Raw genomic sequence first — 57,671 nt, forward strand, 5'->3', positions numbered from 1 at the left:
AGAGCCCACTCAACCACTGCGTCTTGCTCGACAATCCAAAAACAATTGAGAGGCTAGGACTTTTGTCCCAGCCTCTTGGTTTTTTGCTTATAAAGGAACACCGAAGACCTCTAGGGACTTGAGTTCTGAAGGATGGAGTCTTCGCCATTCTCCCAATTGAAGAGTTGGATCTAGCATTAGAGGACCCATAGAGATCCGCTCTAAATCTGCCACTTCCTTGCCACAGGCAGCGACCATGCGCTTGACCTGATGGAATTTTCCTTCAGCGATTTCGATTTCGACATAGGAGCTGGCATTTGCCTCATTCACCTCTAAGATCTGCAATCTCGCGGGCAAGGTCGTGAAGTCTTTGAGGGCAATGCCTGCTTCAAAGCGGGCTACATCTACCTCATCCATGATCCCAGCCACTTGGGCACGGTAGACCTTCGACACATGCTTCTTCGGTGAAAGCATGGCATGGGCGAGCTTACCATTATTGGTCAAAAGGAGCAAGCCATGGGTATCGATATCCAGGCGCCCCACAGGAAAGACTTCCTTGTGACGGGCTGTCTCATCCAATAGATCCAAGACAGTTTGGTGATGGTCATCCTCAGTCGCTGAGATGACTCCAGCTGGTTTATGAAGCAGATAATACACAAAGGTTTCATGGACCAGATTTTCCCCCATAAAGGTCACCTGATCCTTAGCTGGATCAATCTGTAGTTTCCCTGCTGTCTCTTTTTTGCCATTCACTGCGATTTTCTTTTGCTTGAGGAGTTGCTTGACCTCGGTCCTACTCCCCACACCACAATCCACTAAAAATTTATCTAGCCGCATGATTACTTCCCGCTCTTTCGCACAATCCAAAGGCCAAAAAAGGAAATCAGGATCATGAGGATACCAGAAAATCCAAAAATGAAGACTGGAGCAGATGAGATCGTCCCTAATAGACTAAGGACAAAGGTCGTTGCGATCGAACCTGTACTACATCCCAAAACCGCAATGGACGTTGCCTGGCTCAAGACCCCTGCTGGCATCTTATCAGATAAGACATTGTAAACTGTTGTCAAAGCCACACTGTAGGCGAAGCCAGAAGCAATGGTTACAAGGGCAAGAATCAAGAGATTTGGAGAGACCCCGATCAACATTTGGGCCACACCATAAGCTACTCCCGAAACCAATAATAAACGATCACGGAATAGATAGGTCAAGGGCGAGAAGGCCAAACCTGCCAAGATCCCAACAAATTGCATGGCTGCTAATATAACCCCAGCAGTTTGGGCAGTGCCATGTCCAACTTGTTCTACCACACTTGGAATCCGAACGGTGATCATGACATTGGACAAGACGATAGCTGCCGCAACGACCGCTAAGCCGAGCGTAGTCCGCCATTGTCCCCCTGTCATCTTGACATCCCGGTGTTTTTCCTCCACTGCTTCTGTCTTAGATCCATAAGGCACAAATAAGAGATACAAAAGTAAGATAGGAATACTGATGCCGTAAACGAGAAAGGCAGCCTGCCAGCCAAAGCGAATCAAGAGGCTGACTCCAAAGGTTAAAACGGCCGTCCCAACAACCTCTGCAGAACCACGAATGCCAAGGGTTTGAACGCGTTCTTTTCCTTTATAGCGCTCACTGATAATGGCAATGGCAGAAACATTGAGCAAGCCAACCGCCATCCCGAAAATAATCCGAGACAAAAAGACAACCGGATAGGCTGGACTGATTAAGGGAATAAAGCCACATAGAGCGTAAGCAACTAAGCCTGTCACAATCATCTGGCGCTCTGAAAATAGGCGCCCAATCCATTTATTGAAGATGAGTGAAACCATGATCCCTGCAGAAGGAAGCGAGACCAAGAGCTCAATCATGCTATGAGGAATTCCCTTGTAATAGGCAAACATGGCCGACTGCGCACTCGAAATCGAAAACGAGGTCGTCAAAATAAATGAAAGCGCGAGAATACTCACTTTCTCCATGATTTTTTTCATTATTCTATCCTTTAAACTAATCTTTTTTTCACACTCCTCCTATAATAACACGAGCTAGTGAAAGGACGCAATAGATTGAATTAAAAAAACGAAATGATTTCTCCATCATTTCGTTCGTGCTAGTAATTGTGAGGCAAAGACTCCCGTTCCAACCATCAAAGCACCAATCCAGACAAAAAGCAGATGATTGTTAGGAGCTAGTGGCGTCACCAACTGGATGAAGAAAGAAGAGAGGGCCGATCCGAGATTGCAGCCGATCAAGACCAGCGAGGTCGCAAGGTTCAGGAGATTGGTCGGGATTTTTTCAGATAAGTGATAAAAGATACTGGTGACCCCCGTACTGTAGGTAAATCCTGCTAAAAGGGTTCCTATAACCAAGCTCCATAGCTGGCTGGACAAGCCAATCAAGGCCAAAGCCAGACCGAAACCAAAGCACATGATCATGAGCAAGTTCTTTTTGAAAACATGTGTCAAACTGGCAAAGCCTACCCCTGCGACAATCCCTGTTAATTGCATCAGACTCAAGACGGTTCCAGCTGTTGTCGCTGTTCCCATACGAGCATCAACGATGATATCCGGCACGCGCAGACTAATGATGGAATTGAAACAAATGATGATACCAGCAATCACAGCTAGCATCAGACTAAAACGCCATTGAGGGGAGCGAAGACGTGCGGAACCTTTCTTTTTCTCCTTCAAGCTAGCCTGTTTTTGCTCCTTAGGATAAGGGACAAAAAGGAGATAGAGGAGTAAAATCAAGTAACCACCACCATATACGGCAAAGATCGCTGGCCAGCCTAGGGGTAAGAGTTGTCCCACAATAAAGGTCAAGATGGCAGAGCCCACCACTTCAGCAGACCCCCGATAGCCCAGCATCCGGGTCTTATCATTGCCTGAGTAGCGCTCACTGATAATTGAAATAGCCTTGGCATTGATCATTCCTGTCCCCAAGCCAAAGAGCAAACGACTCAGAAAGATGAGAGGATAGTCCTGCACGACCAAAGGCAAGAGGCCACTAGTTGAAAAGAGCAAGAGCCCTGCGACAATCATCTGGCGCTCACTCATCCACCGCTCGATCAGGCTATTTAAAAAGAGCATGGCTACGACCGCAAAGGCTGGCAGGGAAACCAAGAGTTCCACCTGGCCTGCTGAATATCCGAAGTGGCTAAAATAAGCCTTCATAGCCGGCAAACCAGCTGTAATTGAAAAAGATGAGATCAGCATGAGCGACAAGCTCAAGAGACTGATTCTTTCCATTGTTTTTTTCATTTTTTATTTCCTACACTTTACTGGTAACATTTGATTTTACTAGTTTTTCAGAAAAGATTCAAACTAGTATTTTCAATAGAATCCTAGTATAATCAATTTAGAAATAGAAAAACAGGACATTTGTCCTATTTTAGGAGAGTGAGATGAAAAAAATTTCCCCATCTACCAGACTCAAGGAGATCATCACAGACTACCAATTGGACCAGATCTTTCCAGGTGACTGTCTCAGCCAGCTGGACCTCGTTCTCTACCAGGCTGGAGATTATATTTGCCGCCAGGGTTCTGAACAAGATGTCATTCCTTATTTTCTCAAAGGCCGGCTCAAGATTATCCACAGTCTTGAGAATGGCAGCGACACCATCCTTGAAATCCAAGAAAAACCTGGACTCTTAGGAGAGATTGAGCTCCTGCTCGATCGGGTCTGTATCACATCGGTCATTGCAGACCAAGACTCGCTAGTCGTTCAGCTCCCAGCCCAGCACTTTAAGAAGCGCCTCCTGCTTGATCCAACCTTCTTGCGCTCTACGGCCAAGACCTTGGCTGAGAAATTGCACCAGATCAACTATTTGGCTCCTGCCAACTTTCATTATTCGGTCAAGGAACGCCTTGCTACACATTTTTTGGAACATGGTGATGAAAATGGGACCCTCAAGCCCAAGATGAATCAACTGGCCCTGCGTTTTGGGATCAGCTACCGCCACCTTAGCCGCGTCATCAAGCAGATGATTGACGAGGGCTTAGTCCAAAGAGAAGGACGGGTCTATACGATTTTAGACCGAAAAAGAATGGGCGACTTGTCCATCAAACATGCGGAAACCGCCGACAGATAACTTTAATTTTAGGCTCTTTTGTGATATCATGGAGGATAGAAAGAAAGTGAGAGTAAAACGATGAAAGCAATTGAAAAAGTTACAAGAGCATCCCATTTGATTGATATGGATGACATCATCCGCGAAGGAAATCCAACACTTCGAGCTGTTGCGGAAGATGTGACCTTCCCTTTGTCTGATCAGGAAATTATCCTGGGTGAAAAAATGATGCAATTCTTGCACCATTCTCAAGACCCTGTTATGGCTGAAAAACTTGGCCTCCGTGGAGGAGTGGGACTCGCTGCCCCTCAGCTGGATATCTCAAAACGGATTATCGCTGTTTTGGTGCCCAATCCAGAAGATGCCGATGGCAACCCACCAAAAGAAGCCTATAGTCTTCAAGAAGTCATGTACAATCCAAAGGTTGTCGCCCATTCCGTTCAAGATGCGGCGCTTGGAGACGGGGAAGGCTGTCTCTCTGTAGACCGCAATGTCCCAGGCTATGTGGTCCGCCACGCGCGCGTGACGGTGGAGTATTTCACAAAAGACGGTGAAAAGAAACGCATCAAACTCAAAGGCTACAACTCCATCGTCGTCCAACACGAAATCGACCACACCAACGGCATCATGTTCTATGACCGCATCAATCCAAACAACCCATTTGAAATCAAAGAAGGCCTCTTGATTTTAGAATAGGCGTAAATGACAGAAATACCTAACTGAGAAAGCTCTCGGTTAGGTATTTTTCTTGTCTAAAACATTCTTTTAAGGCAAAAAAGCAGATTGATGTTACTCCTACTTCTGAGTATCACTCGACTGGATCTACTTGACTTTAGCTTTAAAAGAGTAGATTGGGGAATAAAAAATTAAATTCCCAGATGATAAAAACAGAAATGATGAGATTAATAGACCAAAATGTATTATAAAATTGGGCTCAAAGTTTATTAAAATTGCATAACATGCTGCAATGAACATTACCATAGGAATAGTTGCATATGTTAGTGGTAATATTATGTTCTTTGTGTCTGCTGGGAAACAATATACTTTTCGAGGTGTTTTATCTGCCACAATTTCATGCATCCCTTCCCCTCTACCCATCCAAATCCGAAGTCCCACTACAAAAATTAAAATCAACATCATCAAGGATAGATTAAGCAAGTGAGAGATAAAATTGAGGTATTTTTCTATTGGAAACGCCCTTGCTAATAGCATGGAGGTTACACCTAGACCAAGCGAGGTCTTCCCAATTTTGTTATTCACTAAACTCTGATGCTTCTTGTCTCTTTCAAATACTTTTGGAGCTATGGCTCCTACTTCATCCTCTGTTAGCTGATAGGCTTTATGAGGAATAAAAAAAACAAACCATGGCAGAAAATAGGTGATAATAATCGGACGATCGACCTCCATCAAATACCACTCTCCGTCAACTTTTAATAAATGATAGCGAAAGTTCATTTTCGGCAACCGTTCGATTTTTGCTGGTTTAAACATAGATGATCCTTTCTTGATCGTTTTATACTTTAGAAGAAAAACGAATCTGCTCTTTTCATTTTTTTACTTTTGCCTTATAATCCTCACCTGAAGCATACAATAATAAATTACCATGTGATAAAAAAACCAATGAAAAAGCAAACAAGGCCACATGAGATATTAGATTTGGTTTACTGGTACTCAGAACAAAGTAAAATGTTACACTTGAAAGAAATAAAGCCAATGTTACTAATAGAAGATTTTTTAGTAGTAACCTAAATCTTACTGGGCGACAATAGATTCTATTAGCTTTCTTTGAAGGCTTTCTGACCGTCTCTTTTTTCCCAATGCTGATCCAGATACGAATCCCAAAAGCAATACATAGAACAACTACCATTAGCACTAGATTCAGTAGATGGGAGCTAAAATATAAATAATCTTCTATCGGAAAGGCTCTGCCTAGTAAAACTGCTAAGGAACCAGCACCAAGAGCTGAAATCCCTGCTTTAGACTGACTTGAAAGTATGTTCCTATCTCTTTCAAGCACTTTTGGAGCTAGGACTTCTACTTCATCCTCTGTCAGCTGATAAGCTTTATGAGGGATGAAATAAACAAGCCACGGAAGAAAATAGGTGATGATAATTGGACGATCGGCTTCCATTAAATACCACTCATTCTCTACTTTTAACAAACGATAGCGAAAATTCATTTTCGGCAAACGATCGATTTTTGCTGGTTTAAACATACACGTCTCTTACTTTCTATACTGTTTCATTCCTAGACGGAGAATCTGAACTAACTTTTCACCAGTCTACCACAGCCATAATTATCTTATTTATTCATAACAAAACATACCTTCCATGATACCTGATTTTACTTTGATGATCAAGTTTTGACTAAAAAAGAGGTTGGAAGATTTCCAACCACTCTATCTGTTTTAGCAAGTTAAACCTAGCTTCCTCTTTCCCAGAAGATGGCTAATAAAATCATGGCACCAAGAATCGATGGGATAATGGCTGTACCGTTTAGGCTTGGTCCCCAAGCACCAAAGAGTAATTGTCCTAAAAAGGCACCAATCCAGCCCAGGAACATTTTCCCAAAACATCCCATGCGTTCGCCACGATTGGTGATAGCTCCAGCTAGAAGTCCGATCAAAAGACCGACAAACATACTTCCAATCATAGTTTCTCCTTAAATTGCCCAATCTCCATTACGGAAGACTGGGACGCGGGTACCGTCTTCTCGGATGCCGTCGATATCCATTTGGCTTGAGCCGATCATGAAGTCAACGTGAACGTCTGAGCGGTTGAGGCCGGCTGCTTCGAGTTCTTCTTCTGTGAACTCTGCGCCCCCTTCTACGCTGGTTGCATAGGCTGCCCCGATGGCCAAGTGGTTAGAGGCATTTTCATCAAAGAGAGTGTTGAAGAAGGTAATGCCTGACTGTGAAATTGGGCTTGGATCTGGTACGAGGGCACATTCACCCAAGGCACGCGCTCCTTTGTTCTTGAAGACCAAATCTTTCATGACTTGATCGCCTTTTTCAGCTGTGATATCCACAATTTCTCCATTTTCAAAGGTCACTTTGATGCCTTCGATGATGTTTCCATTGTAGCTAAGCGGTTTTGTGGAAGTGACATAACCTTCTGCACGACGGAAGTCAGGAGCCGTGAAGACCTCTTCTGTCGGCATGTTTGGCAAGAAACCTTCACCTTGGGCATTGATAGCTCCGGCAGATTCCCAGACGTGGTTCTTCGGCAAACCAAGAGTCAAATCGGTTCCTGGCGCTGTGTAATGAAGGGCTGAGAATTGTTCCTTATTCAGTGTATCTGCCTTGCTCTTGAGAATAGCTGCATGCTCTTCCCAAGCCTTGACTGGATCTTCTTCGTAAACCCGGCAGGTCTTGAAGATTTGATCCCACAGGAGATCCACTGTTTCTTCATCGCTCGTCGCATTTGGGAAGACCTTTTTCGCCCATTCTAGTCCTGCTGCTGCAGCAACTGTCCAGCTGACCTTGTTGGATTGAGTAGCGATGCGCATTGGTTTCATAGCCATGCCCAAGGCCTTGGCAGAGGCAGAAAGCTTCTCTGCATCAACACCATTTAAGGCACCTGGATCAGACGAGCGCACACCCAAGCGACTGGCCTTGTGTTCCAAGAGGTAGTTCATCTCTGCAATCTTGTAGTCAGGCACATTGTCCAAGCGATCCATCGGTGCATGGAGGAATTTTTCCCGGGTAGTAAAGTCATCCGCCCATTGGACAATGACTTCGTGCGCCCCCAAGGCATAGGCTTCCTTCACGATCAAGTGGGCCAATTCTCTTTGTTCCACATCGATGTTCAAGACCAAGGTATGACCAGGTTGCACGTTGATGCCATTCGCCACCAACAATTTAGCGTATTTTTCGAGGTTTTCTTTAAAATTTGGTAAAACCATTTTTTTCTCCTTCATAAGTGAATGATCTTCTCCTAGTATACCACAAGTCCATATAGAATTCTTTTAGAACGTAAACAACCTTTTTTAATATAAGATAGGTTAAGTGATTCTGAAAAGAAATAAAAATGAGTTCTTTTTAGAACGAATCAAGAAATACCGAAACTTTCCGCTGTGAGAAAAATGCCTGAAACTATTAAGTTTCAGGCACTCGGAATTATTGAGACCTTAGGTTCAATAATTAGTCATGGAACTTCGTAGAAGTTCGCTGACGTCCGTACTCACCTAAGGAAAGTTTCTAAGAAGACTTTGTCTTCAACTGAAAGGATTCCGCTCCTGCAGAATCCTAATTCTTCTTTCTCGATCAAGGAAGAACATAGCCTTGATCATCTACTGTATGGGGATGCCCAGAATTGCCATTCTCCCTCAAAGCTTCCAAATCTTGATCCAAAATCGAATTGTAATCCGTACTACCTTCACGGGTTACTCGCGTCGATACTTGGCGCAAGAGTTTTTCATTGAGATTGCGGACCCAGCGACCATTACTATGGTCATTGGCCCGCATATAATTTTCTTTCACAATCTCTCCGTAAAGAGCTTCATTGACTTGGTAGCCTTGCTTGCGCAATCCCAACAGACCGATCTCGACGATCTCATCTGGGCTGTAGTCTTCAAAATCAAATGTAGTTGGGATCCGGCTTTGCAGACCTGAATTGACCTGCAAGAAGTCGTGCATCTCTTTTGTGTAACCAGCAAAGATAATAACGATATCGCGGCGGTGGTCCTCCATAAATTTGAGGACTTCGTCCAAGGCTTCTTTCCCAAAATCGTCATTTAAACCGGTATAGAGCGTATAGGCCTCATCGATAAAGAGGACTCCCCCCAGTGCACTTTCTAGGACTTCGCGCGTCTTCAAAGCTGTTTGACCTTGGTAGCCTCCAACCAGATTGCTCCGCGAAACTTCGATGAATTTCTTCTGTTTGATAACCCCTTTTTGGAAGAGGATATTGCCCAAAATGCGGGCCACAGTCGTCTTCCCTGTACCAGGATTTCCAAGAAAGAGAGAGTGCAAGGTCGTATCTTCAACGATGCCACCTTGTTCAGCCCGTTTTTGGTTGAACTCAGCCATGGCCACGAATTGTTCGACTTGCTCTTTCACCTTGGCAATTCCAACCAGACGGTTGAGGGCAGCCATCCCATCTTCTTCCTTGTCTGCTCCTGCTTGATACTTGCCTTGGTTAAGAACAGCATCGATATCGCTATTGAGGATGGTCTCAATATCGTCAGAACCTTGGGCCACCACCCGATCCGCCATGGTCTTGGTCAATTGCTCATCCAGGTTACGGATCCAGCGACCATTGCTCTTATCTAGCGAGCCATCATAAGCCCGCTTAACATGCCGCGCATAGTAATCCCGGTCTTCGAGTTTGTAGTCTCCTTTGCTCAGGATCATTTCACCTAGTTGGACAATCTCATCTCCTGTGAAATCTTCAAAGATGAAATTATTTGGCACCCGAGAACGAAGGCCTGGATTGGTCTTTAAGAACTCCTCCATTTCCTTGGTATAGCCGGCAAAGATAATCATGATGTCGTCACGATTGTCCTCCATAAATTTGAGGATGGTATTGATCGCCTCGATCCCAAAGTCCGCACCGCTGTCCTTTTTATCCAAGCTATAGGCTTCATCGATAAAGAGGATGCCTCCTCGCGCTTTTTCAAGCAGGGCTTGGGTCTGTTCAGCAGTTCCTCCAATATTCGAAGAGATCAGATCGGACTCCGTTGCTTCCACAAAACGGAATTCCTCCCCTGAGAGGACACCTGCATCAAAGAGCACTTGTCCCAACAGACGGGCCACAGTGGTCTTTCCTGTACCAGGGTTTCCCATAAAGGCTGCATGGAGTGTTTGCTTTTCAGGAGCCTTGCCACTAGCGATTCGTTTCTTGTTAAATTCCACCATGTTGATCATTTTCTTGATCTCATGTTTAACTTTTTCAAGACCGATCAGGCTATTGAGTTCCTGAAGAGCATCTTGTTTCTTCTCTGGTCCAGAGCCCGTTGTAGGGGTTGATGCCACCGTTGCATCCGTTGCCTGTCCCGTAGCAACGACTTGCGCATTGCCCTTGGCCACTTCTCTGCCAATGAGATAGTCACAACCATCCTCGATTTCCTTGGTCAGATCACGCGCATCGCCCTGCCTATAGGTTATGGTGCCTGCCTTCACAAAGGCCCCACTTTGAAGCCGGATATTGGGATCCGCAATCTTATGACAAATCATATGCTCAGCCATCAGCACACTCTCATCAAAAACTCCAAATGAAATGGTTTGGGTATTCTCATTCAAGAAAGTCGTTTCTCCAGTCAAAGAAGCAAATGATGCTTCATAGACGCATAAACATTCTGAAAATGTAGCCTGGTGAGCTCGGATCATACTATTGTATGAATTGATGGAGGTCATACGATCCGAATCCGAATTGAATTGAACATTGTTGTCAAGACAGATTCCAGTTCCTGTAGGCAACTCTATTTTACAGTTTTCAGATTCCCAGATGACATTCCTCAACCAAACTGGTGGAAAATCATTTTCCAGATCCCCGCCTGTAATCGTTGAATTTTTTGCGATCACTTCTGAGTCCTTGGCATGGATCGTATTATTCCCAAATTTTTCAATTTGGACATTTTCTAAGGTCAACTTGGAGCCTTCTGACAGATCTATCTTAGAAAAAATCGTTGAATTGCGAATGGACAATTCCGAAGCGGACATACCGATGGCACTTTGGTGTTTTTCCGGAACCTTCATTCCGACTCCTTCCAGTGTCAACTTCGAATGCGTATCCATATAGATAAAAAATTCATTATTTGTTGGAGTGGTGATTTCAAAATAGACCTGTTTACAGGTAATGTCTGAGCCATTCCATAAGATCAAGGCAGTATAGTTCCCACCAACTTTAAACCACAGATCTTCAAATGTCACCTGAGCTCCCTCTACAAATCGGAAAGAAGCCTCAATGGTGTTGTTAAACATGCGCCCATTGCCATTTGGATTTGGGACCACATGCCCCACAAAATGAAGGTTCTTGTCGATCTCGATCACTTTATTTGTCGGCCATTGAAAGACATACCCATTTTCAAACTCGATGGTATCCCCATCCTGCGCTTTTTCAATCGCATCCATAAAGTTCCAACTATTGTTGTAAGGACCTACTAAATATCTTGCCACGCGCTTCTCCTCTGTTTCATTTTTTTGGAAGAACATCCATTGTTTTTCTGTTTCCTGTTTACAAACACTTGTCACTAAAAATTGTAACACAATCCAGATCCAAAGAAAACACTTATCCGGTCTGAACGGACTGAAAAGGAGCAGCACATTGTCTGCCACTAACGAATCCTAAGCACGTAGGTCCTCCATCAAGTCTGAGACTGATTCATAGGGATGACTCATATTCCGATTTTGCTCTACATCCGTTACGACTTGGAGCAACTTACCATGATCGTCTAATTTAACAACAAAAGGTAAGCCCTGATATTGAATAGCCTGACGAAGGAAAATGTTGATAGCCGTTGTCATATCCATTCCTAAAAGATTAAACACCAGTTGGGCCTGCTCCTTAACCTCACTATCCAAACGGATACTCATGCTCGTCTTTGACATATTCTCACCTTCTTTCTATAGACTATTTTAACAAAAAGAAGGTTATTGTAAATCCAAAACAAATACAATTAATATACAATTTTTGTTCAATATATAAGTTAAATGATCCTTTATCTTAAATTATATTGACATAAGAAATACAACGTGCTATCCTATTATCAAATTACACAGGAGCAAAAAGATGGTGGACAAAATCTTTAACAATGAAATTGCAAAACAATTTACTAGTGCTATTCTGGATAAATACTTTTCACCTATTATTTCCAAAACAACTGACAAATTTAAAGCGCTCTACAATGAGGCAAAAATTAATCTAGAGATTCCTTTCCAAGATTATTTAACAAATTCTTATGAAAAATATAGTAAAATCAAAACGATTATCTACGGAATTGAGCCCAAAAGACTGTATGATTTTTTTGAAGTTCCTTTTTTAAAAAAAGGCTCAGACATCATCAAGCCCTCAACAACAAGAGTACTAACTGATATCTCAAAATTTTTAATCATTGAAGGTTCTGGTGGAATTGGTAAATCCACTCTCATGAAACACCTTTTTCTAAGTGAATTAGAATTAAAAGACTATATTCCTATTTTTATTGAATTAAAAGATTTCAACGACGAGAATCATTTAAACCTTGAAAAATTATTGTTAAAAAAACTAAATCAATTTCACAATACATTTCAAGAAGAATATTTAGATTATGCACTTCAATCTGGATGCTTTTTATTCCTATTGGATGGCTATGATGAATTGTATAGCGAAAACCAAAAAGAATTTTTCAAGAAGTTAAATGATTTTTGTGATAATTATCCTGAAAACCATTACATCCTTTCTTCAAGACCTTATAGCGAATCCGAATTCATTGAATTTCAACGTTTCACAGTTTTAAAAGCTGCCCCTTTTGCTAAAGAACAAGCTATTAGTCTTATTACTAAAATTGAATATCCAGATGAGGAACTTAAAGATAAATTTATACGTGATTTAGAGAGTGGTTTATATGATAGACATAAGTCCTTTACTTCAAACCCTCTGTTACTAAATATTATGCTCTCCACTTACAATGACTATGCAGAAATTCCGAAAAAATTACACCTATTCTATTATCAAGCATTTGATACTATGCTCTCTAAGCACGATGCTACGAAAAGCTATAGACGCGAAATGTTATCAAATTTAAGTGCAGATACTTTTAAAGAGTGTTTTGCAATCTTCTGTTTTTTGACATACCAAAAAGCAAAAACAGAGTTTACATTCCTAGAGATTGAAGATATTTTTAAAAAATTTCCTCCTCGAATTAAAAGCGTTCTCAATATAGGTAATTTTATCCATGATTTAGAAAACTGCCTATGTGTATTATACAAAGAAGGATACAGATACAAGTTCTCCCATCGTTCCTTCCAAGAATATTTTGTTGCTTATTTTCTAAATATACAAACGGATACTAAGATGCGTGACTATAGCTTTCGTCTAATAGAATCAGGAAAATTTAGCACCCGTGCAGATTCAGTATTTTTTATGTTAGAGGATATGAATCCCCATCGCTTCAACAACAACATATTAATTCCGTTATTAGATGAATTTGAAAAATCTAAAAATAGCGATGAAGACTTGCTGGAATACTACATACTCAATCTTCCTGTAGTGATTGAGGTTAATACAGAGTCTAGGAGTATTAGAGATTTTGAAGTAAGGTTTTATACACCAACAGAGCCATCACATAGTTTTATTTATCATTTTTTTGAAAAAACTATCAAACCAAATATGTATAAATCATCGGAGACTGATGATAGTCAGCTAATTTCATTCTGCAGAACTAATAACTTAGTATTCAAAGAAATAGATTCTAGGGAACTTATAAAGAATGAAATTTTATTTAAATTATTTAAAAAATCCTGGATTGGCCAACATATACTCTCTCTTACTCATTACAAACGGAAATTGATAGAAGATTTAATAAAAGATGAGATTGCCTTGGAGGATTGGTAATCCGATCGTTATATATTTATTTTAACAATTAAAAAATAACAGAATATTAAACTATCCTGTTATTTTTTAATTCATAAACATATCCATTAAATTAGAGCTGTCTACCTCTTAAAACAAATCATCAAACAAACTCAACTGGTTGTCCTCTGGCATATTACCAAGAATGCCCATCTCATCCATCTTTTCAACCAGTGTGGACGAAACTCCGCCGCGCTTACGGAGCTCGGTCTTAGAGAGGAATTCTCCTTCTTCACGCGCCCGCACGATTTGCTTGGCAACGTTCTCTCCCAGACCATCCATAGCGACAAATGGCGGAATCAATGTATCCCCATCAATCAAGAATTCTGTCGCCTGACTGCGATAGAGGTCTAGCTTACCAAACTTGAAGCCCCGCTCCCACATCTCATTGACAATCTCAAGGGTGGTGTAGAGATCGATCTCGACGTTGGAAGCTTCATTGTTCTTGCGTTTCTCAGCGATTTCCTTCATCCGCGCTTTCACGGCTTCAAGGCCGGCCCCCATGGTCTTGATGTCAAAGGCCTTGGCCCGAATAGAGAAGTAAGCACAGTAGTAATAAAGTGGATGATGCACCTTAAAGTAGGCCACACGAAGGGCCATCATAACATAGGCCGCCGCATGGGCTTTCGGGAACATGTACTTGATCTTCCCACAGGACTCGATGTACCATTCAGGAACATTGTTTTCCTTCATGGCTTGGATGTAGCCATTGCGCTCTTCTTCTGAGATCTTAAGCCACATCCCTTTCCGCACGCGCTCCATGATGGTAAAGGCCATCTTAGGCTTGAGACCCGCGTGCATGAGGTATACCATGATGTCGTCCCGACACCCGATAACGGTCGATAGATCGGCAATGCCCGCCTTGATCAAGTCTTGGGCATTTCCCAACCACACGTCAGTACCGTGAGACAGACCAGAGAGCTGAAGTAACTCTGCGAAGGTCGTCGGATGGGTCTCTTCGACCATGCCCCGAACAAAGTTGGTCCCAAACTCTGGAATCCCCAACATCCCTGTCGGCGTTCCAATCTGCTCGGCTGTCACCCCTAGCACTTCTGTCCCAGAAAAGAGGGCCATAACCCCTGGATCATCCATAGGGATATCATTTGGATCAATGCCTGACAAGTCTTGGAGCTTCCGAATCATGGTCGGATCATCATGTCCCAGGACATCGAGCTTGAGGACGTTCTCATCGATATCGTGGAAGTTAAAGTGAGTGGTCTGCCATTCAGCTGTCACATCATCTGCCGGATACTGGACCGGAGTAAAGTCATAGACATCCATATAATTTGGAATAACAACGATTCCCCCCGGGTGCTGACCGGTCGTCCGTTTGACCCCAGCTGCACCGAGAGCTAAGCGTTCGACCTCGGCATCTCGGTAATACTTGCCAAAATCACGCTCATAGCCCTTGACAAAACCATAGGCGGTCTTAGCTGCAACCGTACCTACCGTTCCTGCCCGAAAGGCATATTCTTCCCCAAAGATATCGCGGACATCCAAGTGGGCACTCGGCTGGTCTTCCCCAGAGAAGTTCAAATCGATATCGGGTACCTTGTCCCCATCGAAACCAAGGAAGGTTTCAAAAGGAATATCCTGGCCATTTTTGCTGAGTTGGTGGCCACAGTTTGGACAATCCTTGTCCGGCATATCAAAACCAGATCCATAAGAACCGTCTGTGATGAATTCACTGTACTGGCACTGACTGCAGACATAGTGAGGCGAAAGCGGATTGACCTCGGTGATCCCAATCATGGTCGCGACAAAGCTGGATCCGACAGATCCACGAGATCCAACCAGGTAGCCCCGCTCATTGGAACGATGCACCAGCATTTGCGATGCTAGATAAATCACGGCAAATCCATTCCCCAAGATAGAGGTTAGTTCCTTTTCAATCCGCAGATCGACAATATCAGGGAGCGGATTACCATAAATCTCAAAGGCTCGCTTATAGGTCAATTCCGCAACTGTTTCTTCGGCCTTGTCGATAAATGGCGTATAGAGGTCCCCCTTGACCACTTCGACTGGCTCAAAGGTCTCTGCAAGCGCATTGGTGTTTTCAATGACAATCTTGCGCGCTAAGTCTTCACCCAAAAAGGCGAATTCATCCAGCATTTCATTGGTGGTTCTGAAATGCGCTTTTGGCAGTGGCGCTGGCTGGGCATCTTCTCCGTGCCCGATGGTCCGGTTGATCATAGCCCCTTGACCGAGACTACGGACAATGATCTCCCGATAAATCTCATCTTCCGGCTCCAGATAGTGGACATTTCCTGTCGCAAGAACAGGCTTGCCGAGGCGATCTCCCACTTCGATCAAGCTCTTGATAATGGTCTGGAGCTCGTCCATGTCCTTGACCTGCTCCTTGGCAATGAGGGGCGCATAGATAGCCGGTGGCATAACCTCGATAAAGTCGTAGTACTTGGCCACTTCGACTGCCGCATCCACCCCTTGCGACATGACCGCATCAAAGACTTCCCCTTCTGAGCAGGCCGATCCGAGGATCAAGCCTTCGCGGTGGGCGTCCAACACGGTTTTGGGAATCCGTGGGACTCCTTCGAAATACTTGGTCCCAGAAAGCGAGACCAGTTTAAACATGTTCTTAAGGCCGGTCTGATTCTTGACATAGAGAGTCGCATGCTTGACCCGCGCCTTCTTATAAGAATTCTCATCGATCAAATCGATATTCAAGTCCTTAAGATTGGTCACCCCATGCTTTTCAGCGACATCTTTGATGAAGATAAAGAGCAAGCGCCCCGTCGCTTCCGCATCGTAGTTGGCCATGTGGTGGTGCTCCAAGCCTACCCCAAAGCGCTTGGTCAATGGCCCCAAGCCATGCCGTTTAAAATCTGGATAGAGGTTACGGGCAAATTCCAGGGTATCGATGACTGGTTGAGTGATCTTGGGAAGACCATGACGCTCATAGTTGGCATTCATGAAGCCCACGTCAAAGGTGGCATTGTGGGCGACAAGAACGGTTCCCTCACAGAAGGCCTGAAACTCCTTCAAAACCTGCACCAAGGGCTTGGCACCCCGGACATGCTCATTGGTGATCCCTGTCAATTGGGTCGTAAAGGCAGACAGAGGATGTCCCGGGTCGATAAACTCGTCAAACTCCTCAATGACATTGCCCTTGTACATCTTAGAAGCAGCGACCTGGATCAAGTCATTGTAGATGGCTGAAAGTCCCGTCGTTTCCACGTCAAAGACCACATAGGTCGCTTCATTGAGGTCCAGGTCCACCTCATTATAGGTGATGGGCACCTTGTCCTCTACGATATTGGCTTCCATCCCATAAATCAGCTGGATCCCAGCTTTCTTGGCTGCTTTAAAGCCATGCGGGAAACTCTGCACATTGCCATGGTCAGTGATGGCCACCGCCTTATGCCCCCACTCAGCTGCCTTGGCGATCAGCTCTTCGACTTCCGGCAGGGCATCCATAGTCGACATATTGGTATGGGCGTGGAATTCCACCCGGCGCTCACCCTCTGGCATCAGGTCCTTGCGGGCATAATGCACGACTTCCTGGATATCTTGGACATTCATGGTCAAGTCGCGCGTGAAATTGTTCATTTCGATATTTCCCCGCACCCGTAGCCAGCTGTTCTTCTTGATCATGTCAAACTTCTGGGCTTCTTCCTCATTTTTAACCCATTTCTGAAGGGAAAAACTCGAGGTATAGTCGGTCATCTTAAAGCTGATCAAGACCCGACCAGTCCGCGTCACCTTGTGCTCCACGTCAAAGACCACACCCTCAAAGACAATCCGGTTCTCTTCTGTTGTGATCTCGATCATCGGAGTGATCTCAGCCTTGTCTAGCTTAGGTTTAGCCGCAGCCTTCTTAGCCTTGAAGTCAAAAACTGGCTTTTCTTCAACTACTGGTGGCGGAGCCATCTGGGCCAAGGATTCCATAGCCCGCAAGGTCTCTTCATTGGCCGCTTGGAAGATCTTTTCATTTTCCTCCTCAAAGCGCGCCACTTCTTGCTCTGTCAACTCCTCATCAGACTCCACCCGACAGGTGAAATGCGGAAAACCAAAGGCTTCCAACTGCTTGGCAAGGTTGGGCAAATGGTTCTTACGAAAATGCTCCGTATCGACCGAAGAAGGCCCTGAGATGATCAATTCCTGCCCTTCCGCGCGCACCTGCAAGTCTTGGTAGAGCCCCTTAAATCCTTGACTAGCACAAGGTCCATCCTCAAAGACCTCACGATAGTAGGCCTGCAATAAATCCGCAGAAAAATCCTGATTGGCCACTTGGATTGTAAAGGTCGCCTGGTTTCCTGTCTTTGAAAATTCGTCCTTCAAGCGCTGGTGCAATTCCTTAAACAAAGCAATGGGCAAGACTTCCGCAAAGGCAAAGCGGAACTCCCAGACCCGACTGACCTTGTGCACCACGACTTCTTGAATCTCCGCATGCAAAAAGGCACTGGAAGATCGCATCTCCAGCGGCATATCCAGCTGATCCATTAAAATTTCAAAGGTGTTGGACATTGTTTCTCCCTTGATCTTGATTCTTTTGCTCGCTTTTGACTGGCCCGACTCTATGCAAAACCAGACCATTCAAAAACATTCGTAACCCTTATTTTATCACAATTTAAGGATTAATTCGAGGGAGAAGTGAAGACAAAAAAATCACCGATAGGACGGTGATTTTTCTTCATCTTGTATTTATTCAGTTAGCCTGAGCCATCATTTATACTTCATCCCCATGACGATGGACACAACTGCTAAAATAGGCAATAAAATTAACATCCAGATTCCAATCCACATTTCCCGCTTATAAGATTTATCTAGCCCACTATAGCGTTCAACGTATGATTCTTTTGGACAAGCTGGATTATACCAGACCGTCATGGTCGATCCCAGTGGAAAAGCATCTTGAAAAAGATTGCCCTTTGAGACTACAGAATTGGTGTAGATGGTTATCCTTTGCGCCATCAAATCGTTATCACTGGCCGCTTGATTCGTTTTCCAAGGGAGGGTTACCCGCACTACCCGATAATATTTCAGACTATTTCGATAGGTCTGACCATCCACTCTATATTCGACAATTGGAGCCGCTACTATCTGTGTCCTCTTATAGCCAATTACCACTCCCTCAACGCTCTTTGAAGAGAGAGTCTTAATCCTAAGTTCTCTTCTATAAAAATATCCAAAAAAGAGTACTTCAAACAAAGGAAATCCAATAACGGCTACAGCAATTACGATAAGTATTCTGATATCCGGCATACCCAACACCTACTTCATCATAATGTCTGTGATGCTCAGACTCATCTTCGTTCCATCTGTTATACTTTCAACAATTGATTGTTGCTCCTTGGTCAAAGGAAGCAAAAAGATCGTTGCCGATTGCGTTGGTAATGTGCCATTTTCAGAAATACTATACTCGACTAACTGATTTTGATATATAGGTTGTCCATCATAACTCCAATTGAGCTTAAACTCTGCATCATGATCAATATTCGTTGTCGTTTTGTTGACCAACATAAATACTACATATTCTTGTTGGTTCAAAGTATAGGTACTCCCTGTATAATACAAAGTGATCTCACCTTGCTTGCCAGCCTCCGGATGCTCCTTAGCCAACTTCTTACCCAGTTCGATCAAATCAGATGTTTTTCCTTTCAGTAGTGGTTAAAAGTACTGTAAGAATTAAAGGCCTCTTGTTTTCTATGTTCAAGGTTCTGAACTTTATTCTCAATATCAATGCCATAATAAAAACACCTCAAAAGTTAGATTTTTCTGTCTAACTTTTGAGGTACAGTTCAAAGGGGCTCTCTATAAAATAATAATCATTATCAATTTCCAAAACAATCATCAATAACGTGAGATACATTCCCCATCAGATTCGTCATATCTCCTAGTTTGTATCCTAGCGCACCTGATGCGGCACCTGAAGATAAACTTTCCAAATCTCCTTTCAAGTTAACAAAGCGAATTTGTAATGATTTAATAACCGTCGCAACTGCTTTTTGAGCACGAACAATACCTTGTAAATGAGCAGCTCCATAAAAAGCATCCTCCATCCCATTTCTAAATACTGGTTTGAAACCTCCTAACATAGTCAATACCGTATTAATTGTTGTCGATGCTGTGGTCAAATCTAAATCTACAGAATCAATATCTGAAATAGCAGTTCGAATTACACCTGATACCGAAATAAGTGGCTCTACAGTACTATAAAGTTTTTTCTTATTTTTATCATCAGATTTTAACTTGTAGTATATTTTAGTTGGAAATTCATTAACAATTGTTTGGAGATCATATTTAGCAGTGGTCATCACCTTGTTTGTATGTTCAACAGCAGCTTTTACACTATCAAGATAATCACTAAATGCTGGAGACATTTGATTGGCTAAAGCCTCAGATTTAACATCTATTTGATCGTCAAAAGCACTAATTACATCACGATCATCGAATATACCACTCTCCTCTAAGTAAGCATTATAATCCTGTGAAACACTAATATTTACATCTGGAATCGAACTGAAATTTAAAGTGTCAATATTTCTGGCCAATCCTCTATCAGTTTCTTCTAAAGCTGATTTAATAAGCTCAGCTACTGAAATAGTATATGAAATGCAAGAGATAATTGTTTGAATATTTTGTGCTAACACTTTTAAAATTTCATCAACAGCTTGTGGAATTCCATCACCAAAATGAGAGCGATTTGCCAATCCATTTGTACTTTTTTCAATCATATCTTCAAATGAATTCACAAGTTCTGCACCTTTGGTTCCAAACTTCGTATACATGTTTGCTTGAGGCCATATATTCCCGTATTTTCCTTCAGAAGCTATTTTATGCATATTGATATCTGCCTCTATATTTAAAGCATTTGAGTTCATGCCATTCAGCTTAGAAGTAATTGCTCCATGATTAAATACATTTCCAGCACTATCTAAATAATCATAAAATATACTGGAACCTCTCCAATCAAATTTTCTTGAAAACTCGTATGAATCATAGTTACTAAGTGTATCAAAAGTTCCTGTAATACTATTATAGTGACTATAAGCCTTGTCTATCTTTTGGATAGCTTCAATTAAACTTATCGATTGTAAATGTTGGAAGACCACCTCCTTAAGATTATTTATGCGACTCGACAAATTATTCATAACATTTTCATTTGCTTGAAGAGTTTGTTGAGTAACTGATGCTAAATTTTGTGCCTGCTTTAAACATACTTTTAAATTAGTAATCAAAATTGTCATAGATGTAGTATCTATTTTAACTTGTAGTGAATCTCCACTTTTTGGTAATAAATCTCTAGTAGTTGTATTTTCAGGAGTGACCGCAAAATCAAGAATACCATCTCCTTCTATATCAACAGTAAATAATTGTTCTAAAACTATTTGCTTTGTATATTGCATAGCTTCTTCACTTTTTCTATATGCTGTCATATTATGATAAATTGGTAAATCAATTGCAACAACTCTCCCTGGATATTTTGTTTCCATGCTTATTCCAGCAAAATCTAGTATTCCTGGAGTATTAGCATCTAACAACCATTGCAAAAATGCTCCATCTAGTGCCTGTCCTTCAAATTGAATTTCTAATTTATTTTGATTCCATACTAAATTAGTCAATACATCACGAGTTGAGGAAAAAGTAATTGATTGTCCCTTGTAATTTTTCCTTAATTCTTCTATCCGCTTAGCTTCTTTTTCCGAGGATTTTAACATTTCAGGAGAAATATTCTTTAAAGATGAAAAGTAGGTCCAGTATTGCTTAAGCACTTTATCACTTGGCATACTCAGCCCTGTTTGATTAGTTTTCACTTCAACCATGGTTTTGAAATGATCAAAATCTTTATTTACTAGAATCTCATTAAATAATTTAGAATCTCCGTCCTTAATCATCTGCTGAGCAGTTTTCCCATTTACTGACTGAGGAGCCCCCTGATACCCGTAATTGTATGGTACTTGTCTTTCTAACGCTACTCTTCCAGCCTGAAATTCTCCATAAGAATGTCCTGTTGTTGTTGTGATATAGTTTCCTTTTGCTTCTACTCTATCATAAAAATCAAGTGCAGGTTTGTTCTTTTTTTTAAGATATAATGAATCATTGATACCAATTGCAGCATCTACAATAATATCTTTATGACCGTCAGCTTTATAGTTGGTTCCTGCGTAGGAAATATAGGTTTCCTCAGTCAGTTTGTCTTTAACCGCAATTGCGGCAACACCAGAATCTTTATCGTACATGGAGTCGACGATTTCATAACTCTTTGTATTGATACCAGCTTTTTTTAAAACATCATCAGCTTTGAGTGTTGGATCTTTTTGACCGGAAGTATATGCCTTCTCGTATTCATAGACCGCATCCGACAATACAGCCGACATTTCTACTCGACGGTTACTTTTTTCGATTCCGTTCATTAACTACCCTCCCTATTTTTTAAATATCGATAGATCAATTTGAACTGACTTGTTCTTCGATTCCATGAGTATTGAGAAGCCATAAATTGTACCACTAGCACAATCTAATCTAATTCGACAGTTCGTATCTTTTGGTAAATCATACTTATTTTTTAGATATTTATAGAGTTCAGAGTGATTTTCTGGTTGGTAGATGATATCACGCATGTCTGTTTCCGCACTCTTAAAGGTTTCTTTCACATCTAAAGATGAAAAATAATCTCTTTTAACAACTAAATTAAGAATTTCCTCATCAAACAAAGGAGTTATCTCCGATCCATAATTAAGCTTGCCATTAGAATAAGTAACAGGGACAGTCTCTTTATTACCCTCGGTTTTTATTGTATAGTCTCCCTTAATATCAGATTGAGTGATATCTAAATCTACTAAATATCTTTTGACTTCATCTCCGTTTTCTATATAAACACGACTTCTATAAGCTTCTAATCCAGTAAACCCCTTCTTATCTTGTTCCAAAAATTTAAACATGGGCTCAAACGTTTTTTCAAATTCGTACTGTTCTTTTGTTCTGTTTTTGGGAATAGTTTCTCCCCCAAAACTACATCCAGTCAATGTTGTTGCTGTCATAAGTATAACTCCTCCTATCAGTAACCATAAAATTATTTTTATTTTTTTCATCTTTTTTACTCCGCGATTATAATGTTCACTATTGACTCGTGATTGCGTCTTTAATCATGCGTTTAGCGCATCAATGACTTGATCTTAATGTATGTACTCTCACAAACAAAATAATGAACTTGTTTTTCTAATATAGACTCTCGTAGAGGTTTCTTTGCAACAGGTACAACAGTTTGATCATTAAGCCTCATGCTTACCAAGGCTTGTTTGAAACCTTTTGCTAAGCGCAACGGTGCCTCGATATTACGAGAAATACTTTGGTTCGTTATCACAATTGATTTATAGCCAGCAAATAGACCTTGTTTAAAGATAAACTCTAGTCTCTTCTGTGCAATAGGTGTCAGATTTCCAATGATCTCCGTTACATTATAAAGAACAATAGTAGCTACTTGTTCCGTCAATCCTTCTTGGATACGTTTATTTATCTCATTTTCAAGAAATTTCAACCTATTTTCTATATCTTGTATTACATTCTCACAGATAACTTTCTGCTCAAATCCTTCTAAGTTTAGTTTAGAAAATTGTGGCGCCAATACAATCACCTTCTGCTTACTTCGGGCAATTTGTTTGACGAATTGTGTCATCTGCTCTTCCTTGTCTGTCAGATAGAGAAGGTTGCCTTTCTTGAGATCCCACGTTACAGGTTCAACTGTCTCCAGATCCAATCCGAGTGGTACTTTTCCTTCATCCAGCAAGGCTGCTACATCCTCACGTCCGTAGAAGGCTGCTTCTGTCAACTCATCTGGCACCATTGGGATGCCTGCTGGGGTGTGGCCTGTCCACATCTCTTTGAGGCTTTGGACTTGGTCGCGGAGGTTGTTGATGATTTGGATATCATTGTCCCCTGCGACTGGTAGAGCGAACTGGACGACATCGACTTCGTCACGCTTCATGAGCGCGCGTCCCTTGATGTCTTCCATCGTAGCTGCCAGTGGGGTTGCTCCTACGATACCACGGACTTCAGAGATATCATTTTGTGGCAAGGTCAGCTGGTGCTTAAAGTTTGAATAGAGCTGAGCCCGTAGGTTGTTCTGACGGCTAGCTGTGATGATCAAGTGCACACCGATGCTGAGACCTTCACGAGAGATCCGCATGAAGAGCTTGAAGAGGTCTGTCTCATAAGGTTCGTCCTTCATAGACTCATAGCTATCCATGAGGATGACCATGGTTGGCTCTTGCTTACCAGTCACTTCACGGTAGAGGGCGATGGTGCCGACACCATGCTCAGAGAGGAGCTTCTTGCGGCGATCCAACTCGCGGTTGATGATCCGGATGAATTTCTGGATTTTCTCCGTCTGATCGAGCAGGAGACTATCGGCCACATGTGGCAATTGAGTCAAGGGCGCTAAACCATTGGTTCCGAAATCAAGCAGATACATGGTCAGATTTTCTGGACTCTGTTTGCGAGCCAGATCCATTGCAACTGTCTGAAGGAAAGTGGTCTTTCCTGTACCTGGACTTCCGTAAAGGAGGATATTCCCATCTTTTGACAGATCGATAGCGACTGCTTCTTGCTTTTGCGCTTGCGGGATATCGGCAACCCCGATCAGGACGCTTGGAGCTGTCCGTTTTTGCCAAGCCTCGATCGGCACGACCTTGTCCAACTCATCCAGCGTAATTCGCTCTTTGAGCGGTGGCAACCATGGTTGTGCCACAGCTGCGATGCCTTCTTGTTGGTGCAAGTGATTGATTTCCTGTACGATGACATCCAGTTCTGTTGGCACTTCCTTGATTTCTTCTGCCATATCAAGACCAGAGAGGTCCTGGTTGAGAACTTCGTATTGGCCCAGTTCATTGATCAAGTAGATGGTATGGTCTTCGATTCCTAGCTGGTCCTTCTCAGGCTGGTAGTCTGCTCCTGACCAAGCGGTTTGGAAGAGTTCATAGACTTCGTTATTCCCGACTTGGAGGTAGGCACGACCGGTCTGGGTGATTTCAGCCGCATCTGCCGTCCGCAACATCTCCATAGAGTCGCCACGGTCAGCCACCTTGAGGGCTAGCTTGAATCGAGAGTTGGACCAGATTTGGTCATCCACGACTCCAGAAGGTTTTTGCGTCGCAAGGATCAAGTGTACCCCAAGGGAACGCCCGACACGCGCGATAGAGACCAACTCCTTGATGAAATCTGGTTGGTTGACCTTGAGCTCGGCGAACTCATCACTGATCAAGAAGAGGTGAGGAAGCGGTTCTGTCGCTTCACCCAGTTTAAATTTCTTTTGGTATTGGTTGATATGGTTAACTCCATATTGGCCAAAGAGCCGCTCCCGACGATGGATCTCCGCATTGATAGAGGCTAGGGCCCGCATGGACTGGGCACCATCCAAGTTGGTGATGGTCCCAAGCAAGTGAGGCAGATCCTTGAAGAGGTTTGCCATTCCCCCACCCTTGTAGTCGATGAGGAGGAAAGCTACATCGTGTGGGTGGAAGTTGACGGCAAGGCTCAGGATATAAGACTGAATGGTTTCAGACTTACCAGAACCGGTTGTCCCTGCGATCAAACCGTGTGGTCCATGAGCCTTTTCATGGAGATTGAGGTAGACCAAATCATCCTTCCCACGCAGACCAATCGGTACTGCCAAACTTTGGTAAGGGGCATGGCTCTCCCAACGACTCAAGACCTTGAGGTCATTGAAGGTCTCTGCCTGGTACATTTCAAGGAAGGTCACCGAGTCCGGAATTGAGCTCTTGAGTTGTTGGATATGCTTGAGTGGAGCAAGGCCACGCGAGATGGCTTCCTTGTCATAACCTTCAGGGAAGTGATCCAATTGAAAGTCAAGCTCACGAAGAACCCCTTCTTGCAAGAGCAATTGCCCTTGGTTGCGGTCCTTGATAGAGATAACAGTTTGGATATTTTCAGAAAGAGATGAGAGCACGTCTGCCACATAGATGATGGAGCAGCCGAGCTCTGTCGGATCCTCACGGAAGAACTCCATGATGACATGGTCCAAAATCAAGGTCTCATCGGTGATGAGGACCACATAGTGCGGGTGGAAGATCTTGGTATCATTGGCTTTTTCTTCCTCTTTTTGCGCCTTGCGGAGCTTGAGGATTTGGTTGAGACTGTTCAAGACCTGATCGCGTGTCCGCTGATTGTAGACGAAGCTACGGACATTCATGTCTTGCAGAGTTGCATGAGGCAACCAGCGCATCCAATCCCAGCTTTCTTTTTCCTCTTCTGGAATGATCGGAATAATGGTCAGATCATGATAAGAGTGAAAGACAGCCAATTGTGCAACCAGGAGTTGCAACTGCTCGAGCACGATAGGACGAGGACCGACATACCCTACGGGTCCCCGATTAAGACTGGCTACAATCGGAAGATTGTCGATCTTTTGATGAGCTTGGAAAAGAGCATAGCCTTCTTCTTCCAAGGCATCTTTCTTCCCACTGCGTTCTTCCTGACCATATTTGAGCTCATAGCTGGTTGGAACCTTGCCCAAGCCCAAACGATAGGCCAAAAAGTCAAAATGAAGGGGTGTTTTTTCGTAGATCCGCGAGTCATAGCGTTTGACCATCTTGGTCAAGTCTTCGATCGCTGGAAAATGGTAAAACATGCCTTCTCGCTGCTTCCGAGATAGCTGTTCCAAGTCCTTGGCCTTGTCCTTGAGATAGAGATGGTAGAGCTCCACGCGCTCTTTCTTGTCTTCTTTGTATTTCTTACGATTCTTGAAGAAGCCTTGGACCGAAAAGATCACACTGACCACAGACATGGATACCGTCGCGATGATATAGAGCCCCCGCGGTTGGAAAATGGTGATCAAGAGGGTCACCCCAACCATGATGAGGGGTGGCATGATCAACTTCAAGAGTTCATCTGATGGCTTTTGAGGCTCCGCTCCCGGAGGATTGATCAAGATCTTGTCTTCCGAACTCCGGTAGATGATCCGCGGAGACCGGTGGTACTCTGGATAGTCCTTGTAAAAGTCGTAACGCGAATGCAAACGCGGCACTAGATAAGGACTTACTTCTACAGCCCCTTCCACGCCAAATTCTTCCGGATAGAGCTTAAAGGTCACATCTCCAATGGCCAGCTCATCCCCAAAGGCCAATGGAAAAGTCGCTTCACTGACGAGTTTGTGGTTATGGTAGAGTTTTCCGGATAAGAGCTGGCAAGTCCAAGTCTGCTCTTTTTTCACAAGGAGAAAGCGTACTGGATAGTGCAAGCGCACATCCGCACCCTTTTCATCTGCTACGAGAATTTCTTCCTTATCAAGCAGTTCATAGGTATGGACTTCTCCTGTCGCCAAGTAGCAGACCACATCCCCAAGGATTTTGCTATTTTCAAGCACACCCTTGTCTTCACCATACTGGTAGAAGATTTCTCCTTGACTCCATTGGAAATGAAGGGGATTTTCTTGCGAAGCCAGGGTCAACTGAGCTGTTTCTTGATTCGATACAGTCGCTGTTTTTCCCTCTTCTAGCGCTAGCTCATAGCGAAAACCTTTTTTATAGAGTATGATACGTTTTTTCATAGACTACTCCTTGTGGTCGCTAGACTCAGTCGAGCTTGCAGTTGTAGAAGACGAGCTTTCTGTTGAGGAACCTTCTGTAGACGAAGCCGTTGTTGAGCTGCTAGTGGAAGCTTTGGTTTCATCTGTCTCTGCTTCCAAGAGTTTAGAGCGGGCATCCCAGTATTTCTTGTATTCGCCCTCTAGCTCAGAGAGTTTCTTCTCGCGCTGTTCACCAGAGAGTTTTTCGCTATCACGTGTCGCCTTGATTTCTTTACGAAGGGCATAGATGATCAAGTCTGAATCGTCGATCCGCTTGGCTGTATCCAGCGCTTGGGTAAAGTCATGACGTCCGATATAGATCCAGTAGTGGAGATAGAGGCTGTCTGACTTGAGCGTGACGTTGTTAAGGATGACCTTCTTTTGGTCCTCTGAGAAATTCAAGCCTTGCAAGTAAGACGTCGCCAACTCATATTTCTGTGTCATTGGAAGACTACTTGGAGCCACTCCTTCCAACTCATCGATCACACCGGTATAGTCTACCTTGAGGTAGGCTGTATCCGCTTGAAGCAACTTTTCTTTAAAGGGTGCTTGGAAAAAGACCAAATAGATCAAAGGCAAGAGTAAGAGAGCCACTACAGCTGAAAGCCAAACTGTTGCCAACTTAAAGATTCGGTGTTGACGGCTTGAAACCAAGGTCAAGGTCTTTTCTTCCTCTTCCTTGCGTTCTTGATAAGCTTTCTCTAAGAGACCTTTCATCTCTTCTAAGCTAGCGGCATCACGGATTTCCACCAAGAAATCTGGCAGATCTTCTAATTCAAGTGTGCCTTGATAGAGTTCCATGAAGTCCCAGTCCCCAAAAAGAGTGACGGCATAACACTTGGCCTGACGCAAGAATTCAACCTGATCCCACTTGCGTGGCACCATCATTCCCGGAACCCCGCGGTAAGCGATCTTGACTTGCGCATCCTTGGTCACAAACAAATTGATAGGATGCAACATAAAGGTCACTGGAAGCTCCAAGGCCGGCGCCAAATCCAAGACGTTGATGGCTAGACGCAGACGGTCTGATACTGGTAATTCTTGGATTTCTTCAGCACTCAAGCCTAGAGCATCTGTCTGATAGGTCAGATGAATCTGGTCTTGATCCGCTGTCATGCTTTGCTCTAAAAACAAGGGATGATGGAGATCCAAAATCCATAAATTGCGTAAATCCTGGCTATCCACTTCTGAACGCTTGAGGTCCAGCCGCCAGCTCGTTTCTTCTTTTTCAAAACGGAAGACTTGTTCTTCCAGTGTAAATTGTTCTTCTTTCACCTTACCACTCCTCAATCTCGATCAGATCACCACTCGTGATCGGATACTCTTGTACCACCTTGCCTTCATCTAGCAAGATGCCTTTATTTACCACGCGCAACTGATACTTGCTTCTAGGTTCCATGGCAGACCCAAAGATCTGATCCAATTCCCGAATCAAGCGTCGCACCTCCATCCGCGTTGGGATTCGGAGGTCATGGCTTGCACCATTCATACGGAAGGTGACATTGATATGTTGGTCCATTTAGGCCTCTTTTCTATAGATTCGATAGGAAATGTAGCCAGCAATCCCAAAGAGAAGAGCACTCCAAGCCAGCATTTGCAAAGCTGGAATAAAATCCGACAAACTGGCCGAATTGTCCTCCACATTGGACTCGAATTTAGATAATTTTTGATTTTCAGGCTGGAACAGGTCCGCTTCAGGCCCTGTTTTTTTCTTTCCCTTTATAGCAGAAAACAACTGGCCGTCAGAATCGGTCAATTGTTTCTCTTGCTTGCGTTTTTCATCTGCTAATTTTTTCTGATCCTTCTCATTGAAAAGAGACTCAGTCGCATCCAATTGGCCCCCAAGTGTCTTTTCCTGCTCTGTCTCCAGACGTGAGTTGTTGACCTGCAGACGATTATCAATAAAATCATCTGCAGAAACAACAGCTACTGGCAAGAGACTAAAGACAAAGAGAAGATACATCATTTTTTTCATAAGCTTGATTCAATTTCCTTTGTTTGAGTAAACTTCTTTGGAATGAAGATATTGGCAACCGCCAAAAGGCCGAAGAAGACCAACAATCCGAAGAAGACGCCGATACCGGCTGTTTGTCCATCAAAGTAACCCGCAAACTGTCCTTCTAAAATAGAAAGGAGGTTGACATTTTTCACCAGTGCTGGAAGGCCTGACAAGGTCGCGGTCGTTCCGATCGCACTTGATAGGTAGACGTAGCTGATCAACATGAAGAAGGCCAGTCCCATTCCAATCACACGGAAGTGTTTCAAGAGAAGGTATTGCAGTTGTACCAAGACAAAGCTTGCTAGAACCGCTAAGAATACCCATGAAGGTACATATTCACGACCAACAGAGAGTTGAATACTTGAAATCATTCCGATCACCAGTCCAAAGATGAGAGAAAGTCCCACAAGGACACCGACAGACAAGAGATCTGATTCTTGCAAACGATCCAATTTGAAACGATCCTTAACCTTGCGAATGATTGGTTGAGTCGCAAAGAGATAAGCTGTAAAGAGGCTCAAGACTTCCAACATAAAGATCCAGATAAATGGACGGTAAACGTTGATCGTCGCTTTCACAGAAGAAGATTTCTCTGCAACTGGATTTGACAAGAAGTCGAGCAAGACTTCATTCGGTACTCCATTTTCATAGGCATTGTTGAAGACTTTACGGAAGGCTTCGACGAAGTTCCCGTTTTCAGACAATTCCTTGTCGAATTCACCCATCAAGCTCTCTGCATTGCTAGACAATTTCTCTGTATTGCCTTGGGCTTTTTCCAATTCTTTGTTCAATTGACTAAAGATTTCATTGGTAGAGTTAGCCGCTTCTACATTGCTACGAGACGAGCTCTTAACGCCTTCTGTCGAGCTCAATAATGACGTGTATTCAGAACCAAGGGCTGACAAATCTGCATCGGTCTTGGTTTGAGCCTGTGTCACTGTTTCTTGTGATTTTGAGATCTCTTCTAAACGTTTTTGAAGCTCTGCATACTGCTTCAATTGATCGTTGATATTTTGGGTTAGATCCTTGTTGGTGTTTTCGATTGCTTGAAGATTTGCCTGCAATTGTGGTCCCAAGTCTTGCAACTGTTTAAGGGTACCATCTAACTGGGCTTTCACACTCTTCGTTGCATCCCCAGATTCATCCGTTTCAATACTCTTACGGTAATCCTTCATGTTACTTGAAACGGCAGCCTTCACGACATCGACCAAAGCATCTGTCAAATCCATATCTTCGATCGGATCATAGAGCGAATGACGATTTTCCTTTTCATCTTTTGGATAGTAGGCATCGATCAATGCTCCCGCTCGTTGATAATCCAAGGCAATTTCACTAGCTTTCGACGCATAGTTAGCGACAGCTGTTTTCAAATCATCTGCAGATACGGTCACACTGGTTGAAGAAACTCCATTCACAAGAACTTCAACATCAATCGCGCTTGGCATAGCTCCTCCATCTTCAACGAGGTGAATTTGAATTTGTTTACCATCTTTCAGTTCGACTTCCTGCTCACCACCACCTGCATAAGTCTGTCCATCATAGGTCCAAGTATCAACCTTGACCCCTGCAGGGACATGAATACTAACTTTCTGTTTTCCAGATTTAGCATTGAGGACATCCGCAACTGCCGTTGATTTGGCATCCACTTCTGCAGCCAATCGTTTTAATTCATCGGCATTCCCTTTTGCTTGCCCCTTCGTACCAGCAAAAGCACTATCAAAATCAATCGCTGCGTTGAGATTTCCATACTTATTCAGATTAAGACTAGCAGGATCTAAAGACGGAAGTTTTTCAATTGCTTGACGAATGTCATCATCCGCTTTATCTCGAGCCTTGCTGATAGTTTCGATTTTTGGCTTTCCAAGCAAGGTACGAAGAGTGACTTTGTCTCCTTCTTTTAGCCCATAGTAGTCAAAGATCTTCGCTTTTACAGAAGACTCGATGTTATTTTCGTGCTCATCTAATTTGTCGCGTTCTGCCTTGATCCCTTTTTCGAGATCTGCCACACGATCATTCACATCTTTTGTCAAGCCTGCATAGGTCTTGGTCCCTGAAGCATCTCCTTCTGTTTCAGTTGGCTGACTCAATTGTTTAGTAATCGCTTCTTGGTTTTGTTGTAGATTCTTATACAACTCTTGGGTCTTTTCACTGACAACAGACTGGTTCATGGACATCAGCTGGTTCATGAACTCTTCATGGCTGATCTTATCCTCAGAGCGTTGCTTGATCAATGTGTCGAAGTTTTGACCGTACTGATCCTGAGATTGGGTCAATTGATCAAAAGCCTGTGTATAAGACTCAAGGACTGTCTTCAAGGCATTATTCGACTCAACAGATGACGTAGACAAGCTATAGAGACTTGGAAAGATATTCTTCGAATCTAAAGCTGAATCCAATAAGTTACTCCGGTATGAACCAATGTTGGTCGATTGGATTTTGTTACTTGTTTCCACGTTCTTCTGAGCTGTATAGAGGTTGCTCAAAATGCTGACCATATACATATCAACCAACTGGCTATTCAAGTCTGAAACGATATCTTTAGCGACTTTATTGGCCTCGTTTTCAACCTGAGAATTTCCAGCCGCGTTGACCTTATACGTCACCGTGGTCTTCTCTGCATTAACCGCGTTCACTTCCAAGACCTTCTCTGAGAAGTCACTTGGAATGACAATCATCAACTGGTACTTGCCATCTGCAAGCCCTGACTCAGCAGCTCCACGAGGGAGTACAGACCAGTTTTGCGAATTATCCCGCTCGATATTCTTTACATAGCTAGCCCCGAGGTTGTATTCTTTATCATTCAGTTTAACCGCCTTGTCTTCGTTGACAACTGCAATATTGAGCTTGGTGTTTTCTGTCGTTTGTACGGTCTTGGCTTCGTTTTGCTTTTGGTCCTTTTGAACCGTCGTATAAAGACCCACTACAGATCCCATCAAAAGGAGCACAACCGCACTCTGACCGATGTATTTTAACCATTTTTTATTTTTAACTTCCATACCTTTTCCTTTTTCTAATTCATAGATACAAAATAGGGGTTAGGAATTAAGAATCTAACCCCTATTTTCTATATATCAAAAGACAAAAGGGTGATCTACCTACAAGAAGTAAGATCACCTCCAAGACTATCTTAGTGGATTTGTGCAGCGATATCTTGGTCAGTTTGTTCAACGATATCAGCAACTTTGATCAATTGACCGTTGATGTCTTCCAACAATTGAGCGAATTGTTTAATTTTTGGAGACAATTCGTTGAATTGTGCTTCAAAGCTATCAAATGCAGATCCATCCCAGTTTGCGTCGATGACTTGTTGTTCATGAGTCAAAGTAGTAAGGATTTGATCGATTTCTTGAGAACCTTGTGCATAACGTTGTGCTGAAGCACGTAGGTCTTCTGGAGTTAATTTAATTTGAGCCATATTTTTCTCCTTTTGGGCTGATACCCTTATATTTTTTTCATAAACAATACATTTTAGTACGAATTAGTAAAATGCCAGATAACTGTATATTTTACCTTTTTCTCCCTGTTTGTATTATTTACTTAAAAATATCTTAATGAAATATTGCCAGAATGTCAAGTTTAGAGGGCTAACTGATAAAACATTGTAACTTTGTTACAATTGTGTAACATTTTGTCATAAATATGTAATATATTTTCTGAATTCCTTGCCCCAGTAGTCTCCAACTAGTATTATTTCTGAGAAGAAAAGAAGACACTCTGTCCTTTTATATTAACTCAACACATAGATAAAAATTGTTGATTTTAGGTGTTTTTAAAAGCAAATTTTGAAGATTTTTGTATATTTTTTCATTTTTAAAACTTTTATGGTATAATGAAACCTGTTCAAAACTTGTTTCATACAAGATCGAACACCATTAACCTATAAGGAGTATATATGAAAAAATTTCTACTTGCCTCTGTCTGTCTACTAGCTCTTACCGCTTGTAGCCAAGGCTAACAAGGCAAAGGAACTACTGCCGCTTCTCCCAAGCAAGAGGAAACTCAAAACAAAAAGGAGCAAGTCCAAACCAAGACCTTTGTTAGTGACCTCGGCGATCACCACCAAAACAAAATTCAAATTGGCTACAAGAAAGAGGAAATTGTCTCTTTTACTTTCCTTAGTTTTGAACCCATTTCCTCAGATTTGCAAGACATGGATCTTCCTGAATTAAAGGAAATCTACCAAGAAGAATTAGAACATAGCGATATCTATAAAACCTTAAATGGTAAGCCTGGACTTAGCTTCCGCATTCAAATTTCAAAAGATAAACAATCCTATGCTAAAGTCTTACAGGCTGACTTCTCAAAAATCAAGAAAGATGAGTTTGCTACCATCTACGGAGATCAAGGGGAGGAAGAAAGAGCCGAGTTCAAGAAATACCTCAATGGCAAGCCCCAAGATCTCTTTACCTATTTCAAAGATCAAGGCCTCAAAGAAGAAAAATAAAAAGAGCTTCCTGAGTTTCATCACCACACTGGTGAGAGCTCAGAAAGCTTTTTCTTATTTGTTCAAGATTGAAAGGGTTTCAAGGAGATTGTCTGCATGAACTTCGATGGTATCTCCTGTCGCTTTGATTTTCACTTCAACGATGCCTTCAGCTGCTTTCTTACCAACTGTTACGCGGATTGGAAGCCCAATCAAATCACTATCGCTGAATTTGACACCAGCGCGTTCATTTCGGTCATCCACTAAGACTTCGTAGCCTTTATTCACCAAGGCTTCTTCGATCCGATCGGTCAAAGCAAGACTCGCTTCATCCTTGACATTGACTGGAATCAAATGCACATCAAATGGCGCCAATTCTTTAGGGAAGTTAATTCCCCAAGCGTAACGGTATTCCCCTTTTGGAGTCTTATTGACAAAGAGTCGTGCATGTTGCTCCATAACGGCTGAAAGAAGACGGCTGACACCGATTCCGTAGCAGCCCATGATGATTGGAACCGCACGACCGTTTTCGTCCAAGACATCTGCTCCCATGCTAGCTGAGTAGCGTGTGCCGAGTTTGAAAATGTGACCGATTTCGATCCCACGTGCAAAGTTCAAGACCCCTTTCCCATCTGGTGAGATTTCGCCTTCACGAACTTCACGAATATCCACGTATTCTGCAGTAAAGTCACGTCCTGGGTTGACACCAGTCAAGTGGTAGCCTGTTTCATTGGCACCGACTACTGCATTACGGCTGTCTTGTACCTTGCGGTCTGCGATAATCTTAACATTTTCAGGAAGATCAACTGGACCGAGAGAGCCAAAATCTGCTCCTAATAATTCTTTCACTTCCACTTCGGTTGCAGGTTCAAAGAAATCTGCACCAAGATGGTTTTTCAACTTCACTTCATTGAGCTGATCATTACCTACAAGAAGGGCAACAACAGGCTCACCATCTGCAATGTAAACCAAAGTCTTGATAGTAGCTTCTTCTGGAACATCCAAGAATGCAGCTACTTCATCAATCGATTTGACACCTGGTGTTTCCACGCGCTTCACTTCTTCTTCCGCTACGACACGGTTACTTGGCTTGTATTCGTTAGTAGCCATTTCCAAGTTCGCAGCATAGGTTGATTCACTTGAATAGGCAATGGTATCTTCACCAGAGACCATCCATTTGAGCAATTCTGCTTTGATTTCTTCTTGGACTTCTGCTGGGATCTCATCAAAGGAAGCCACTGATTTGTCTAAAACAACCCAACGGTCCAAGTCTGTACGAGCAGGCGTAACAGCCATAAACTCTTGGCTATCTTTTCCGCCCATGGCACCACCATCACCGATGATAGCCTTGTAGTCAATGCCACTGCGGGTGAAGATCCGCTCATAAGCTGCCTTGTATTCATCATAAGTGACATCCAAGCTATCGTAGTTAGCATGGAAGCTATAGCCATCTTTCATGATGAACTCACGGGTCCGAAGAAGACCGTTCCGTGGGCGTTTTTCATCGCGGTATTTTGGTTGAATTTGGTAGAGATTCAACGGCAATTGTTTGTAAGATTTTACTGAGTCGCGCACAATAGCGGTAAAAGTTTCTTCGTGAGTTGGACCTAAGATAAAGTCAGAGCCTTCACGGTTTTTCAACTTATAGAGGTCTTCCCCGTAAGTTTCGTAACGACCAGATTCACGCCAGAGATCCGCGCTCAAAAGGGCTGGAGCAAGCATTTCTACTGCTCCAATTTTTTCAAATTCTTGGCGCATGATGCCTTTTGCTTTTTCAATCACTCGATTTGCTAATGGCAGATAAGAATAGACACCAGCTGAGACTTGGCGAACATAACCTGCACGCAACATCAAAGCATGGCTAATGACTTGGGCATCGCTTGGCATTTCGCGAAGCGTTGGAATCAACATTTTACTTTGTTTCATGGACAATATCCTTTTCTATTTCAAAAATAATTTCATAATATCATTCCAGGTGACAGCAATCATCAAAATAACCATTACAGCTACACCTGCAAGCGTCATATAGGTTTCTACTTCTTGTTTCAGTGGCTTTCTCCGGACGACCTCGATCAAATTGATCAAGATTTTTCCTCCATCCAAAGCCGGAATCGGGATTAGATTGAAGATCCCAATATTAATTGAGAGCATGGCCATAAGAGATAAGACTGCCGGAATTCCTAATTGAGCAGCTTGTGAGCTGGCATTGTAGATGGCAACCGGTCCACCCAGTTTATTGAGACTAAAGTGGAAAATGATATCTTTCAAAGCTCCCAAAATCCGTGTCGCTGTATTCCAGGTATCTGTAAAACCAGACAAGAGTTTATCCACAAATCCTGTCTTGAGGCCATTTGTCACACCCAAATAGTAACGATTCCCTGACTTGGTTGGCTTCACTTTGACTTCTTTTTCTTGGCCGTCTGTCTTGACCTTCAGGGTCAATTCAGGAGCCGTCTTGCTGTCCTTGGTTGCTTTCTCGACAGCATCTGTCAGCTCATCCCAGTTGCTAACGGTATCGTTGTTTACCTGAAGGATCTGAACATTGCTTTTGACACCAACCTTGGCCAGCGCCCCATCGGGTGCCACCTGAACATTGTTGCTATAGTAGTCAATCGCACCGCCTCGCATAAAGGCTAAGAGTGAGTAGACAACAATACTGAGGATAAAGTTGTTCATAGGGCCCGCAAAGTTGGTGATTAACCGTCCCCAAATGCTGGCATTCTGATACTGAACATCTCTCGGTGCAATCCGCACTTCTGTCCCATCTTCCTCAACGATGGTCGCATCATGATCAACACTATAGGTCTTTGTCTCATCGAGAACCAAGCCTGTGATTTCTAATTTATCTTCAAAGTCAAACTGGGTAACATTCATGGGAAGGGCTGTCTGATCCAGATTCTTTCCTGAAAGATTGATCCGGACGACCTTACCAGCCTCATTTAGCGTCAAGCTGACAGGCGTTCCGGTTTTAATCTCAGTTGTATCCTCACCCCAGCCAGCCATCCGCACATACCCACCTAAAGGTAGAATGCGAATCGTATAAGCTGTTCCATCTTGACCAATATGGGCAAAGATCTTTGGACCCATCCCGATCGAGAATTCTCGCACCAGGATGCCCGATTTTTTTGCAAAATAGAAATGACCAAACTCGTGAACGAGAACGATCACTCCAAAAATAACAATAAAGGCAATAAACTGCATCGTTCTATACGTGGTTTCCTTTCTATCTCTTCTGTCTTAGAACAAGCCCAAGAAATGCATCAAGGGAAAGACAAAAATCAAACTATCAAAGCGGTCTAGAACACCACCATGTCCTGGAATAAATTTCCCAGAATCTTTCACACCGAAGTGGCGTTTAATCGCACTCTCTACCAGATCTCCAAACTGACCTGCAATACTAAAGAGGATGGTAAAGAAGATCATAGCAAGAAAACCATGTCCACCTGCCACAGAGCGATCCACGATCATATAGATCACAGTTACCGCAACTGCAGACAAGATTCCCCCAAGACTGCCTTCAATCGTTTTATTAGGAGAAACCGCAGGCATGAGCTTGCGTTTCCCAAACCGGCTTCCTACCAGATAAGCACCTGAATCTGTAGCCCAGACAATAAAGAGGGCTAACAAAACCTTATCAATACCAGCGATTCGCGCATCTACTAAGGAATGGAAGCCAAGTCCAACATAAAAGCTGGACGCAATGGGGTAGACCACATCTTCATAATTATAATTCTGAGCAAGAACAGTTGTCCCCATGAGAATCAAGACAACCAGACCATAGGCAATCATATTGCCGTCTGCTGGAAGGTAAGGAAGGTAGTCCTCGATCGGCAAAGTCAGGACGAAGGCCGCTAACATGGCTAGCGCTCCTTCAAAGGTCGCTGTCTCAAGCCCCTTCATCTTAAGCAATTCATGAACCCCTAGCATGGCGATCAAGCCAATCACAATCTGGAAGAACACCCCTCCAACCATTACTGTTGGAATGAAAAAGAGCAGGGCAATTCCTCCAAAAATCACACGTTTTTGTAAATCTTTCGTCATCATCTTCTCCTAAACACCGCCAAATCTCCGATGGCGATGGCTATATTCTACTATGGCACTTCGTAGTGCTTCCTCTCCAAAATCTGGCCACATCACATCTGTGAAATACAACTCACTGTAGGCGGCCTGCCAAGGAAGGAAATTACTCAAACGGATTTCTCCGCTGGTACGGATAATCAAATCCGGATCCCTTAGGACACGTGGCAAACTCTCGGTATAGAGATAATCTGCGATCACCTCTTCTGTGATATCTTCTGGACTGAACTTCGCGTCCAAGACTTCATGAGCGATCTGCTTCACAGCCTGAGTAATCTCTGCACGTCCACCATAATTGAGTGCGAAATTCAGGATCAAGCCAGTATTGAGGTGGGTCATCGCTTCTGCTCTTTCCAAAGCTTCTAATGTTTCTTTGGGTAATTTCTTAGTGTCACCGATCATTTGAATCTTGACATTATTGCGATGCAATTCAGGGACAAAGCGATCATAAAACTCAACTGGCAAGTGCATGATAAACTTGACTTCATCATCAGGGCGTGTCCAGTTTTCCGTCGAAAAGGCATAGACCGTCAAGACCTGAACTCCCATATTTTTTGCTGCAATCGTCACTTCTTGGAGAGCTTCCATCCCTGCCTTATGACCAAAGACGCGCGGTTGCATCCGCTTTTTCGCCCAACGACCATTGCCATCCATAATAATGCCAATATGTTTCGGGACTTCTAAAGGGATCTCGATTTTTTCTTTCTTCTTAAAACGAAACATGTTTTTCTACCTATTTCAATATTTATCGCTTCATTATACCATAAATCCCCATAAAATAGGGACTGTGGCCTCTATTTTGAACGAGCAAGGCTTTCCTTCATCGCGCAATTCCATTTGCCCACCAAAAAAGAGGCTCTTGCCTCTTCTTTGATGATTATTCTTCGATAGCTGAATCGACATCTGAGCTAGCAGATTCTGTAGCAGTGGCTGAGATCCCTTCTGATACAGGAAGAACTGTTTTGATCGCTCCCAATTCAAAGGTCAGGTAGACACCATCAACATCCAAGACAACGGTCTTGCGATCTGTATCGACTTCATCGATGGTTCCGTACAAGCCACCAATCGTGATGACTTCATTTCCTTTTTGAAGTTTATTCAAACTTTCCATCCGTTTTTGGTACTGTTTCTTTTGGCTACGGCTCATGAAGTACATCAAACCGACCATCAGAATAAGCATAATTAGCAAACTTCCGCCTTGCATATGTTTCTCCTTTAATTTTCATATATGCTATACTATATCAAATTTCGCCCGTCTTTTCAAGTTTTCCCATCCTCTTCAAGCAAAATCAGACTCCAGTCTCAGATTTGGATGCAAAAGAAAAAACCACGAAAAGTGGGCTACTGACTAATCAATCGTAATGCCATACTTTTCGTGATTCTCATCATACCAATCAATCAAGGCCAAAGCCGTTTGATAGGTAATATTTTTGATTTTACTCGTTCCCTTAGTCAAAGTCGCCAAGCTCATTTTGCTGATGTTTGTTTCAGTTGCGACACGATAGCTCGTCAAGCGACCATCAACCATCAGTTGAACAACGGCTTCTACTTTTCTGTATTCGGGAGTTGAGTAGATATCAATTGTATTGCTCATCTTACTTCCATTCCTCAAATTTTATTCTTGTATAGATTATATACTTATTTTCTTTATTTATTAATAAATTTGCTCAAATTGGGTTAATTTCACTAATTATTGATGTTTTTTTGGCCCAAATAGGGTCTTTTTCGCTTTATACGGCGAATAATTTCCCCCAGGTGGGAAGAAAAAATAAAGACCGCTATATGATAGCAGTCTCTATTTTTCACAAACTAATTCGCCTTAATCTGCTTGTTTATCAGTGTTTTCTTCCTTCTTTGTGTCTTTTTCTCTGATCACAAGCACACCATCTTCCATGTCAGCTTCAAGATGTTTAGCATCCAAGTTATCCAAGTGGAAGTCTGTCACTTTGTCACGGATTTGTTGTTCAACTACCCGACGGAGTGGACGAACACCCATCACTTCATCATAACCTTCTTCAGTCATATATTCTTTGGCTGCATCGCTCACTGCCAAGTCGATTTCTTTCTTAGAAAGGGTCTTATTGACATCTACCAACATCAAATCAACAATCTTAGAAAGGTCTTCCTTGCTCAAGTGTGAGAATTCAATAACAGCGTTGAAACGGTTCAAGAATTCTGGACGGAAGTAAGGTTTCAAACGATCCATGAGTTCTGGTTTATCCGCAGCTTCTGTCAAGTTGGCTTCGTAACCAAAGCCAGCGTTTGAAGTGGCGATAATCACAGTGTTCTTGAAGTTGACCGTGTTCCCTTGACCATCTGTCAAACGACCATCATCCAAGACTTGAAGGAGAAGGGTGATCACTTGAGGATCTGCCTTTTCAATTTCGTCGAGAAGGACGATTGAGTATGGGTTACGGCGAACACGTTCTGTCAAGGTATTGCTGTTATCATCGTAACCAACATAACCAGCTGTTGTACCAATCAATTTAGAAACGGCTGTGCGGTCGCTGTATTCTGACATGTCCAAACGGATGATCGCATCTTTGGTTCCGAACATATCAAGTGCCAATTGTTTAGCCAACTCAGTTTTACCGACACCAGTAGGACCTACAAAGAGGAAGCTACCGATTGGACGGTTCCCTTCGTCAAATCCTGCACGGTTCCGACGGATAGCACGTGCTACTGCTTCAACGGCTTTATCTTGACCGATAACCTTAGTTTGCAAACGGTGACCCATATCTTTCAAACGTTCGATATCAGTTGCACCCATTTGTGATACTGGAATACCCGTCATCCGTTCTACTGATTCAGCCACATCGTTGATTGTTGCTGTTACTTTATGGTCTTCCGTATGGTTTTCAATTTTCTTTTCAAGTTCTTCGATACGAACTTTTGCTTTCAAAGCTGCTTCGTAATCTTCTTTAGCCGCAGCTTCTTCTTGTTTGGTTTTTTCTTCTTCAATTTCATGTTCCACAGCATGGACATCTGTTACAGGATGTTGGGCTGCCAAGTGGGCAGCTGTCACATCGACCAAGTCAATGGCCTTATCAGGCAAGCTACGTTGTGGAATGTATTGGATCGAATAATCAACCGCTGCTTTCAAAACTTCATCTGGCAAGATGACATTGTGGTGTTTTTCATAAAGATCACGGATCCCTTGGAGGATCTTGAAAGTATCTTCGGCTGATGGAGCATTGACTTTCACTTCGTTGAAACGACGAGCAAGAGCCGCATTCTTCAAGATGGTGTTACGGTATTCATCTTGAGTAGTTGCCCCAATGACTGTCAATTCCCCACGTGAAAGAGCAGGTTTGATGATATCCGCAAGACCTTTAGATCCTTGACCATCACCTGTGCTGCCTGCACCAAGGATTTGATGGATTTCATCAAAGAAGAGAATGACATTTCCCATAGCCTTGACTTCTTGGATCAGATTTTGAATATTTTCTTCAAAGCTACCACGGTATTGCGTACCAGCTTCTAGACCAGAAATATCAATCGAGATGATTTCTTTGTTTTTGATAGCAGCTGGAACATCCCCGTTCACAATAGCTTGTGCCAAACCTTCTACAACTGCAGTTTTACCAACACCGGCATCCCCTACAAGGACAGGGTTGTTCTTGGTACGACGAGACAAGATTTCAGCAGTTTCTTGAATTTCTTTATTACGTCCGATGACCGGATCCAATTTTCCTTCACGAGCTTCTTCGGTCAAGTTACGACCAAGTTTTGCAAGGATCCCATCTTGTTTCATTCCTTTACCTTGATGGTGTTGCACTTGCTCGCTTCCTTCATTTGGCAGTTGACCAGTTTGGCGGTAAATAGCGAATTCTTCAGGTGTCACTTCACGACCGTTGATCATGTAGCGACGGCTTTCAGAACGAAAACCACCCATGTTTCCCATTAGTTGATTGAAAAGATCATCCATATTGTTAAAGTTGTTATTCATATTGTATACCTCTAATTTACATAATTTTAATTCATTCTTGAAAATTAGCAGACCAATTGGCTGCCGTTTGATTGTTTACATAATTTTAATTCATTTATTTAATAATAGCCCTACAGGCTAACAGTTTCTATTTTTCCTTTTATCAATTAGTTGTCTTAATTCTGGAAATAGCATATCACCATCTCCTTTCCACTATTGATCTTGTAAACCAGTAGGTTTTTCAACCTCTTTTTGTTTACATAAATTATTATAACGCAGACCAATTTCTTTGTCAACACTTTTTTACATAATTTTTTAAATTTATTAAAAAAATCTGGACGTCACTCCAGATTCCATATTTAAATGGATGTTCTTGGCTAGATAGATTTAAATTTCCCAGCTTTTTCTTGAATAGATATCTGTACATTTTTAGCAAATTGACCCACCATGGACTGATCCAGTTGCTTTCCAACGACCTGGACGTCTTCTTCGGCTACTGTTGTAATCCCAGTCAAGCCATCATTGTAACGTTTCTCAACTCCTGCCTTGCAGGTCAATAAAACGGGCGCATAGACAACACGGATTAAATCTTTTTCAAGTTTCTTTCGGCTTTCGATGATCCTCATCTTATCTTTCATATCTAAATCAAAGAAATCTTTGACTGGACTATCACCCATACTTCCTCCTCTTCTATACTATGAAACTTTATCTTGTGCAAACTCCTCTTCCAGTTGGTATCTATCTTTCCGGTAGGATTGCCATAAATTCTCTTCCTCGATTTCGATCTGTTTTAAGACTACATGTGCAGCTTCTCTAGCTTCGAGATCATACTCTTCGATACAGCGATGGAGGGACTCCCATCCACAACTGACATCAACCTCCTGCTCTTGTAAGAAGGAAGCTGCCATCAGATACTCTTCTTCCAGCATCTGGGTAAAGAGCTGCTGTTTTCTTTCCACTAGGCAACGCTTTTCATCTAGCTTCAAGCGCGCTTTGTGAAACTCTCTTTCCAAGTGATCTAGTTTCTTTTCCTTTTTCGAAAGAGTAGATGAAATTAATAAGCTAGTTGTTCCCACTGGTTCATTTCTCCTGCTATTTTTTGGTCTTTTGCTTTTAAGAGCTCAATTCCTGCATTCACTTGCTCGTTTAAAGCATGAAATTCATTTGATAAGGACTGATATGCAGCCAAACGGTTGTCGAATCTTTCTCTTACTTCAGTGACAACTGTTTGCCTTGTTGCACCAGCCTGTGCATAGGCCTCTTCTACTTCCGCAAGATTGAGAATGAAGCCTTTCGGAACGGTCTGTAATACTTTCTCTAAAGCTTCTAAATCTGTATCCAGTTGTGCCTTAGATTTCTGAGCTTGCTCCAGCCCTTCATCCACTACTCGAATCAGCTCATCAGAAGCCAAGCGTGCCTGCAAAGCATCAAGATAAATCCGTTCACTTGAGCTCAGTCCACCACCTGTTTTTTGCAATTTATCCTTTAGGCGATAGTAAACCTTCATCCGCTCTTCAATGATTTCCTTCCGAGTGATGGCTTCCGTTCCCTTTTCAAGAACTAAATTTCCATTCTTATCATAGATATAACCATGCATCATATGCTGTCGGCCTATATCTTTCAGATTCTTCGTTTTGAGGTGCTTAACAATCCCACTAGATTCCTTGCTTCCAGAATCCTGATAACCCAAGCTAACCAAATCTTTATGGTCAATGTGATTGTAGATTTTGTACTTCAGCGAATCTATACGCGCTTTTTGCTCGGGTGTTAAGATGGAATAGGCATTAGGACCATTGTATAGATGGACAGTCCCAATATGAGACGCTTCTTCTTCCGTCAAGCAGGCAAGCGCATACTGAATATTCATAGACCCCAGAGAGTGACCGTATAGATCGATCTTGGCATTGGGGTATTTTCGGATCACCTCTTTCAAATGAGCTGCAGCATCTTTAAATTGCGGAGGCGGGAAAGTACCTCTATCTTTGTTGTACTCTTTTAAAATGGTAGCCCCAATAAATAATGGAAACTTTGCTTGACTATCAATTAGAATATCCGTTCCCATACCATATAGATTTGCTTTCGCCTCACGATAAGCATTTGTTATTGGATTACTTCTAATACTCTTGACAAAGCTTTTTACATTATTTCCAACATTTTTATCGAGTAAACTAAACGGATAACTAATAAGCTCCGAAATATTAGAATCGGCAGTTTCATCCCTTTTTTTCAAATTCTCCTTAATCTTATCTCTGGTGAATCTTTTCGCATAATCTGTCGCATAGTTCGCCGCTCCATTGGGACCAAGAATGTTAGAAGCAGCAGGCAAATCTGTCTTTACCCAATCCGTAAATGTATCATGGAGTAATTCTTGTGTACTTGTTTCAGTTTCAGATCCCTTCATCAAAACTGTCACGTCATGGATCTGGGCACGCGCATCATCTGAAGCAGTATAGGGGACTGCTTTTTGTTTTTCGCCTTGTTGGCCATTGTTAGTAAGAACGAAGACCTGCTCCTCATTGTCATTTACATTATCATAGATGTGAGCGACATTGCCAATGTATTCTCCAGTTTTCAATCGTACATCTTGATTATAGCTTTCTATCTCATACTCTTTATACGCAATTTCTTTCTTTATTTCATCTGAAAATGATTTATCAAAAGCCATTATTTACCCCTTAATTCATCTGATAATTCTCCTGAGATGACATAACCATTTTGTTCAAATTTGCCATCTGATTCCTCTGTTAAAGTTGTTGTAATTGTTAGGTTATTATCATCATTGATTATAACTTTTATTATTAATCCTCCCATTGGATTATACTTCAATGAATTTTCATTTATCTTGTAACTTTTTATAACTCCTTTATCTGTAAATGCGTTTGGATCTTCTTGCCTTAATAAATTTTCAATCACATCTTTTGCTTTCTTACTCTCTGCAATTTGAATCATTTCTTGTTTTTTGGCAGATTGTCCATTAAAAAAGCTACAGCCTCCTATGCTCAAGCTAAATACTACCATTATCAACACAATTAATTTACTTTTTTTCATTTCTTCCCATTTCTTTCTCTAGTTTTCTTAAAATTTATTATACAAAATTCCATCAACGTCTGAAATGTTACTTTTGTTAAAAAATGTTGCTAAATCATTACAAGCACTAGCTATTGATGTAACATACCAACTTTGATTCAGAAATGTTTCTATTTTCCTATATTAGGGGTATTTACCTGAATGAGTTTATTTCCCAGTCTTTTCTGCTTTACTTAACAGATCACTTAATTTTGCTGAAATACCGTAACTACCTGCTTCGAACTGTCCTGAATCTTCCATTTGAACAGTCGTATCGATCGTTAACTTTTTATCGCCATTGATAACGAGAGAGACATTCATGCCTCCCATTGGATTGTATTCCAATTCACCTTTTATCAGGGTATAGGAGTGAATGACTCCTTCTGAAGTGAAAGCTTTAGGATCGATACTGATTAACAAGTGTTTTATCGCTCGCTCCATTTTCGTGCTTTCTGCAATCTGAATCATTTCCCTTCTCTCAGCAGCTTTATCCGTAAAAAGACTGCAACCTCCTAGAAATAAAGTCAGTAAAAATAGTAGCATTAATCTTTGTTTTTTATCAGTCATATTTCCCTCTCACTTATATTATTCGTAATGATTTCTAAAAAATGACCCAATTTTTAAAAATTTTTTCCAGATCCTAAAAAACACACCCTTACTGGGTGTGTCTCCTGTTAAATCATATATTCGACGCTATAAGTGGCATCGGATAAAATCCGTGAAAGGAATTGTTTGGTTCGTTCTTCTTTTGGACTGTTGAAGAATTCATGAGGTTCGTTTTCTTCGATGATGTGTCCGCCATCCATAAAGATAACGTGGTTAGCCACATCACGCGCAAAGCCCATCTCATGGGTTACGACAACCATGGTCACTCCTTCTTGGGCCAATTGCTTCATGACATCTAAGACATCACCGACCAACTCTGGGTCTAGCGCTGAAGTCGGCTCGTCCAGCAAGATCACGTCTGGTTTGACCGCGATGGCACGCGCGATTCCGATCCGTTGCTGCTGACCACCTGACAATTGAGAAGGATAGTAATCCTTGTAAGCGAGGAGACCAACTTTTTCAAGGGCTGATTCTGCCCGTTGGATAGCTTCTTCTTTTGGAATCTTACGAGCTACAACCAGGCCTTCTAAGATATTTTCAAGTGCTGTTTTGTTGGCAAATAGATTGTAATGCTGAAAAACAAAGGCTGTCTTTTGACGAATTTCTAAAATTTCCTTTTTGCTGAGTTTTGAGAGGTCATATGCTTTTCCACCTAGGGTTAGGTGGCCTGTATCTGCCTTTTCTAAGTGATTGAGGCAGCGAAGGAAGGTTGTTTTTCCTGATCCAGATGGACCCAAAATAACGACGACATCCCCTTGGTTGACCTTGAGATTAACATCTACCAGGACTTGGTGGTCCTTAAATTTTTTCGATACGTGTTCTACTTCTAACATCTTCTTATTTCTCCTTCTTCTATGCGAGTGTCAGGCGTTTTTCCAAGAGGTTGAATCCCCACTGAATCACCCCACAAATGATAATATAAAGAATAAAAATCACGAGATAGGATTCAAAATATTGATAACCATAAGAGGCTTCGACCTTGGCAATGGCGGTGATATCCTTGATCGTCATGACAAAGACAAGGGAAGTTCCTTTGACCAAGTTGATGACCAGGTTACACAAATTAGGAAGGGCTGAACGCAAGGCTTGAGGAAAAACAATTCGGATATAAGCTTGGCGGTTGGTCAAACCAATGGCTTGCGCTGCTTCTAGCTGGCCCTTATCCACAGTCAGAATAGCTGACCGGAGAATTTCTGCAAGACTCCCCGTTGTCATCAAGCTAAAGATGATAAAGGCATAGTAAATGGGATTGATCTCAAAGACATTAAAGTGACTGCCTATGCTCTTAAAAAAGCTATTCAAGAGGCTAGGAAAGAGACTATAAAAGAAGAGAATCAAGAGAATCGGAGGCGTCGCGCGAATAAAGGCTAAGTAAACCACTGAGAAACTGCGAACCCCTTTGACCTTATAGATCTGACCGAGCGCCAAAAAGAGGGCTGGAAAAAAACTCAAGAGAATCGATACGACCATGATCAGAAGGGTCACTGGAACACCACCCAAGGTGGCTAGAAATGTTTTACTAATAAAATTGAAATCCATAAGCTACCTTTCTGTTACGCTGAGTCGTTTTTCAAGCAATTGAGCGGAGAAGGAGATCACAAGAGCAATTCCCCAGTAGATCACTGCTACGGCTGTATAAGTCTCGAGGGAATCATTCCCAAGGTTGCGACTGATCAAGTTGTTTCCTGCTCCCATGATATCGATAAAGCCAATGGTATAAGCCAAAGCGGCATCGCGCATGAGGTTCAAGATGGCCGTCGTCATATTTGGAAGAGCCACACGAAAGGCTTGGGGAAGGACAATCCGCCAAATGGTCTGAGCTGGTGTCAATCCGATACTCAAGCCCGCTTCCATCTGGCCTTTGGGAATGGCCAAATAGGCTGCCTTGAAGACCTCAGAGATCATCGCCGCAAAGAGAAGAAACATGGCCACAAGGACAAAGACAAACTTGGACCAGTGGTCAATATCAATGCCCAACCACCAGTTCAAAAATTGGGGTAGTCCATAAAAGACCAAAAAGAGCAAGACAATCGGAGGGGTACAACGCAAGGTAAAGACATAGCCTTTTGCCAGACCTGCTCCTACCTTCTCTTCTGATACTTGTGCCCAAGTCAAAACCAAGCCAAATGCAGAACCAAGAAGCGTCGTTAACACCATCAAAGCTAAGGTCGCTGGTAGAGCTTGGACCAAGGTTGGAAGAAATGACCAGACCTTGGAAATGTCGTATGAGACCATGTTTCTTTTCCTTTCTGTATCCGTATAGAAATAAGGAAGCTGGGGCTATGCGCACCCAGTTCCATCTTATTTCTCTTTATCTACATAACTGAAGACATCTTCACCGAAATATTTTTTCGACAATTTCGCAAGCGTTCCATCTTTTTCCAATTCTTTGATGGCCTTGCTGTATTCTTCCGCAAATTTTTCGTTTTTCTTATCCTTATGGATCAATGGATAAGTTGGAATTCCTTTGTAGGCAAACCAGCTGAGTTTGTCTGCGTATTGGTGGTAAGAACCATCTTTATCTGTGACAGCTTTTTCAAAGGAAAGTTTGATGTCAAAGAAGGCATCGTAACGACCTTCAAGTACCCAAGCATAAGCATCTGCGACTTTGAACGATTCGGCAGCTGTTAATTCGATTTGTTGGTCCTTATGCTTTTCATTGTATTCTTTAATAACATTCCATTGCGCATTTTGTGGTGAAATTGGAACTAATTTCCCTTTTTCTTTCGCAAAGTCATCAATGTTCTTGTATTTATCCGCATCTTCTTTTCGTACGGTAAATCCGATGATACTTGCTCCGATTGGTTCTTTTGGAATGATAAATTTCTTGGCGCGTTCTTCGGTATACCAAGCTCCTTTGGTTCCGATATCATACTTACCAGATTCTAGACCGATCAAAAGGTCATCGTCACTTGTTCCAGTGTACTCAAACTTGTAGTCTGGTAATTTTTCGTCAATAGCTTTGAGCACAGCTACTTCATAACCATCTGATTCTCCTTTTTCATCGACGAAATCGTACGGTACATAGTTTTGCGTGTGGGCTACTTTCAAGGTTGTTACCTTGTTCGATCCCGTTGAGCCTTTGCTGTCGTTTGCATGGTTCAAGCTCCGTCCAAGAATGGTTGCACCTGCAATGGCAAGAACGGCCACCCCACCGATAATCCATGTTTTTTTACTCATACTCTGTTCTCCCTGATTCTATTTTTTCTTATTCTGCTGCAGCTTCACGAACCCATTCGATTCGCTCTTCATCAATGTCACTTGGAATCGTACAATCCGCACCGATGACCAAGCCTGTGGTTCCAGTTTCTGCGATGATGCGTTTAGTTTCTGCTTGAATCGCAGCCTTGTCTCCTGTATAGAGAAGACCATTTTTGCCATTTTCAAAGCCACCAAGAACCGTACGTCCACCGAAGATTTCGCGTCCTTCTGCTAGGCTGATTCCTTCTGGTCCAACTGCCCAGTTAATGACTTGAGCTGGGTAGTCTGTGAAGAGATGGATATCATTGCGAGCCCCTTCGTAGCCACAGATATGAAGGATATTTACCCCACCTGCTTCATTGGCTGCTTCTAAGACATGGAGTTCACTCGGTGCAATACTATTTTTATAAACTTCTTGGCTCACGCGCGCATCTTGGATACTTTGAACACTGAGGTAGATCCCGTCTGCTCCTGCTTCTTTAATGATGCGTTGGCTCAAACTTGCAATATCTTGACCAATCGTATCCAATACTTTTTTAAGGGTTGCAGCATCTTGATCGATGAAGTTTGCGATCAAGTCATCTCCTCCTGAAACTTCTCCGACCAACCATTTAAAGTAAGTTACTGGAGCAAAGATATTGTAGATGGCTACAATGTCCTCTTCAAAACCGGCACGGATTTTTTTCACAAGCTCTACCTGCTCTGTGATCCATGGATGATCGGCTCCGAGAGGTTCAATTCCTGCTAAGTCAGAGATGTTTTCAAGGCCTTTGTGAATGGCTGGATTTGGATAAGCAAAGTAACCATCGCTCATAAGTTTAACAAAGTCTGGTTGGACCTTGTGAAGGAAGTTTTGATGACCCTTCAGGTTTTTTTCAATAATTTCAGGATTTGAAAATCCTTTTAGCCACTCTTCTTCTGTCGTGAAATGGTGCCAAAATCCAACTGGCACACGATCAACTGCTTCTCCTTTAAAAGCTTTTAACACTAATTCTCTTTTTGCTGACATGTTCTTACCTCGTTCCATCTTTTCTTGTTTGTTATCTTATCACTTCAATTATGCTTTGACTAATATATATTTTTTATCAAGCTCTTCATCTTTTTTTATCACTGATCTTCAAGAAGTAAAATTCCTGCTATATCAGATGGGCGAAGGAGAGAGAGACTATGGGCTGGAATTTTCTCCAATTTTTCGATGTCCGGATCTTTCCGTACAATCCCATGACTGCTTGCTGCAGTAGCTTTTGCGAGTCCTAGGACTAAGAATAAAGCTACCAGCCCCATACACCACACATGAATCTTTTTCATCTCCCTCTCCTTTCTTCTTACAATACAGCTGCTTGACGTACCCAATCTAAGCGTTCCAATTGGAAATCATCTGGCACGGTACAGTCTGCCCCAAGGATCAAACCACGACTTCCCGCTTCTGCGACCAAGCGACGGGTTTCTTGCTCGATAGCTGCTCGTTCCCCTTGGTAGAGCAAGCCTTTCTTGCCATTGACAAAGCCACCTAGGACAGCACGATCCCCAAAGAGCTTGCGACCTGCTGCTAGGCTCAGGCCTTCATGATGGGTCGCCCAGTTAATGACTTGAGCTGGATAATCCTTGAAGAGGTCCACTTCATTGCTGGCTCCTTCAAAGCCGCAAATATGAAGGATATTGATGCCCCCCGCTTCATTGGCTGCTTCTAGGACAGCGATGTTGCTTGGCTCAATGATCTTGCGGTATTCTTCCTCTGTCACACGCTCATCTTGGACCTGCTGGGTTGAGAAGTAAATCCCTTCCACTCCTGCTTCTTGGATCAAGCGGCGACTAAGAATGGCGATATCACCTGCGATGACATCAAGGACATGAGCTAAAGTTTCTGGCTCTTCCTTGATAAAGTCTGCAATCACTTGGTCTCCACGGGATTGATCCGTACGGAACCAACGTTTCAAATAAGAAATGGGCGAGAAGATATTGTAGAAAGAAGCAATCTCTTCATGGAAATGGGAACGAATCTCCTTGACCACTTCAATCTGTTTTTCAATCCAAGGATGATGCTCTCCAATCGGATGAATGTCCTTTAATTCTTGGATCGATGTGATCTCTCTCGAATAAAGAGCACTCGGATAGCGGAAGAAGCCATCGCTCATAATCTTGACAAAATCAGGTGATATTTCTTCAACATAGTGTTGGTGTCCTTTGATACTCTTTTCAAGTACGGCTGGATTGTCTAGCCCCAATTCTTTTTCTTCTTGTGTCACATAATGGAGCCAAAATCCTACAGGGATTCGCTCTACTGCTTCGCCTCGAATGGCACGAAGAACCAATTCTTTTTTACTCATACTGTACATCCTCCTCATCTTTTCTCCAAAAGAAAGATTGACTGCTTTCCTTCTGGAATTTGTAACCATGATATCACCTCGAAAAGTAGCTGACTAATATATTTTCCCTATCAAGGCCTTAAAATTTCTTTATTAAGAAAGGTATTAAAAAAACTCAAGTCCTTGAAAATAGGGACTTGCGGGTATCTTTCTCTATTCTTTCATTTTAGAAGAAAAGGACCGCTTTGATCTTTTCTTGATCCGGTTATAGCATAAAACTATACCCCTTCTTTTAAGCTGAAAAATGGCATCTATTTAGGTGAAAAAGCCCTTCATATCAACATTTCTTTCTTCCTATTCATTTTACCATTCCCTGGATCCCCTTCTCCTCTTTCTTGTCATGCAAGATTGAAAGGAGTATAATTTTTGTAGAATAATTTTAAGGAGTGTACGGTTTATGAAAACAACAAAAACCACCTTTACCATCGTTTCTGCTCTTGCTTCTGTCATTTTACTGACGAGTTGTGGAAGCAACACCACTAAAACGCAAGAGACAAAAGCAAGCAGCACTAAAAATCAGGTGACGATGACCTATGATCAACAGCGCTCACAAGAAAATACCATGTCTGTCCTCTGGTACCAAAAGGCAGCAGAAACCAAGGCTTTGTATTTACAAGGCTACAATGTCGCTACTGACCGTTTGAAAGAGATCCTCCAAACTCCTTCTGATAAGCCTTATTCCATCGTCTTGGATTTGGACGAAACTGTTTTAGACAACAGCCCTTACCAAGTTCAAAACGTCAAAGATGGTACGGCCTTCAATCCTAAAGATTGGGATGTTTGGGTGAAAAAAGCAGCCGCAAAAGCGGTGCCAGGTGCCAAAGATTTCCTTCAATATGCGGATCAAAACGGGGTTCAAATCTACTACATTTCTGACCGTACAACCTCTCAAGTAGATGATACCATTAAGAACCTTGAAAAAGAAGGCATTCCTGTTCAAGGACGTGACCACCTCATGTTCTTAGAAGATGGCGTCAAATCAAAAGAAGGCCGTCGCCAAGCTGTGCAAGCAAAGACCAATCTTGTCTTGCTCTTCGGGGACAACCTGGTCGACTTTGCAGACTTCTCTAAGACCTCTGAAGCTGATCGCGACAAGAAATTGGACGAATTGCAAAAAGAATTTGGTGAAAAATTCATCATCTTCCCAAATCCAATGTATGGATCATGGGAATCTGCTGTTTACCAAGGTAAAAAACTAGATGCCAAGGGACAAACAGAAGAACGCCTCAAAGCCTTGCAAGGTTTTGATAAATAAAGCAAACATCCTCGCTAGGAAAAACCTAACGAGGATGTTTTTTTCTATATAAATAATTTTATTCAACTGTTACAGACTTAGCAAGGTTTCGTGGTTTGTCGATATCAAGTCCACGATGAAGGGTTGCAAAGTAGGCAATCAATTGAGTTGGCACCACCATTGAGATTGGAGAGAGGTAAGGGTGAACCGCTGTCAAGACCAAATCATCTGTCTCTTTAGCGACATTTTCTTCTGCAATGGTTAAAACATGAGCCCCACGTGCTGCCACTTCTTGGATATTTCCACGTGTATGGCTGGCTAGGACTGGATCAGACAAGAGAGCAATGACCGGTGTACCGTCTTCGATCAAAGCAATGGTACCGTGTTTCAACTCACCCGCTGCGAAACCTTCACATTGGATGTAAGAAATTTCTTTTAGTTTCAGACTGGCTTCCATGGCAACATAGTAATCTTGGCCACGTCCGATATAGAAAGCATTGCGGGTTGTTTCCAACAAGCCACGGACTTTTTCATCGATCACTTCTTTTTCTGAAAGAGTTGATTCGATCGATTGGGCAACGATAGACAATTCGTGCACCAAATCAAAGGCTTTGGCCTTTTCATTGTCATTGGCTTCTCCAACAGCTTTGGCAAGAAAGGCAAGGGCTGCGATTTGAGCCGTATAAGCCTTGGTGGAAGCGACCGCAATTTCAGGACCCGCATGGAGCAACATAGTCATGTCTGCTTCACGTGAAAGAGTTGATCCTGGAACATTGGTTACTGTCAAGCTTGGAATGCCCATTTCATTGGCTTTGACCAATACCTGACGACTATCAGCTGTTTCACCAGATTGGCTGATAAAGATGAAGAGTGGTTTCTTGCTGAGAAGTGGCATACCATACCCCCACTCAGATGAAATACCGAGTTCTACTGGGGTATCCGTCAACTCTTCCAACATTTTTTTAGACGCAAATCCAGCATGGTAAGAGGTCCCAGCCGCAAGGATATAGATGCGGTCTGCTTCTTGAACAGCCTTGATAATAGCTGGGTCTACTACTACTTGACCAGATTCATCTGTATAGGCTTGGATCAACTTACGCATGACAGTTGGTTGCTCATCGATTTCCTTGAGCATGTAGTATGGGTAAGTCCCTTTTCCAATATCAGAAAGGTCGAGTTCAGCCGTGTAGCTAGCCCGTTCTTTGACGTTGCCATCATAGTCTTGCACTTCAACGCTGTCAGCCTTGACAATGACCAACTCTTGGTCATGGATTTCCATGTATTGGTTGGTTTCACGAATCATGGCCATGGCATCAGAGCAGACCATATTGTAACCATCGCCAAGACCGATCAAGAGTGGTGATTTATTTTTTGCCACATAGATCGTGCTTGGATCTTCCGCATCCATCAAAGCAAAAGCATAGGCCCCACGGATGATGTGGAGGGCTTTTTTGAAGGCTTCGAGCGTAGATAAGCCATCTTCTTCAGCAAATTTTCCGATCAAGTGGGCTGCGATTTCTGTATCTGTTTGCCCCTTGAAATGGTGACCTGCTAGGTATTCTTCCTTGATTTCAAGATAGTTTTCAATGACCCCGTTGTGGACCAAAACAAAGCGACCTGTTTCAGAGCGGTGTGGGTGAGCATTGTCCTCAGTTGGTTTTCCATGAGTGGCCCAACGGGTATGTCCAATCCCAGCTGTCCCTTCGACACCTTCTGCCTTAGATGACAATTCTGCAATACGGCCAACTGCCTTTACCAATTGGCTCTTGCCTTCACTAGCCAGAAAAACACCCGCAGAGTCATAGCCTCGGTATTCGAGTTTTTCAAGTCCTTGAATCAAAATATCAGTAGCATTTGTATTTCCTACAACACCAACGATTCCGCACATAGTTTTTACGATATAGCCTTGCTATACTTTCCCCTTTACTTAGTCAAACGACCCATGGTCGATTTCTCAGTTACTTTAAAATTGGTCTAGTCTAATTTGACCAAAAAGCAACCAGCGGAGTCAGTATACAATGCTTCTTCCAGTTTGTCAACTAGGAAATTCAAGAAAATTGGTCTAGTTAAGGGAGGGTTAAGAAAAACCTATCAACATCTTGGTTGATAGGTTGCTTTTTCTACTCTTCAAATCCATTCCGCTGACTCAACTTACGGAACCAATGACCAGATTTTTTGAGGGTTCGTTTTTGACTTTCGAGCTCCAACTCAACTAAACCATAGCGGTTCTTGTAGCCATTGAGCCATGACCAGCAGTCAATAAAGGTCCAGATCAGATAGCCTTTACAGTTGGCACCATCTTGAATAGCCCGGTGGAGCTCGCGAAGATGGTCTTTGACAAAGTCAATCCGGTAATCGTCTTGGATCACTCCATCCTTGCGAAATTTTTCCTCTCCTTCAACTCCCATCCCGTTTTCGGTCAGGATCCACTCGATATTGCCATAGTTTTCCTTGATATTTTGGGCAATGTCATACAAACCTTGCTCATAGATTTCCCAACCTCGGTGGGGATTGATCTTGCGTCCTGGCATGACATAGGGTTCATAAAATTGTTCAAAGAGTAAGGGAGATGCTGGATTTGGAGCATAACGAGGAGCTGCTACACGGAGTGGCTGGTAATAGTTAACCCCTAGGTAATCCACCGTATTTTCCTCGATCAAGCGCAATTCAAAGGGATCATAATCCGGTAAGAGATCACGCTCCCGTAGGATCTCCACTAATTCTTCAGGATAATGACCAAGAACAGATGGATCTAAAAAAGATTTGGCTTGAAAGAGCTCGGCAATACGCGCAGCTTTCACATCTTCTGGATGCTGGCTCCGAGGATAGGCTGGTGTCAAATTGAGCACAATCCCGATACGGTAATTAGGATTCACCTCATGACAGGCCTTCACTGCTAGAGAGCTTGCTAACTGGGTGTGGTAGGCTACTTTTACAGCTGCTGCTGCGTCTACCTTATGAGGAAAATGGGCATCATAAAAATAACCAAATTCTACAGGGACAATAGGTTCATTAAAGGTGATCCACTGATCGACCAGATCTCCATAGGTCTTGAAACAAAAACGCGCATATTCCTGGTAAGCATAGGCGGTTTCTTTATTTTCCCAACCATCCCCTTGCTCTTGAAGAGCCATCGGTAAATCAAAATGATAGAGGTTGACCAAGAGGTGAATCCCTTTTTCTTTAATCTTTTCAAAGACACGGCGGTAGAACTCAACACCTGCTTGATTGATTTCCCCTCGTCCTTCTGGGAAAATACGTGACCACTGGATAGAGGTTCGAAAGGCAGTGTGGCCGGTTTCTAACAAGAGGTCCAGATCTTCTTCCCAGTGTTCATAAAAAGTCGATGTTTTCTCTGGTCCTTGCCCTTGATAAAAGCGGTTGGGCTCGATCCTATACCAGTAATCCCAGAGATTGTCTCCCTTTCCATCCTGGGCTAGACGCCCTTCTGTTTGAGGGCCCGAGGTCGAACTCCCCCATAAAAAATCCTTTGGAAATTGATACATGTCCTAATCCTCCTCATTCTACTAGCTCTATTGTAGCGCATCCTCCTCCAAAACCTAGTCACAATTTACAGTCTTTCTTACGCAGATTAAAGAAAAAGCCCCTTAGGAAAAATTCCTAAGGAAACTGGTCCTCTTTACAATTGAGTCACGACATATTCAAAGAGCTTGCGATCTGCTAGGCTCTTGTCAAAACGCAATTCCGGATGCCACTGAACGCCGAGGAAACGACTCTCATCTGTGGATTGAACGGCTTCTATGATGTCATCTTTAGGATCCCGCGCGATCACTTCTAAACCATCTGCCAAGTCTTTAATACTTTGATGATGGAAAGAATTGATGCGACTGGTCTTACCATAGATCTCTTGCAGGATCGTCTGATCCTTGGTCACCAACTCTTGGCTGGTGTACTGACCTGGATTGTCCTGCCAGTGGTGTTCAATGTCTTGATGCAGAGTTCCCCCTAGAGCGACATTATAGAGCTGGGTCCCACGGCAGACGGTAAAGATAGCTTTTTTAGCCGCACGCGCTTCTTCAATCAAGGCCAACTCAAAGAGATCGCGTTTCAAGAGATAGTCATCACTATCGATGGTGATTTCTTCTCCGTAAAACTTGGGCAAGACATTTTGTCCGCCGGTGATGATGAGCTTATCGATCATCGATAGGTAGTCTTTGGCCAAGGCCGCATCTCCAATTGGCAAAATCAAAGGAATCCCTCCTGCCTCTTTGACCGCTTCGACAAAACCAGTCGCCGCATAACTCATATTCGCGTCTGGATCATCCGGGAAGGGTCTTTCATTTCCTGTAATTCCAATTACTGGCCGTTTTTTCATACTTTTTTCCATATACTTTCATTCATTTTCAAGGCTTATTGTAACACAATTTTAAGCCAGACTCAATGGAGATTTTTTTGAAGAGAAGGTCTTTCCCTCTACCCCAAAAGCATTTAAAATTGCTTTCTATCAAAAAATCCTCAAGTGTGAAGACTTGAGAATGGTTTGTTAATTTTTGATAAATCCTTCTTTCACCAAAAAGTCACGCGCTACTTTAGCAGCAGGCTTACCTTCTACTCCGACTTGGTAGTTCATCTGGCTCATCTGGGCTTCCGTAATTTTACCCGCCAACTTGTTCAGAATGCCTTCTAATTCTGGATGTTTCTTAAGGAGAGCTTCTTTCATGAGGGGCGCCCCTTGATAAGGTGGAAAAAGTTGCTTGTCATCTTCAAGGACCACCAGGTCATAACGAGCCAGCTCGGCATCCGTTGAGTAGGCATCTGTTATCTGGATATCACCAGACTGGATAGCCTGGTAGCGAAGGGCTGGCTCCATGGTGGAGACTTGTAGATGAAGACCATAGACCTTCTGCAAGCCCTTGTTTCCATCCTCTCGGTCATTAAACTCGAGCGTAAAGCCTGCCTTGAGTTGTCCTTCCACCTTTTTCAAATCGGAAATGGTCTTGAGGCCATACTCTTGGGCAATTTTCTTAGGCACTGCGACAGCATAGGTATTTTGATAAGCCATAGGTTTGAGCAAGGCTAGGTCGTCTTGTCGCTTGATCCCATCTCGAGCAGCTTTGTAGACTGCTTCTGGATCATGACTGACTTGTGGTGCTGGCTTGAGGAGACTTTCGGTCACGGTCCCTGTAAACTCTGGATAGATAGCGATATCCCCTTTTTTTAGAGCTTCATAGAGGAAGGTGGTCTTGCCAAAATTCGGTTTGACAGTCACTGTCATATCCGTATTTTTCTCGATCAAGATCTTATACATATTGGCGAGAATTTCAGGTTCAGGACCCAACTTCCCAGCAATGACCAGATTTTCTTTTTTCGGTTTGGGAAGAAGACTTGGCGTATAAGAAGCTCCTAATCCAATAACCATCACAGCAAAGGCTGCAAAGATGGTCCGCAATTTGGCCTTTTCCATCCATTTGAGAAGAAGGTTAAATGCGATGGCTAAGAAGGCAGAAGATAGGGCACCGATCAAAATCAGACTGGCATTATTGCGGTCAATCCCTAGGAGGATAAAGGAACCGAGTCCCCCAGCTCCAATCAAGGCAGCTAGGGTAGCTGTCCCAATAATCATCACAGCTGCCGTGCGAATCCCAGACATAATGACGGGCATGGCCAA

Annotated in this window: 48 protein-coding genes (1 of these 48 running past the window's edge); 5 read left to right on the forward strand and 43 right to left on the reverse strand. The window is 42.7% G+C overall.

The window, feature by feature from the left end; genetic code table 11:
- Nucleotides 1-87: 87 nt before the first annotated feature.
- The 3 genes from H7T92_RS02710 to H7T92_RS02720 all read right to left on the reverse strand — a co-directional run bounded on the left by H7T92_RS02710 (nt 88) and on the right by H7T92_RS02720 (nt 3,239).
- Nucleotides 88-816: a pseudouridine synthase gene (locus H7T92_RS02710; protein ID WP_201036950.1), complete on the reverse strand. Its 729-nt coding sequence runs from the start codon at nt 814-816 to the stop codon at nt 88-90.
- Nucleotides 817-818: 2 nt separating this feature from the next.
- Nucleotides 819-1,970 (reverse strand): MFS transporter, encoded by a 1,152-nt coding sequence (locus tag H7T92_RS02715; RefSeq protein WP_201036952.1) that lies wholly within the window; start codon nt 1,968-1,970, stop codon nt 819-821.
- 105 nt (nt 1,971-2,075) lie between these two features.
- Complete coding sequence (locus H7T92_RS02720) at nt 2,076-3,239, reverse strand: MFS transporter (RefSeq protein ID WP_201036954.1); 1,164 nt, start codon at nt 3,237-3,239, stop codon at nt 2,076-2,078.
- A 143-nt stretch (nt 3,240-3,382) separates the two neighbouring features.
- Between H7T92_RS02720 and H7T92_RS02725 the strand changes: the two genes are divergently transcribed.
- Complete coding sequence (locus H7T92_RS02725) at nt 3,383-4,069, forward strand: cyclic nucleotide-binding domain-containing protein (protein WP_201036955.1); 687 nt, start codon at nt 3,383-3,385, stop codon at nt 4,067-4,069.
- Nucleotides 4,070-4,129: 60 nt separating this feature from the next.
- Nucleotides 4,130-4,744, forward strand: coding sequence for a peptide deformylase (gene def, locus H7T92_RS02730; protein WP_003004253.1), 615 nt, complete (start codon nt 4,130-4,132; stop codon nt 4,742-4,744).
- Between the two features lie 126 nt (nt 4,745-4,870).
- Here def and H7T92_RS02735 read toward each other — a convergent pair whose 3' ends face one another.
- The 6 genes from H7T92_RS02735 to H7T92_RS02760 all read right to left on the reverse strand — a co-directional run bounded on the left by H7T92_RS02735 (nt 4,871) and on the right by H7T92_RS02760 (nt 11,597).
- On the reverse strand, nt 4,871-5,539 hold the full coding sequence (locus tag H7T92_RS02735; protein WP_201036957.1) for a DUF443 family protein: 669 nt from the start codon (nt 5,537-5,539) through the stop codon (nt 4,871-4,873).
- 55 nt (nt 5,540-5,594) lie between these two features.
- Complete coding sequence (locus H7T92_RS02740; RefSeq protein ID WP_049473305.1) at nt 5,595-6,263, reverse strand: DUF443 family protein; 669 nt, start codon at nt 6,261-6,263, stop codon at nt 5,595-5,597.
- A 206-nt stretch (nt 6,264-6,469) separates the two neighbouring features.
- Entirely contained in the window at nt 6,470-6,700 is a 231-nt protein-coding gene (locus H7T92_RS02745; protein WP_003010011.1) for a GlsB/YeaQ/YmgE family stress response membrane protein, read from the reverse strand.
- Nucleotides 6,701-6,709: 9 nt separating this feature from the next.
- Nucleotides 6,710-7,951, reverse strand: a complete 1,242-nt coding sequence (locus H7T92_RS02750) for an aminopeptidase (RefSeq protein ID WP_201036959.1) — start codon at nt 7,949-7,951, stop codon at nt 6,710-6,712.
- Between the two features lie 361 nt (nt 7,952-8,312).
- On the reverse strand, nt 8,313-11,165 hold the full coding sequence (locus tag H7T92_RS02755) for an AAA family ATPase (protein ID WP_201036961.1): 2,853 nt from the start codon (nt 11,163-11,165) through the stop codon (nt 8,313-8,315).
- A 168-nt stretch (nt 11,166-11,333) separates the two neighbouring features.
- Nucleotides 11,334-11,597: a type II toxin-antitoxin system RelB/DinJ family antitoxin gene (locus tag H7T92_RS02760; RefSeq protein WP_201036963.1), complete on the reverse strand. Its 264-nt coding sequence runs from the start codon at nt 11,595-11,597 to the stop codon at nt 11,334-11,336.
- Nucleotides 11,598-11,778: 181 nt separating this feature from the next.
- Between H7T92_RS02760 and H7T92_RS02765 the strand changes: the two genes are divergently transcribed.
- Nucleotides 11,779-13,581, forward strand: a complete 1,803-nt coding sequence (locus H7T92_RS02765; RefSeq protein WP_201036965.1) for an NACHT domain-containing protein — start codon at nt 11,779-11,781, stop codon at nt 13,579-13,581.
- Between the two features lie 108 nt (nt 13,582-13,689).
- Here the strand turns inward: H7T92_RS02765 and H7T92_RS02770 are convergent, their stop codons facing one another.
- The 11 genes from H7T92_RS02770 to H7T92_RS02820 form a co-directional block, all read right to left on the reverse strand.
- On the reverse strand, nt 13,690-18,084 hold the full coding sequence (locus H7T92_RS02770) for a PolC-type DNA polymerase III (protein WP_201036967.1): 4,395 nt from the start codon (nt 18,082-18,084) through the stop codon (nt 13,690-13,692).
- Between the two features lie 198 nt (nt 18,085-18,282).
- A complete protein-coding gene (locus H7T92_RS02775; RefSeq protein ID WP_463260735.1) occupies nt 18,283-18,687 on the reverse strand; it encodes a DUF3592 domain-containing protein in 405 nt (134 codons plus the stop codon).
- 144 nt (nt 18,688-18,831) lie between these two features.
- Complete coding sequence (locus H7T92_RS02780; protein WP_225305921.1) at nt 18,832-19,200, reverse strand: hypothetical protein; 369 nt, start codon at nt 19,198-19,200, stop codon at nt 18,832-18,834.
- Between the two features lie 191 nt (nt 19,201-19,391).
- Nucleotides 19,392-21,974, reverse strand: coding sequence for an SA1320 family protein (locus H7T92_RS02785; protein WP_150905257.1), 2,583 nt, complete (start codon nt 21,972-21,974; stop codon nt 19,392-19,394).
- Between the two features lie 12 nt (nt 21,975-21,986).
- Nucleotides 21,987-22,601 (reverse strand): hypothetical protein, encoded by a 615-nt coding sequence (locus H7T92_RS02790; RefSeq protein WP_375788263.1) that lies wholly within the window; start codon nt 22,599-22,601, stop codon nt 21,987-21,989.
- Nucleotides 22,602-22,714: 113 nt separating this feature from the next.
- Nucleotides 22,715-27,124: a type VII secretion protein EssC gene (gene essC / locus H7T92_RS02795; RefSeq protein WP_201036968.1), complete on the reverse strand. Its 4,410-nt coding sequence runs from the start codon at nt 27,122-27,124 to the stop codon at nt 22,715-22,717.
- A 3-nt stretch (nt 27,125-27,127) separates the two neighbouring features.
- Nucleotides 27,128-28,417: a type VII secretion protein EssB gene (gene essB, locus H7T92_RS02800; RefSeq protein ID WP_070448953.1), complete on the reverse strand. Its 1,290-nt coding sequence runs from the start codon at nt 28,415-28,417 to the stop codon at nt 27,128-27,130.
- Between the two features lies 1 nt (nt 28,418).
- A complete protein-coding gene (locus H7T92_RS02805; RefSeq protein WP_003013697.1) occupies nt 28,419-28,661 on the reverse strand; it encodes an EsaB/YukD family protein in 243 nt (80 codons plus the stop codon).
- The gene (gene essA / locus H7T92_RS02810) at nt 28,662-29,117 is read right to left on the reverse strand and encodes a type VII secretion protein EssA (protein WP_045759059.1); all 456 of its coding nucleotides are present in this window, start codon (nt 29,115-29,117) and stop codon (nt 28,662-28,664) included.
- Nucleotides 29,114-32,137 carry a type VII secretion protein EsaA gene (gene esaA, locus H7T92_RS02815; RefSeq protein WP_201036970.1) on the reverse strand — a complete coding sequence of 1,008 codons (3,024 nt, stop codon included), beginning with the start codon at nt 32,135-32,137 and terminating at the stop codon, nt 29,114-29,116. Before esaA ends, essA begins: the two co-directional genes overlap by 4 nt.
- A 131-nt stretch (nt 32,138-32,268) precedes the next feature.
- The gene (locus tag H7T92_RS02820; protein WP_003016069.1) at nt 32,269-32,556 is read right to left on the reverse strand and encodes a WXG100 family type VII secretion target; all 288 of its coding nucleotides are present in this window, start codon (nt 32,554-32,556) and stop codon (nt 32,269-32,271) included.
- A gap of 735 nt (nt 32,557-33,291) precedes the next feature.
- Between H7T92_RS02820 and H7T92_RS10400 the strand changes: the two genes are divergently transcribed.
- Nucleotides 33,292-33,585, forward strand: coding sequence for a hypothetical protein (locus tag H7T92_RS10400; RefSeq protein ID WP_223325215.1), 294 nt, complete (start codon nt 33,292-33,294; stop codon nt 33,583-33,585).
- Between the two features lie 54 nt (nt 33,586-33,639).
- Here the strand turns inward: H7T92_RS10400 and H7T92_RS02830 are convergent, their stop codons facing one another.
- The 19 genes from H7T92_RS02830 to H7T92_RS02920 form a co-directional block, all read right to left on the reverse strand.
- Entirely contained in the window at nt 33,640-35,490 is a 1,851-nt protein-coding gene (locus tag H7T92_RS02830; RefSeq protein ID WP_021154372.1) for a proline--tRNA ligase, read from the reverse strand.
- Between the two features lie 15 nt (nt 35,491-35,505).
- Complete coding sequence (gene rseP, locus H7T92_RS02835) at nt 35,506-36,765, reverse strand: RIP metalloprotease RseP (RefSeq protein WP_049482393.1); 1,260 nt, start codon at nt 36,763-36,765, stop codon at nt 35,506-35,508.
- A gap of 36 nt (nt 36,766-36,801) precedes the next feature.
- The gene (locus H7T92_RS02840; RefSeq protein WP_023919527.1) at nt 36,802-37,605 is read right to left on the reverse strand and encodes a phosphatidate cytidylyltransferase; all 804 of its coding nucleotides are present in this window, start codon (nt 37,603-37,605) and stop codon (nt 36,802-36,804) included.
- Between the two features lie 9 nt (nt 37,606-37,614).
- On the reverse strand, nt 37,615-38,364 hold the full coding sequence (locus H7T92_RS02845) for an isoprenyl transferase (RefSeq protein WP_201036972.1): 750 nt from the start codon (nt 38,362-38,364) through the stop codon (nt 37,615-37,617).
- A gap of 154 nt (nt 38,365-38,518) precedes the next feature.
- Complete coding sequence (yajC, locus tag H7T92_RS02850) at nt 38,519-38,845, reverse strand: preprotein translocase subunit YajC (protein ID WP_201036974.1); 327 nt, start codon at nt 38,843-38,845, stop codon at nt 38,519-38,521.
- Between the two features lie 144 nt (nt 38,846-38,989).
- Nucleotides 38,990-39,235 (reverse strand): hypothetical protein, encoded by a 246-nt coding sequence (locus H7T92_RS02855; RefSeq protein WP_003009969.1) that lies wholly within the window; start codon nt 39,233-39,235, stop codon nt 38,990-38,992.
- Between the two features lie 225 nt (nt 39,236-39,460).
- Nucleotides 39,461-41,590 (reverse strand): AAA family ATPase, encoded by a 2,130-nt coding sequence (locus H7T92_RS02860; RefSeq protein WP_201036975.1) that lies wholly within the window; start codon nt 41,588-41,590, stop codon nt 39,461-39,463.
- Nucleotides 41,591-41,946: 356 nt separating this feature from the next.
- Complete coding sequence (locus tag H7T92_RS02865; protein ID WP_201036977.1) at nt 41,947-42,246, reverse strand: hypothetical protein; 300 nt, start codon at nt 42,244-42,246, stop codon at nt 41,947-41,949.
- Nucleotides 42,247-42,264: 18 nt separating this feature from the next.
- Nucleotides 42,265-42,645, reverse strand: coding sequence for a type III secretion protein (locus H7T92_RS02870; RefSeq protein WP_201036979.1), 381 nt, complete (start codon nt 42,643-42,645; stop codon nt 42,265-42,267).
- Nucleotides 42,624-44,234, reverse strand: coding sequence for a lipase family protein (locus H7T92_RS02875; RefSeq protein WP_201036981.1), 1,611 nt, complete (start codon nt 44,232-44,234; stop codon nt 42,624-42,626). The genes H7T92_RS02870 and H7T92_RS02875 overlap by 22 nt, the downstream gene beginning before the upstream one ends.
- The gene (locus H7T92_RS02880; RefSeq protein WP_201036982.1) at nt 44,234-44,617 is read right to left on the reverse strand and encodes a DUF1310 family protein; all 384 of its coding nucleotides are present in this window, start codon (nt 44,615-44,617) and stop codon (nt 44,234-44,236) included. Before H7T92_RS02880 ends, H7T92_RS02875 begins: the two co-directional genes overlap by 1 nt.
- Nucleotides 44,618-44,803: 186 nt before the next feature.
- Complete coding sequence (locus H7T92_RS02885; protein WP_201036984.1) at nt 44,804-45,202, reverse strand: DUF1310 family protein; 399 nt, start codon at nt 45,200-45,202, stop codon at nt 44,804-44,806.
- Nucleotides 45,203-45,309: 107 nt separating this feature from the next.
- On the reverse strand, nt 45,310-46,074 hold the full coding sequence (locus H7T92_RS02890) for an amino acid ABC transporter ATP-binding protein (protein WP_070448946.1): 765 nt from the start codon (nt 46,072-46,074) through the stop codon (nt 45,310-45,312).
- Nucleotides 46,075-46,093: 19 nt separating this feature from the next.
- Nucleotides 46,094-46,780, reverse strand: coding sequence for an amino acid ABC transporter permease (locus H7T92_RS02895; protein WP_070505347.1), 687 nt, complete (start codon nt 46,778-46,780; stop codon nt 46,094-46,096).
- Between the two features lie 3 nt (nt 46,781-46,783).
- Nucleotides 46,784-47,476, reverse strand: a complete 693-nt coding sequence (locus tag H7T92_RS02900) for an amino acid ABC transporter permease (RefSeq protein ID WP_201036986.1) — start codon at nt 47,474-47,476, stop codon at nt 46,784-46,786.
- A 66-nt stretch (nt 47,477-47,542) separates the two neighbouring features.
- Nucleotides 47,543-48,421: a transporter substrate-binding domain-containing protein gene (locus H7T92_RS02905; RefSeq protein WP_049474424.1), complete on the reverse strand. Its 879-nt coding sequence runs from the start codon at nt 48,419-48,421 to the stop codon at nt 47,543-47,545.
- A 28-nt stretch (nt 48,422-48,449) separates the two neighbouring features.
- Complete coding sequence (locus tag H7T92_RS02910) at nt 48,450-49,451, reverse strand: uroporphyrinogen decarboxylase family protein (RefSeq protein ID WP_070505346.1); 1,002 nt, start codon at nt 49,449-49,451, stop codon at nt 48,450-48,452.
- A 98-nt stretch (nt 49,452-49,549) separates the two neighbouring features.
- Nucleotides 49,550-49,750, reverse strand: a complete 201-nt coding sequence (locus tag H7T92_RS02915; RefSeq protein ID WP_201036988.1) for a hypothetical protein — start codon at nt 49,748-49,750, stop codon at nt 49,550-49,552.
- 17 nt (nt 49,751-49,767) lie between these two features.
- A complete protein-coding gene (locus H7T92_RS02920) occupies nt 49,768-50,769 on the reverse strand; it encodes a uroporphyrinogen decarboxylase family protein (RefSeq protein ID WP_375788253.1) in 1,002 nt (333 codons plus the stop codon).
- Nucleotides 50,770-51,205: 436 nt separating this feature from the next.
- Here H7T92_RS02920 and H7T92_RS02925 point away from each other — a divergent pair, with 436 nt between their 5' ends.
- Nucleotides 51,206-52,063 carry a 5'-nucleotidase, lipoprotein e(P4) family gene (locus H7T92_RS02925; protein WP_201036991.1) on the forward strand — a complete coding sequence of 286 codons (858 nt, stop codon included), beginning with the start codon at nt 51,206-51,208 and terminating at the stop codon, nt 52,061-52,063.
- A 58-nt stretch (nt 52,064-52,121) separates the two neighbouring features.
- Here H7T92_RS02925 and glmS read toward each other — a convergent pair whose 3' ends face one another.
- The 4 genes from glmS to H7T92_RS02945 all read right to left on the reverse strand — a co-directional run.
- Nucleotides 52,122-53,930, reverse strand: a complete 1,809-nt coding sequence (gene glmS, locus H7T92_RS02930; RefSeq protein WP_201036993.1) for a glutamine--fructose-6-phosphate transaminase (isomerizing) — start codon at nt 53,928-53,930, stop codon at nt 52,122-52,124.
- A 232-nt stretch (nt 53,931-54,162) separates the two neighbouring features.
- Nucleotides 54,163-55,548, reverse strand: a complete 1,386-nt coding sequence (locus H7T92_RS02935; protein WP_201036995.1) for a glycoside hydrolase family 1 protein — start codon at nt 55,546-55,548, stop codon at nt 54,163-54,165.
- Between the two features lie 134 nt (nt 55,549-55,682).
- The gene (locus H7T92_RS02940) at nt 55,683-56,378 is read right to left on the reverse strand and encodes a gamma-glutamyl-gamma-aminobutyrate hydrolase family protein (protein ID WP_061591283.1); all 696 of its coding nucleotides are present in this window, start codon (nt 56,376-56,378) and stop codon (nt 55,683-55,685) included.
- Between the two features lie 168 nt (nt 56,379-56,546).
- Nucleotides 56,547-57,671, reverse strand: partial view of an ABC transporter permease/substrate-binding protein gene (locus H7T92_RS02945; protein WP_201036996.1) — the 3' portion only. Its footprint extends 396 nt past the window's final position; 1,125 of the gene's 1,521 nt are visible here — the last part of the coding sequence; its start codon lies beyond the right edge, outside the window; its stop codon occupies nt 56,547-56,549.

The sequence above is a fragment of the Streptococcus parasanguinis genome (assembly GCF_016648855.1).
Lineage (GTDB): Bacteria > Bacillota > Bacilli > Lactobacillales > Streptococcaceae > Streptococcus > Streptococcus parasanguinis_L.

Excerpts from the sequence above, each read along its gene's own strand:
- H7T92_RS02875 (WP_201036981.1), bottom strand. The coding sequence starts at position 44,234 with ATGGCTTTTGATAAATCATTTTCAGATGAAATAAAGAAAGAAATTGCG.
- glmS (WP_201036993.1), bottom strand. The coding sequence starts at position 53,930 with ATGTGCGGAATCGTTGGTGTTGTAGGAAATACAAATGCTACTGATATT.
- H7T92_RS02770 (WP_201036967.1), bottom strand. The coding sequence starts at position 18,084 with ATGTCCAACACCTTTGAAATTTTAATGGATCAGCTGGATATGCCGCTG.
- H7T92_RS02925 (WP_201036991.1), top strand. The coding sequence starts at position 51,206 with ATGAAAACAACAAAAACCACCTTTACCATCGTTTCTGCTCTTGCTTCT.
- H7T92_RS02715 (WP_201036952.1), bottom strand. The coding sequence starts at position 1,970 with ATGAAAAAAATCATGGAGAAAGTGAGTATTCTCGCGCTTTCATTTATT.
- H7T92_RS02820 (WP_003016069.1), bottom strand. The coding sequence starts at position 32,556 with ATGGCTCAAATTAAATTAACTCCAGAAGACCTACGTGCTTCAGCACAA.
- H7T92_RS02845 (WP_201036972.1), bottom strand. The coding sequence starts at position 38,364 with ATGTTTCGTTTTAAGAAGAAAGAAAAAATCGAGATCCCTTTAGAAGTC.
- H7T92_RS02910 (WP_070505346.1), bottom strand. The coding sequence starts at position 49,451 with ATGTCAGCAAAAAGAGAATTAGTGTTAAAAGCTTTTAAAGGAGAAGCA.
- H7T92_RS02860 (WP_201036975.1), bottom strand. The coding sequence starts at position 41,590 with ATGAATAACAACTTTAACAATATGGATGATCTTTTCAATCAACTAATG.
- H7T92_RS02710 (WP_201036950.1), bottom strand. The coding sequence starts at position 816 with ATGCGGCTAGATAAATTTTTAGTGGATTGTGGTGTGGGGAGTAGGACC.
- H7T92_RS02765 (WP_201036965.1), top strand. The coding sequence starts at position 11,779 with ATGGTGGACAAAATCTTTAACAATGAAATTGCAAAACAATTTACTAGT.
- H7T92_RS02740 (WP_049473305.1), bottom strand. The coding sequence starts at position 6,263 with ATGTTTAAACCAGCAAAAATCGATCGTTTGCCGAAAATGAATTTTCGC.
- H7T92_RS02900 (WP_201036986.1), bottom strand. The coding sequence starts at position 47,476 with ATGGTCTCATACGACATTTCCAAGGTCTGGTCATTTCTTCCAACCTTG.
- H7T92_RS02935 (WP_201036995.1), bottom strand. The coding sequence starts at position 55,548 with ATGTATCAATTTCCAAAGGATTTTTTATGGGGGAGTTCGACCTCGGGC.
- H7T92_RS02940 (WP_061591283.1), bottom strand. The coding sequence starts at position 56,378 with ATGAAAAAACGGCCAGTAATTGGAATTACAGGAAATGAAAGACCCTTC.
- H7T92_RS02830 (WP_021154372.1), bottom strand. The coding sequence starts at position 35,490 with ATGAAACAAAGTAAAATGTTGATTCCAACGCTTCGCGAAATGCCAAGC.
- H7T92_RS02840 (WP_023919527.1), bottom strand. The coding sequence starts at position 37,605 with ATGACGAAAGATTTACAAAAACGTGTGATTTTTGGAGGAATTGCCCTG.
- H7T92_RS02895 (WP_070505347.1), bottom strand. The coding sequence starts at position 46,780 with ATGGATTTCAATTTTATTAGTAAAACATTTCTAGCCACCTTGGGTGGT.
- H7T92_RS10400 (WP_223325215.1), top strand. The coding sequence starts at position 33,292 with ATGGATCTTCCTGAATTAAAGGAAATCTACCAAGAAGAATTAGAACAT.
- H7T92_RS02805 (WP_003013697.1), bottom strand. The coding sequence starts at position 28,661 with ATGGACCAACATATCAATGTCACCTTCCGTATGAATGGTGCAAGCCAT.
- H7T92_RS02750 (WP_201036959.1), bottom strand. The coding sequence starts at position 7,951 with ATGGTTTTACCAAATTTTAAAGAAAACCTCGAAAAATACGCTAAATTG.
- essC (WP_201036968.1), bottom strand. The coding sequence starts at position 27,124 with ATGAAAAAACGTATCATACTCTATAAAAAAGGTTTTCGCTATGAGCTA.
- H7T92_RS02745 (WP_003010011.1), bottom strand. The coding sequence starts at position 6,700 with ATGATTGGAAGTATGTTTGTCGGTCTTTTGATCGGACTTCTAGCTGGA.
- H7T92_RS02735 (WP_201036957.1), bottom strand. The coding sequence starts at position 5,539 with ATGTTTAAACCAGCAAAAATCGAACGGTTGCCGAAAATGAACTTTCGC.
- H7T92_RS02905 (WP_049474424.1), bottom strand. The coding sequence starts at position 48,421 with ATGAGTAAAAAAACATGGATTATCGGTGGGGTGGCCGTTCTTGCCATT.
- H7T92_RS02885 (WP_201036984.1), bottom strand. The coding sequence starts at position 45,202 with ATGACTGATAAAAAACAAAGATTAATGCTACTATTTTTACTGACTTTA.
- H7T92_RS02790 (WP_375788263.1), bottom strand. The coding sequence starts at position 22,601 with ATGACAGCAACAACATTGACTGGATGTAGTTTTGGGGGAGAAACTATT.
- H7T92_RS02915 (WP_201036988.1), bottom strand. The coding sequence starts at position 49,750 with ATGAAAAAGATTCATGTGTGGTGTATGGGGCTGGTAGCTTTATTCTTA.
- H7T92_RS02920 (WP_375788253.1), bottom strand. The coding sequence starts at position 50,769 with ATGAGTAAAAAAGAATTGGTTCTTCGTGCCATTCGAGGCGAAGCAGTA.
- H7T92_RS02760 (WP_201036963.1), bottom strand. The coding sequence starts at position 11,597 with ATGTCAAAGACGAGCATGAGTATCCGTTTGGATAGTGAGGTTAAGGAG.
- H7T92_RS02785 (WP_150905257.1), bottom strand. The coding sequence starts at position 21,974 with ATGAACGGAATCGAAAAAAGTAACCGTCGAGTAGAAATGTCGGCTGTA.
- H7T92_RS02865 (WP_201036977.1), bottom strand. The coding sequence starts at position 42,246 with ATGGGTGATAGTCCAGTCAAAGATTTCTTTGATTTAGATATGAAAGAT.
- H7T92_RS02880 (WP_201036982.1), bottom strand. The coding sequence starts at position 44,617 with ATGAAAAAAAGTAAATTAATTGTGTTGATAATGGTAGTATTTAGCTTG.
- yajC (WP_201036974.1), bottom strand. The coding sequence starts at position 38,845 with ATGCAAGGCGGAAGTTTGCTAATTATGCTTATTCTGATGGTCGGTTTG.
- H7T92_RS02720 (WP_201036954.1), bottom strand. The coding sequence starts at position 3,239 with ATGAAAAAAACAATGGAAAGAATCAGTCTCTTGAGCTTGTCGCTCATG.
- H7T92_RS02890 (WP_070448946.1), bottom strand. The coding sequence starts at position 46,074 with ATGTTAGAAGTAGAACACGTATCGAAAAAATTTAAGGACCACCAAGTC.
- esaA (WP_201036970.1), bottom strand. The coding sequence starts at position 32,137 with ATGGAAGTTAAAAATAAAAAATGGTTAAAATACATCGGTCAGAGTGCG.
- H7T92_RS02855 (WP_003009969.1), bottom strand. The coding sequence starts at position 39,235 with ATGAGCAATACAATTGATATCTACTCAACTCCCGAATACAGAAAAGTA.
- H7T92_RS02725 (WP_201036955.1), top strand. The coding sequence starts at position 3,383 with ATGAAAAAAATTTCCCCATCTACCAGACTCAAGGAGATCATCACAGAC.
- def (WP_003004253.1), top strand. The coding sequence starts at position 4,130 with ATGAAAGCAATTGAAAAAGTTACAAGAGCATCCCATTTGATTGATATG.
- rseP (WP_049482393.1), bottom strand. The coding sequence starts at position 36,765 with ATGCAGTTTATTGCCTTTATTGTTATTTTTGGAGTGATCGTTCTCGTT.
- essA (WP_045759059.1), bottom strand. The coding sequence starts at position 29,117 with ATGAAAAAAATGATGTATCTTCTCTTTGTCTTTAGTCTCTTGCCAGTA.